Below are 57,671 nucleotides of genomic sequence, written 5' to 3' on the forward strand. Positions count from 1 at the left end.
TTGCTATTGATTGCATAAACTTCCTTATGTTCAAGGAGATAGTCAATATAAGCCTTCCAGTCCTTGTCTATACCGAGATGCTCGATAAGAGTCTTTATTACCTCAAAATCTTCTGGCTCATCTATAGTTATGCGATAGTCATCTGCATTGAAATCACCTGCGGGATTTGGATAATTGTACGTTTTGAAAATATTACCTCCATTTGCTGTTCCATTCTTCCAGACATAAGGAGTAACGTGCTCTCGTTCAGACTTCAAGTCAGCCTCTTTATATGCCTTCTCAATAGCAGAAAATTTCACAACTTCTGTATCGAGACCATCAGGGAAACTTTTTGCATCGGTATGCACATAATCATACTCTGGATGTTCGAGTGCGAATGTAACTACGGTATCAATAACATTTGGATCAATCAAAGGACAGTCTGAAGTTAGTCTGATCACATAATCAGGCTTTTCTGTTTCTGCTGTTTCATAGAAACGTGAAAGTACATCCTCAACAGAGCCTTTGAAGTACTCAACACCAACCTTATCGGCAACCTTTACAATGTATTTAGAACCTTCTTCGTCGGTAGTGGCAATCTTAAGTTTGCTTACCGTTTTTGACTGAAGGATGCGCCTGAGATGGATTTCGAGAAGCGTCTGTCCGTTCACCTCCTTAAGAATTTTTGCAGGCAGACGGGTTGAACCATAACGTGCCTGCGTAATAGCTAAAATCTTCATATTATTACCAATTAACTGGTTTTAACAATTCCAATTCTTCAACCTTTATATCAAGATTAATTTCTATATCCTTTACAGAAGTAAAATTCTGAAGAAGCTGTTCTTTGTTATCCACTCCTATCAATACACCATCAATATATGGATTATGGAGGTTGTAGTTAAGAGCAAGGTCTCCTACAGAGATACCTTTGCTTACTGCATATTCATCGAGCTGAATAAGATACTTCTTGAGCGGTTGAAGTTTCTCAGGAAGTGTTTCCCTATCCTTGAAGAAAAGCCCTTGGAGGAAGGTGCTGCGGACATGTATCTCCACACCCATCTCCTTAAGTTGCTTGAAATATGGCTCAAACTGACGGTCGAAGATATTGTAAGGCACCTGAATAAGCGAGAAAGGAATACCATCCTTGAGAATCTGATCGAGTTCCCAAGGCTCATAGAGAGAAAAACCAATACGATCTACCTTACCTTCTTTCTGAAGCTGAACGAAATCATTCCAGACGGGCTTATTCTCACGATAAGCCTCAAAATGATGAAGAAGGTATCCGTAAAGACAATCTATTCCAAGAACCTTCAGAGAATTGTTGAAAGTCTCAGCAACCGTATTATCACACTTTGGATACTTACTGACAATCTTGAAAGATTCGCCAGCCTTTACATCACCCAGGACTTCTTCTGCATTGCCATAGGCTGAGGAAGTATCCAAAATCAGGACACCTCCTACCTTGGCATTGTTTAGCATGTCTGATACCTGTTCTATTGAAGGGCGACCAGCGGAATTTATTCCGTATTGGAGTCCAAACTGAACGGTACCCAATATTAATTTTCTATTCATGCAAACTCATTCTTCTTTTTTTAATGTAATCAATTATAAGAGCTGGAATAATCGAAAGGAAGAAAACTAAAAATATTGACAACACAATATTCACCACAGCATTTTGTGATAAAATCAACCAATAAGGATTAATGTAACACAGAATGAACATCTGAGTTATAAAGATATACCACGAATTACGTCCAAGCCAACACAGAAATGTGAAAAGCTTCCCAGAGGAGTCTAAAACACTCACTCCCCTTTGCAGAAAGATAAACAACGCTAAGGTCCAAAAATAAGCAGGCCATTGTTGGGAAGCCCAGCCATAATCGAGAATGAAAGGTGAAAGATTCATATTTTGCAAGATTGTTAAATACAAAAGAGAGCCTATCACACAAAACAACACAATATACTTGTTGTATTGTTTTAATGACAAAAACATATACGCAGGAACGCTTAGGAATAAATACCTAATGCATGTCAATCTATATAAACCTTCAGAAACAGACGCTCGTACACAACAATAATTCAGTGTTAGGCATACTAACAACACAAGAAATAAACCCAAGCATTTATACCTTTTTAAAAATAAGTATACGAAAGGAATAATAAGCCATATTTGGAGATATACCCATAGATAATAAGACCCTGGTCCTTCCCCTACCAGCCTATGGCATATATCACTAATTTCCAGCGTATTATCACTTTGCAGCAATATTATAATCATTTGACATATTACAACTATAAAGTATGGAAAGACTACCTGTTTTAATAATCTGCCACTTCTTCGTTTATTGAAATAGTTCAAAAGAGAATCACCTCTATCCTTAATTCCTTTAAAAGATAAATAGAAAGAAATAAAAAGGAAGATAGGAACAGCTTGTCTATATGAAATGAAGAATAAGTATAATTCAATACAATCCCAGGCAATATATGTAACAGAATAACCGATATAATGGCAAGCCCCCTAATTGCATCAATAATTTGTATACGATCTTTAGTATCCATCATTTATTAACAAACTTTTTGACCTTACTGATTACATACTGCTGCTGTTCGTCGGTGAGGGTTGGGAACATAGGCAATGCAAGGCAATGCTTGTAGTATTCCTCAACGACTGGCAGGTCGCCCTCCTTGTTGCCAAACTGCTTGTAGTACGGCATGAGATTGAGCGGATAATAGAGTACTTGCGCGAATATCCTGTTCTCACGGAGAAAGTTATAGAGGCCAAGTCGGTCTTCCACCTGAATAACATAAAGGTGGTAAGCATGATAAACATCAGCGGCCTCGTATGGGGTTTTGATTTCTGGGATGCTTACGAATGCCTCATTGTACTTACGGACGAGTTCACGACGGATTTCTACATTCTTGCGTGCGCGTTTGAGTTGTGAGGTTCCAAGAGCTGCCTGAATATCAGTGATACGATAATTGTAACCAAGTTCCTGCATCTCGTAATACCAAAGACCATCCTCGTGCTGAAGCTTTTCTGCCTCGTGCGTGATACCATGGGTGCGATAGAGAGCCATCTTCTCATAGTACTCTTTATTTTGAGTGCATGCCATACCGCCCTCACCGGTAGTGATGTGCTTAACTGGATGGAAAGAAAAGACGGTTATGTCAGAATACTTACCACATCCACAATATACCCTCTCGCCAGTAGAGTCAATAAAGTATGCTCCAGGGGCATGACAAGCATCTTCGAGAATCCACATGCCGTATTCGTCGGCTACCTTGCGGTACTCCTCCATATTGTGAGGATAGCCGGCAAAGTCTACGAGTACCATACCCTTGTAAGTACCTTTAGGAGCAGTAGACAGAATCTCCTTAAGCTTATTGATATCAAGGAGATAAGTCTCAGGATCGATATCAACAAACTTAACATTACCCCCACAGAAACGGATACAGTTGGCAGAAGAAGCAAAGGTCATAGGAGTACAGATGACATTATCACCCTCCTTAACACCCAATGCTATGGCAGCAATGTGAAGAGCCGCAGTAGCATTGCAAACTGCTACAGAGTACTTTGCGTGTACATATTCACAGAAGGCCTCTTCAAACTCTGGTATTTTAGGTCCACAGGTCAAGTAATCAGACTTAAGTGTCTCTACTACTGCCTGTATATCTCCGTCAGAAATATACTGACGACCGTATGAGATTGGCAATTTCATTGTTTTCTCTCCTCTGATTACTTAACCTCAAAATTTGGATCTACGTACTTCTTGATGTTCTCTCGCATGGTCTCAGGAGTTTCCCACTCATCGTTAATGTCAGAACTGTAGTGAAATCCAAAAGGAACCATCTTGGCATGGTGATGCTTGAGGTAGTCCTCTCGATTCCAACAGTAAGATACTGAAGGAAGTATTGCATAGTAACGACCGAGGTCAATTGTATCAAGAGCATCGGTTACAGTAATCATCTCCTCATGGAGCTTCTCTCCTGGGCGGATACCTACTTCAACCTGCTTCATATTTGGAGCAATGGCAGTAGCAACATCGCAGATCTTATAAGAAGGAATCTTAGGTATGAAGATTTCACCACCAAGGTGGTTCTTGAGAGCAAACATAACAAGAGCTACACCATCTTCAAGAGAGATATTGAAACGAGTCATACGCTTATTGGTGATAGGTAAGAACTCAGCACCCTCATCACGCTTCTTGATGAAGAATGGAATAACAGAGCCGCGAGAACCCATTACGTTTCCATAACGAACTACAGAGAAACGAATATTCTTGCTGCCCTTAATATTATTGGCTGCTGTGAAGAGCTTATCAGAAGTAAGTTTAGTTGCGCCATAGAGGTTAATAGGAGCACAAGCCTTGTCAGTAGAGAGTGCTACAACATCCTTTACTCCCTGAATCATAGCCGCATCAATCACGTTTATTGCGCCATGGATATTGGTCTTGATACACTCCTCTGGGTTGTACTCTGCGGTATCTACCTGCTTGATAGCAGCTGCGTGGATGATAACGTCAACACCTTCGCAAGCACGAATGAGACGATCCTTATCACGTACATCACCTATGAAATATCTCATCTGAGGATACTGATTCTCCGAATACTTCTGCTTCAGTTCGAACTGCTTTAGCTCATCACGAGAGTAGATAATAATTTTCTTTACTTGCGGATAATCACGGAGAATGATTTCCACAAACTTCTTGCCGAAAGAACCTGTTCCTCCGGTAATCAAGACGGATTTGTTATTAAGCATAATAATAGTTAGCGTCCAATTCTGACGTATACCCTAAGAAAAGCCGCCACAAGGCGATTTTCTAATAAATAACGTCAAAAAGGATATTAATTAAAAAATTGTTACTAGTTCAATCCGATTGTCAAGGGCAATAAATGTTCATAATCCCTAGGTCCTTTAACAATCTCACTGAAGAATCTCTTGAAATAATCAAGCACAGACACACCCTGCATCTTACATGTTGAGATGATGGTATGATATACCGCTGAGACGCAGGCCATCTTATCGCTTCCGAAGAATAACGAGTTCTTTCACTCACCGGCTAAAGGGCGGATAAATCGTTCGGCAATGGAATTGTCGATTGAATAAGAGCCGTCATTTAAGTAAGCAAATAGCTGAGTCCAAAAAGTATTTATATAACTTATGGTCTTCTCCAGCTTGCTGATCTGTTCATAAGCATATTTATGGACATGTTTGATGATTATTGCGCCTGCGGGCAGTTGACGAATATCACTATTATGGCAAACCGTATTGTCGGCACCCATGGTGCGATAAGACAATCCTTGATGACAAAGACGAACCTCCTTGGGTTTTGCTTCCGCGTTTTCTTCACACATAGGATCATCGCCATGCTGCAGCAATGAGGATCCGATGGATTGGGGAGTGCTGCCAAAATTATCCATGTCACGTGTGTGGTCCTCTTCGGCTTCCCGCTTCCTTTTATTAATACCCTTTTGGCTCTTGCTACCATAAAGGTTTTTGTTACAGACTTTCAACCTCTCTTCCAATGCTGTTATTTTAGACAAAAGAATACCAACCATCTGTTTGTAATCGTCTAACTGTTTTTTGCTATCATAACAGTCTTCTGCATAGAAAGAAGTTCATTAACCTTGGACGTTACCTACATAAATTTGTACCCACGCTTGAAATATTTTTCAAATATGCTGCAAAACCGTTGATCATAACCGAACAAGCGGACCAGACGTAAATCTTTAGACATCACGATAAAGACATCACCGACATCAGGTTCACGATTTAACTGTTGATGAATGATGGATAAGACCTCGTCATATTTACAACGTATATCGTGAAAATTGCGAACAAAGAAAAAACGGTTTAAACCTGTTATATTCAACATAAACCCTCCAGTTTCTCTACCAGATTTCTCAAACCTGCGTAGCTTAAATTCTTCTGACTGATATAAACACCGTTACTCATACGGATATCCACCAATATACGAGACCCAGTATTTGGAAAAACAGGTTATAATTATATTAAAAATAAAGAGAGTCCTAAAAAAGGAAAAGAGAATATCCTCTCTCCCCTTATAATTTTATTTTCAATCAAATAAATTACCAATTAGCGATCTCATATTCCGGAGCAGTAGGGATTGTATCCACTTCTGCCGGAAACATCACTTGGATCTTATCCCAATCAAAGCCAACCTTATCAAAATCTTCTACCGATTTAATATGGCTTTTCACACCATTCGTACTCAAATACACCGGATCAGTCATTGGCTTTAATCAGACAAGCGTCTAAAGAAGGAGGAATACCCACAGGAATAGTATTCACTTCCTCAGGACTCTTTACCACGATCTTATCTCAAGCAGAGAATAAGGCAAAATAAACATCCGGATTCGGAATATGATGACGACTACCCAATTGAACCAGATAAACCTCATCCGCATCGTCAGCTTAAAGGAGTATACCTTCCGGACAATCGGAAGTCAGATTAGAATATCACCTATGGTGAAGCCACAGACCTCAGCCAAAACGTAACTTTACTATTCAACAAAATAAATACTTCACAAATGATATTATTCTATGTCCATATTCGGATAAGGATTTTCCTCCAAATTCTTTAAATGCTCCACCATCTCAAACTCTTCCCTCGTCAATTCCCGATCCTTCCAACCGTCTATTATTGCGTGTGCCTCCGCCGCCAGCTCTTCGTCAAAGACCTCGGCGTAACAGGCTACCAACAAACGGCATTTCAAAAGCGAGACGGGAAGTGTATCCAAGATATCCCAACTACGATTGAGAACCGACTGGATTTTATCTTCCTTATCACCGTGATTATAAATGGTAGCATTATAGCCGGTCAACAAAGCGATACAAAGAGAAGCTTCCTCTTCAAGAGTACGTCCGTGCGAACCGAAAAGATGCTCACAACGATGATACACATCCGTATTTAACTGACGGAAACGGTCGGAGTAGATGGGTTCGCCATCCAGACCTAAATGGAGAAGTTCGTGCGAAACAGCGCACAAAGAATCGATTTCTGATTGCAAAGACAACATGGTGATTTATTTACGTATTGGAATATGCACCACAGAGGGCACAGAGTTCACTGAGTTTTTAATTCTTTATTAGCTCGATTAAAGAGGGATGAATGAAAGCAGTGGCAACTGCCATAACCCCCTGGATGGAAACCACCACACGGCGGTCACCTTTAATACGGACAAACTCACCCTCGACACCCTCAAAGATGCCACCGGTGACACGGACACGGTCTCCCTTCTTCATGGAAACGGCGGAAGGGTCCAGATAAACAACCTGTTCATCGTAATTACCGGCAACAGCTATAAAGCTACGCATCTGGACTTCAGGAATGGTAATGGGCTGACGGGTCTCACGGTCCATGATATAACGAATGGGAAGAGAAGCGCCGACAGTGGATTTCATTTCGTCAACCTCACTGCGGGTGGCATAAACAAAAACCAGGTTGTGAACAACAGGAACCAGTTTGCGGATCTTACGCTCACCACGGAATACGTATTCGTAGCGCATGGGAAGGAAATTCTTCACTCCACGGGAGTCCAGGTATTCCTTAAAGGCAAGCTCACGGCTATAGGTGATACGAAGGGCGTACCAGGATTTATCAATGCTGTTGTTCACGAAAGGATATGATTGGGGGACACCGGGGTAGTGAAATACCTTCCGGTCAAGTTTACTAATTCTATTATTTGCCTTGCAGCGTATATCATTTCATCAAGTACTCCCCTATCGCAGGAGAGACGGTTTGAAAAGGGATTCAGAGCAAAAAAGACCATCTTCACAAAGAAGCAGGGAATTTTTGATCTTAGATTTTGTAAACAAGCGTATTATGAAGCAGAAATGTTTCAATAGACGTTCGTTTAAAAACACATGATTTTTGTATATAAATCAGAAGAGGGCAGAAAACAAAATCAGACAGATAATAAGCCGTTTTTTATTAATTCATAAACACCTATTGTTTAGCATATTAAGACAACAATCAAAAAAGCAAAATCATTTTTTTTATTAAACATTTTGTAGTTCTAAAAATACCCTCTATCTTTGCGTTCAATTAAACGAACGTTTATTGAAACACTTATCTTTTTAGCCAATACGACATTGTATATCAAATAATTAAATCATAGAAGAGTATTCATTTCCCCTTTAATTTCACATTTACTTGTTCACTGACAGATTCCTTTCTACCTTTGCAACATATTAACTTCATTTAAATATTAACTAAATAAATCATCCAATGAAGAAAGAAAAGGTATTATCTCAAGTCATGAACAAAAGTGTAAAAAAACGCCAACAAGAAAACACAATCAACTATAACAGAAACAGTTATAGAAACAAGAGGAAGAAAAAAGGGAGTACCGATACAAGGGATTATCTCCAACAATGAAGGGATCATAAAAGCGTTGATAAGATCCTATATCATAGATGCAAAGCTACAAAACATCAATACATGTCAGGCTTCACTAACACGCTACATTTATGAAAAAGAGCTCTTCGGAAAGCTCAGAGACGGAGTATTTAAACCACTGGATTATAGCACAATCAAGACTTATATAAATAGCCTGTGGAAAGAGGTAGAAAAGGAAAATACGAAACCGAAGATCAACCGCCGAAATACGTACAATGAATTTTATTGAACCGGAGTACGTCCGGACCGACTTATCTTTGAGGCAACAATCTATTTATTAACCTTTTAAATCATAGGAATATGAAAAAGAGAAAAAGACACGCCTCACAAAGCGAATCACTAAGACTGAAATGGAAAAGACGCATCATCTTCGAAAAAGGATACACAGAGTCCTGTGCAGAATGGATGGCGGAACGATTGGAAGCGTTATTAGATCATATGCTATACGGGCATGCGACGGTAGCTTACCGAAAACAGGACGGGAGTTTCCGGATGGTAAAGGCAACACTGATCCACTACGAGACGGAGTTCCGCAAAAAGTACGATCCGATGGCTGTGGAAGGTGCCGTAGTCTACTGGAATGTGGACGAACAGCGATGGACAACATTCCAGGTGGAGAACTTTATGGAATGGAGACCGACAGTATAGATCGGACACCACAGATTACACGGATTTTCACAGATGAATTATTTCTATTTTGAGGAATCAAATGAAAACATCTTTGAGAATCCGGGGTAATTCGGTATAAAAGTATTACGGATAAAACAACAACTAATCTAAAAAAACAATGGCAATAGCATACGACGGAATCAACTATTTCCCGGTAGGCGTAAACTTCATGGAAGAGAACGCAATGGAAGTGATAGAGGCAAAATACGGAATAAAGGGGGCGGCAATCGTACTGAAGCTACTTTGTAAAATATACAAGGAGGGATACTTCATCCGTTGGGATGAAGAACAGTGCCTGATCTTTGCCAACAAGGCGGGAAGGGAAGTGCAGGTAGCTGAGGTACAGGGGATCATCGAAATTCTCTTCATCAAAGGAATATTGGACAGAAACAGTTATCTGGAAAACGGAATACTGACTTCGGCAAACATACAGAAGGTATGGATGGAGGCGACAAAGCGAAGAAAAAGGGATCTGAAAGCATTACCCTATCTGCTGGTGAAAGACTTGACTCAGCAGGAAGATGAAGCGCCGGAAGGTGAAAATGTAACCGTTAATCCGGGAAATGTAGTACATGATGTAGCCGTTAACGCAAAAAATGCATGCAATTCCGGACAAAGTAAAGTAAAAGAAAATAAAGCAGAGGAAAATAAAGAATTTCCCCCCTCAGCTCCCCCCAAGGGGAAGGAGGAAGAAAGGAAGGAGGATTCCGCTTCTCTCCCGATACCGGGATACGCTTTCAATACGATGACGCACAATTATCCGGGACTGACGGACACACTAAAAAGATTGGGAATAAACGAAGTGAGCGAAGTAAACGCCATTCTCAGGCTGTCGGACTATGGAAGAAAGGGAACAACGGTGTGGCGGCTGATTGCCAACACTTGCTGGAGTGACATTGGGGCGAAAGGAAGGTATCTGATTGCGGCACTGAATAAGGCAAAAAGGAAATAAACAGATAGTGCAAGATCTCCGTTTATAGTTGACAAAAAAGCAAGTATATCGGTTATAGCCCGCAAAGACCTTCAGTAAGGCTAAGAAATAAAGATCGAACTTAACAAACTGAAATACAAGATATTCAAAGTACAAAATATCTGTCAGTAAAAGCTTTGTTTTAACACAGAGTTAAAGTTCGTTTTTCGTCTGCAAATAACAAATTCTTTAAATGCAAAAGACTTGTTATTTGCAGACAAGAACAAAACCATTGGAAAATGGCATTAACAATGTTAACGGGCAAAAGGCATAAGATATCCTCTATCACTGTACATAGTTATATTGTTATTTATCTTTTTCGACAGACACAATCCGCCAGATGGTCGTTGATAAATCCGGAGGCCTGCAAGTGGGCGTAACAAATCGTAGTTCCGAAGAATTTAAATCCCCGTTTTTTCATATCCTTGCTCATGGCATCAGATTCGGGAGATGATACCGGAATCTCACTTAATGACTGAAAACTGTTGACTATTGGTTTTCTGTCGGGAAAGAATGACAGTGTATAGTTATAAAAACTACCGAACTCCTTTTGTACGGCGAGAAATAACCTTGCATTTGTGATTGTCGATTTGATTTTCAAACGGTTTTTCACAATGCCATCAAAGTGCATCAACCGTTCAACATCTTCATCGGTCATTTGTGCCACCGCCTCAGCATCGAAATTGCAAAAGGCTTTGCGATACCCCTCACGTTTCTTAAGGATGGTTATCCAACTCAAGCCGGCCTGAGCACTCTCCAACACAAGAAACTCAAACAGCGTCTTGTCATCGGTCACCAATTTCCCCCACTCTTGATCATGGTACTTCACATACAGTTCGTCACTCCCGCACCAACCGCAACGTCCGTTTATTATATCTTGCATAATCATAACACTTAATAGTACGATACAAAGATAGTAGATTCACCATGTCGCACCAAATATCGATAAACAAAACACAAGCAATTATTTTTTTCAGTATATACCCCTCACTTCCGGTTTTTTTCGTACTTTTACAGCTTGTTGGAAAGTTATGCACTTCCGGCATCTGAGAACAGATAAAAAGAAAAAACAATATATAAAATGAATCACAAATGGAATTATCGACCCATTACACAAGAACAGGCAGAGACAAGCCGGGCACTGGCTCAGGAACTGGGTATTAGCCCGGTCCTGGGACAACTTTTGGTGCAAAGGGGAATTACAAAGGCACAGGATGCCAAGAAATTCTTCCGTCCACAATTGCCCGATTTGCATGATCCATTCCTGATGAAGGATATGGACATAGCAGTGGAACGCCTGAACATGGCAATGGGAAAGAAAGAGCGCATTCTGATTTATGGAGATTACGATGTGGACGGTACCACCGCTGTGGCACTGGTCTACAAGTTCATTCAACAGTTCTACTCGAACCTTGACTATTACATCCCCGACCGTTACAACGAAGGATACGGAATTTCCAAAAAAGGAGTTGACTATGCCGCAGAGACAGGAGTGGGACTTATCATTGTGCTGGACTGCGGAATTAAAGCAGTGGAGGAGATTACGTATGCCAAAGAGAAGGGAATTGACTTCATCATCTGCGACCATCATGTACCGGACGATGTATTGCCGCCGGCCGTTGCCATTCTGAATGCCAAACGACTGGATAATACATACCCATACACCCATCTTTCGGGATGTGGCGTGGGGTTCAAATTCATGCAGGCTTTTGCCATCAGTAACGGCATCGAGTTTCATCATCTGATTCCGTTGCTCGACCTGACCGCTGTAAGCATTGCATCGGATATTGTACCGATCATGGGCGAAAACCGTATCTTAGCCTATCATGGACTGAAACAGCTGAACAGCAATCCGAGCGTAGGGCTGAAAGCGATTATCGATGTATGCGGATTATCGGAGAAAGAAATTACGGTGAGCGACATTGTATTCAAAATAGGTCCGCGTATCAACGCTTCCGGACGTATACAGAACGGGAAAGAAGCGGTAGACCTGTTGATTGAGAAGGATTTCTCGGCAGCACTTGAGAAAGCCGGACAAATCAACCAATACAATGAAACCCGGAAGGATCTGGATAAAAGCATGACGGAAGAGGCCAATAAGATTGTAGCCGAGCTGGAAGGATTAGTGGATCGCCGTTCCATAGTGCTTTACAATGAAGACTGGCATAAAGGAGTGATCGGAATCGTAGCCTCACGGTTGACAGAAATTTACTATCGTCCGGCAGTGGTATTGACGCGGACAGATGACATGGCGACAGGTTCGGCACGTTCGGTATCCGGCTTCGATGTTTACAAAGCTATCGAGCATTGCCGCGACTTACTTGAAAACTTCGGAGGGCATACCTATGCTGCCGGACTCTCGATGAAAGTGGAAAACGTACAGGCATTCACCGAACGGTTCGAAAGTTTCGTGTCGGAACACATACTGCCGGAACAGACCAGCGCAGTGATCGATATCGATGCCGAAATAGATTTTAAAGACATCACTCCGAAGTTCTTCAATGAATTGAAACGATTCAACCCGTTCGGTCCCGATAATCAGAAACCGGTGTTCTGCACACACCACGTGTACGATTATGGAACAAGCAAAGTGGTCGGACGCGATCAGGAACATATCAAGCTGGAACTGGTAGATAACAAATCGAACAACGTGATGAACGGAATCGCTTTCGGACAAAGTTCGCACGTAAGATACATCAAAACCAAACGCTCATTTGATATCTGCTACACCATTGAGGAGAACACCCACAAACGAGGGGAAGTGCAGTTGCAGATTGAAGATATCATGCCGATAGAGTGACTTACCAAGAGATTTTAAAACAATACTGGGGTTATGATTCCTTCCGCGATTTGCAGGAGGACATCATAACCAGCATTGGCAATGGCAAAGACACACTGGGACTGATGCCCACCGGAGGCGGAAAGTCAATCACCTTTCAGGTTCCTGCCCTTGCCAAAGAGGGATTGTGCATTGTCATCACTCCACTGATCGCCTTAATGAAAGATCAGGTGCAGAACCTGAAAAAACGCGGAATCAAAGCGGTAGCCATCTATTCCGGAATGACACGGCAAGAGATTGTAGTGGCATTAGAGAACTGTATCTTTGGAGACTATAAGTTTCTCTATATCTCTCCCGAACGGCTGGATACGGAAATTTTCCGGGCCAAACTCCGGTCAATGAAAATCAGCATGATCACCGTGGACGAAAGCCATTGCATCTCGCAATGGGGATATGACTTTCGTCCGGCCTACCTGAAAATAGCAGATATCAGAGAACTGGTGCCGGATGCTCCGGTGCTGGCACTGACCGCTACCGCCACCCCCGAAGTGGTGAAAGACATACAGGAACGTCTCCACTTCCGCCGGGAAAATGTATTCCGTATGAGTTTCGAACGGAAAAACTTGGCATACATTGTCCGCTTCACCGATAATAAAAACGGAGAATTGCTTCACATCCTGAACCGGATACAGGGCAGTGCAATCGTATACGTACGCAGTCGGCGGAAAACCAAAGAGACTACCGAGCTACTGGTAAATGAAGGAATCACTGCCGACTTTTATCATGCAGGATTAGACAATGCAACCAAAGATCTCCGCCAGAAACGATGGCAAAACGGTGAGAGCCGGGTGATAGTAGCCACCAATGCGTTTGGTATGGGTATTGACAAACCGGATGTACGCATCGTGATCCATCTGGACCTCCCCGACTCCCCCGAAGCTTATTTCCAGGAAGCCGGACGGGCAGGGCGTGACGGTCAGAAAGCATACGCAGTCATACTCTACGCAAAATCGGATAAAACGACACTCAACAAACGTATTGCGGATACCTTTCCGGATAAGGATTATATAAAAGATGTGTACGAACATCTGCAATACCACTATCAAATGGCGATGGGCGACGGACTGGGATGTATGTATGACTTCAGTCTGGAAGAGTTTTGCCGCAAATTCAAATACTTCCCCGTACCTGCCGACAGTGCTCTGAAGATACTCACACAGGCCGGATACCTGGAATATACCGACGAACAGGACAATGCTTCACGAATCATCTTCACGATCCGCCGGGATGAGTTGTATAAACTCCGCGAGATGGGTGAGCCTGCGGAGAAACTGATACAAATGATTCTGCGATCTTACACGGGTGTCTTTACAGACTATGCCTACATCAGCGAACAAACGTTGTCGGTACGCACAGGACTGACCCGGCAGCAGATTTACGACTTGCTGGTGATGCTGAGCAAGCGCCGTATCGTCGACTACATTCCGCATAAAAAGACACCTTACATTATATATACGCGCGAACGGGTAGATTTGCATTATCTGCAGATTCCCCGGGCGGTATACGAAGAAAGGAAAGAGCGCTACGAGAAACGTATTCATGCCATGGTGGAGTATGTTACTTCAGAGAATGTCTGCCGCAGCCGGATGTTGCTCCGCTACTTCGGAGAGAAGAACGAACACAACTGCGGACAATGTGATGTCTGCCGCAGCCACCGCACACAACAGGACGTGCCACAAAGCAGCTTCGACGAACTAAAGGAACAAATAACGACCCTGCTGAAAGAACACCCGATGACTCCGGCAGAGATAGCTTCGCACATAAATACAGATAAAGAACAGTTGGGCGAAGTGGTACGGTTTATGCTGGACGAGGGCTTGTTAAGTTCAGAGAACGGGTTGCTCACCGAAAAAACTTCCTGAAAAGCAGTAAGGGTATGTGATGAAATTACTACATTTGCAACCAAACTAAAAAAACATCGATCATGCCAAACTTCTTTAAATCTTTTTTCTCAGGTAAAACAGAAAACCCTGAGGAGGAAAAACAGAAAAACGCCAAAAAGAACTTTGAGATATTTAAATATGACGGCCTGCGTGCTCAACGTATGGGACGCCCGGACTATGCCATTAAATGCTTCAACGAAGCCCTGGCCATCGAAGAGGATTTCGAAACACTGAACTATCTGAGCCAGATTTACATGCAGACCGGAGAGTTCGTGAAAGCACATGAACTGCTGGAACGTATGATTGCATTGGAACCGGAACTGACGAGCACGTACCTGACGCTGGCCAACCTGTGCTTCATGCAAGAAAATTATCAGGAAATGGCCGATGCTGCCCAGAAGGCCATCGCATTGGAAGAGGGTAACGCAATGGCACACTACCTGTTAGGTAAAGCCAATCATGGATTGGATAACGGAATAATGACCATTGCCCATCTGACAAAGGCCATTGTACTGAAAGATGATTTCACGGAAGCCCGGCTGCTTCGTGCCGAAGCACTGTACAAAATGCAGCAATTCGCAGAGGCTATGGAAGATATTGAAGCCATACTTGCGCAGAATCCGGACGAAGAAGCTGCCCTCCTGTTACGTGGCAAAATAAAAGAAGCCACCGGAAAGCAGGAAGAAGCCGAAAACGATTACCTCAGTGTGACGGAAATGAACCCTTTCAACGAACAGGCCTATCTATATCTGGGACAATTGTTCATTACACAGAAGAAACTGTCTGCGGCTATCGAACTGTTCGATGAAGCAATAGACCTGAATCCGAACTTTGCTGCGGCCTACCACGAAAGAGGACGTGCCAAACTGCTGAACGGTGACAAAGAAGGCTCAGTAGAAGATATGAAGAAATCGCTGGAACTGAACCCGAAAGAGGGGGAGAACCTGAACGGACAATTCAATAATCAGCAGGCAGAGACTACTCCAAACGTATTGGGATTGTAATCCGCCCGCTGCATAGGACGGTTTAATACCGCAAAAGCAAGAAAACATGAAAAAAAAGTGGCTTTTTGCTTGCATTTAAAAGAAAAGTATTACTTTTGTCCCCTGAAACAAAGAAATAAAGCAAAACGTTATGAACGTATTCACTTTTACATATTACTTCTTTTTTTACTTTTACTTTAGCCAGAAAGTAGAGCGGGAGTTTGTATGTATCAAGTGACAGGGTGCTTAAGAACTGAGATTAAGAGAAACTAATAATATGAATCCCGCTCCGACATGGACGCGGGATTTTTTTATACCATATACTCAATTAGGAATGAAAAGAATAGCAATTCAAGGAACACTGGGCTCGTATCACGATATAGCCGCACACAAGTACTTCGAAGGGGAAGAAATAGAGTTAATCTGTTGCGCCAACTTTGAAGATGTGTTTGCTGCCATCCGGAAAGATAGTCAGACAATCGGGATGCTGGCCATTGAAAACACGATTGCAGGAAGCCTGCTGCACAACAACGAACTGTTGCGCCAAAGCGGCACGCAGATTATCGGCGAATACAAATTACGCATTTCGCACAGCTTCGTTTGCCTGCCCGAAGAGGACTGGAATGACATCACCGAAGTGAACTCACACCCGATCGCCCTGATGCAATGCCGGGAATTCCTGAACCAACACCCGCGTATCAAAGTGGTAGAAGCTGAAGATACGGCCTTGAGTGCTGAAATCATCAAACGGGAAAACCTGAAAGGACATGCCGCCATCTGCTCACATGCCGCCGCCGAACGGTACGGAATGAAAGTACTGCAAGAAGGCATAGAAACGAACAAACATAATTTCACCCGTTTTCTGGTAGTGGCAGATCCATGGCAGGTGGACGAGATACGAAAACAAAACACCGTTCTCAACAAAGCAAACATCGTTTTCACTCTCCCCCACTCCGAAGGAAGCCTCTCACAGGTTCTGTCTATCTTATCTTTTTACAATATCAACTTAACAAAAATACAATCGCTCCCTATCATCGGACGGGAATGGGAATACCAGTTCTACGTAGATGTAGCTTTCAACGATTATCTGAGATACAAACAATCGATTACAGCAATCACTCCATTGACGAAAGAACTTAAAATATTAGGCGAATATGCAGAAGGAAAATCAAACGTATAAAGTAGCGCCGGCCGACAGACTGGGCGGTGTAAGCGAATACTACTTTTCGAAGAAACTGAAAGAAGTGGCACGGATGAACGCAGAAGGTAAAGACGTAATCAGCCTGGGAATCGGAAGCCCGGACATGCCCCCTTCGGAGCAGACCATCGAAACGCTGTGTAACAATGCTCACGACCCGAACGGACACGGTTATCAACCGTATGTGGGCATACCGGAACTTCGCAAGGGTTTTGCCGACTGGTATAAACGCTGGTATGGAGTGGAACTGAATCCGGCAACAGAAATTCAGCCGCTGATCGGATCGAAAGAGGGCATCTTGCACGTGACACTCGCTTTTGTCAATCCGGGAGAACAGGTACTGGTACCCAATCCGGGATATCCCACCTACACTTCGTTAAGCAAAATACTGGGTGCCGAGGTGGTGAACTATAACCTCAAAGAAGAGGACGGATGGATGCCGGACTTCGATGAACTGGAAAAGATGGATCTGAGCCGCGTGAAACTGATGTGGACCAACTATCCGAATATGCCGACCGGTGCCAATGCCACACCGGAACTTTACGAACGCCTGGTGGAGTTTGCCCTCCGCAAGAATATCGTGATTGTGAACGACAATCCATACAGCTTTATCCTGAATGATAAGCCGATCAGTATCCTGAGTGTGCCGGGCGCCAAAGAATGCTGTATCGAATTCAACTCCATGAGTAAAAGTCACAATATGCCGGGATGGCGTATCGGTATGTTAGCTTCGAACGCAGAGTTTGTACAATGGATTCTGAAGGTGAAAAGCAATATCGACAGCGGAATGTTCCGTGCCATGCAACTGGCAGCTGCCAAAGCACTCGAAGCGGATGCAGAATGGTACGAAGGCAACAATGTCAACTACCGGAACCGCCGCCACCTGGCCGGAGAGATTATGAAAACGTTAGGATGTACGTACGACGAAAAGCAGGTGGGCATGTTTCTCTGGGGAAAAATCCCCGCAAGTTGCGCCGATGTAGAAGAACTGACAGAGAAAGTGCTGCAAGAGGCACGCGTCTTCATCACTCCGGGATTTATTTTCGGAAGCAACGGAGCGAGATACATCCGCATCTCTCTCTGCTGCAAAGACGCCAAGTTAGCAGAAGCGCTGGAAAGAATCAAATCAATAATGAAATAACAACTAAACGAATTAGATCGATATGGAACTCGAATCAATCTTATTGCCGGGCGTGGAAGATAAACGCCCGATGGTGATAGCCGGCCCTTGCAGTGCCGAAACAGAAGAGCAAGTAATGTCAACCGCCACACAACTGGCAGCCAAAGGAGTAAAAATCTTCCGTGCGGGAATCTGGAAACCGCGCACCAAACCGGGAGGTTTCGAAGGTATCGGCGTAGAAGGCCTCGCCTGGCTGAAAGAGGTGAAGAAAGAGACCGGCATGTACGTATCTACCGAAGTGGCTACAGCCAAACATGTGTACGAATGCCTGAAAGCGGGTATCGACGTACTCTGGGTAGGAGCACGTACCACTGCCAATCCTTTTGCCGTACAGGAAATAGCCGATGCACTGAAAGGTGTAGACATCCCTGTGCTGGTGAAGAACCCGGTAAATCCGGATCTGGAATTATGGATCGGTGCTCTGGAACGTATCAACAATGCCGGACTGAAACGTCTGGGAGCCATTCATCGCGGCTTCAGCAGCTACGACAAGAAGCTGTACCGCAACCTGCCGCAATGGCACATTCCTATCGAGTTGCGCCGCCGCATCCCCGAACTGCCTATCTTCTGCGACCCGAGCCACATCGGCGGAAAGCGCGAACTGGTAGCTCCTCTCTGCCAGCAGGCTATGGACCTGAACTTCGACGGACTGATAGTGGAAAGTCACTGTAACCCGGACTGTGCATGGAGCGACGCTTCACAGCAGGTGACTCCGGACGTACTGGACTACATCCTCAACCTGCTCGTCATCCGTAAAGAGACACAGACAACGGAGAACCTGAACGTACTGCGTAAACAGATTGACGAATGCGATGATAACATCATTCAGGAACTGTCAAAACGTATGCGTGTAGCACGTGAAATCGGTACTTACAAAAAAGAACACGACATCACAGTGCTTCAGACCGGACGTTATAACGAGATTCTTGAGAAACGCGGTGCCCAGGGCGAACAGTGCGGCATGAGTGCAGAGTTTGTGAAAGTGATCTTCGAAGCCATCCACGAAGAATCGGTTCGTCAACAGATGGAGATTATCAATAAATAGCAAATCATTCATATTATGCGAATTCTAATTTTGGGAGCCGGCAAGATGGGCTCCTTCTTTACTGACATACTAAGTTTCCAGCACGAGACGGCCGTGTTCGACGTCAACCCGCATCAGCTTCGGTTCGTGTACAACACGTATCGCTTCACAACATTGGAGGAGATCAAGGAGTTCGAACCGGAACTGGTGATCAATGCTGCCACAGTGAAGTATACGCTGGACGCTTTCCGCAAAATTCTGCCTGTTTTGCCCAAAGACTGTATCCTGAGTGATATCGCTTCGGTGAAAACCGGACTGAAGAAGTTCTACGAAGAAAGCGGATTCCGTTATGTCTCCACTCACCCGATGTTTGGCCCTACTTTTGCCAGTCTGAGCAATCTGAGCAGCGAAAGTGCCATCATCATCAGTGAGAGCGATCATTTGGGGAAAGTATTCTTTAAAGACTTATACAATAGCCTGAACCTGAATATTTTTGAGTATACCTTCGACGAGCATGATGAAACAGTGGCTTACTCCTTGTCTATCCCGTTTGTTTCGACGTTTGTTTTCGCAGCTGTCATGAAACACCAAGAGGCACCGGGAACCACATTCAAGAAGCACATGGCTATTGCAAAAGGGCTTTTGAGCGAAGATGATTACTTATTGCAGGAAATCCTGTTCAATCCGCGCACGCCGTCACAGGTAGAGAACATCCGCACAGAGCTGAAACAGTTGCTTGAAATTATCACGAGTAAAGATGCGGAAGGAATGAAAAAGTATCTGACGAAGATACGGGAAAAGATTAAATAAGGAGCCGTGCCAAAACTCTTTTCACCACAGATTACACGGATTATCACAGAATAAGAATATGGATAGTCAATAACTTAAAAATCACTCTATGTTACTCTGTGTCCTCTGTGGTGAGTTCTATTCTTCTTCATCTTCCGGTTCTATTTTCCACGTTCCGCTTGCTTTGTCATAAACCTCTACCGTGTTTATATAACCTTTCTCTTTATCATAATAACTTCTATACCGTTTGGAAGGCATCCAGTCTTTTTTATCAAAATCCCATGTGTAGTGGGTCTCATTCGAATAACCGGGAGCCAAATCTATACGCTTAACCACTTTTACATAACCGGCAAAAACATCAAATTCATTTTGCGAATCATATCTTTCTTCTACCTTGATACTATCTCCTTTGTTATATTCTATATATGTCCGGTAATTTTCCCATTTACTTTTATCCCGGTTCCACTCAAGGATGCTTTCCGATGTAGAGTCTGCCGCAGCATAGGATTTATATAAACGGTTAGGGATGCACACCTCATTTTTCCAATAATAAGTGGTTTCCTGTTTCTCATTCGGGAAATATGCAAATTCCGATGTCCTTATCGGCATCCACTTACTCTTCCAGTAATGAAATGATTCCGACGTTTTTATAGGAGAAGGCTCATAAACTGTTTTATTTTGTATGCTGTCATTCTCATCGTAAGAGGTTGAATAATAGACATCCTTCATCCAATCTTTCTGATAATCATTGTCCCAGTCATATTTCTTTTCGGATGTTATCTTCCCACTGGGAGTATACGTCCAAACTGTTTTATTTTTGCCTATCCAATGGTCTTTACTCCAACTGTAACTTATTTCTGAAAGCATACGCCCTTTATCATCATAAGTCCACTCCGTATTGCCATTACCGGAGCCATGCCAGCTCTCTCCATCATCTTTTGCATCGTAACATTGCTTCAAGGTTCTATTGCCCCATTTATCATAATCATATATATACTTTCTCCATGGCTCCCAATCGTTTTTCTCTTCATTCCAACGATAATGAAGTGTCAGAACAAGCTGGTCTTTCTCATTATAGGTTTTCACATCCTTTTCTTTACCATCCAATTCGCCTCCATAATAGGAATCTGTTTGCGACATGGCTATTTTACCAGAAGGCGTATACTGCAACCATGCAGTTCGCTGATCAACAAACTTCTCTTCTCTCTCGCTCCAAAGATAATAAGCAATTTTCTGCGTTCCATCATCCGTATAAGTCATATCGTACATAAATTCTCCGCCTCCAAGCATGCTTTTTATGCTTCCCAATCCTGCCATGCCTTCCAAAGCTGCCAGGTTTATCACTTTGTGCACAGAAGTGCGTTGTAGGCCGTCATATTTATATTCGGCATGCAACACGGAAGCCGTATCGGCAACCGAGACATCTACCCCGCAGATTCTTCCTTTGGAATCCAGCTTGACGTTTTGCCGCATATAAGGGTGGTTATCTTTGTCTTCATGCATATATGTGTATTCACAACCGGAGCCGGAATATTTAACACACACATATTGCTTTTGCACAAACACCTCACCTTCATTCTCTTCATCTATCGGAAACACTTCCACCGTGCCATCGGAATATTCCCTCTGCTCGCCCAATTTCCAATAAGATTCGGTCATTATCAAAACAGGCTTATTTTTCTTATAAGTTATAGAGCTTCTGCCTACCAGATCCAAAGTTCCGTTAGTTGCTCTGTATGTCCGTGTGGAATCGAGCATATCGTTCCGGTTCAAGCAATTCACCACCGCAAACGTATCGCATCGGGTGCTACGGAGGTCCGGATACATAATCGTAAATATGCTGTCCTTTCTTGCTGCTTCATCAAAATAATGCAAGCTTTTTGCCATCAGCTTAGGATAGTCCTTGTCATCGGTCAGCTTCTTGTGCTGCCACACCTGCTCTTCTTTCAGCCTACCATTGGCATAAATGTATTTTTTCTCCTGAAACGTTTCCCAATCGTTGTCATATTTATCCCACATGCCTATAACCACTTTTTCGGGTTTACCGTCCTGATTATTGACATGGTGAAGACGCAACACATGCCCTAATGCATAATAATCGATAGTTCCGTCTGCCTTATAGTGAGGATCGAGCAGGTTGGACAAATAGTGATAGCCCTCTGTCATTTGAAATATATCGGGAGCAAATTGAGCGCGTATAGCAGATACCGGAAGTACTGATAAAAGAACAAACAGTTTCAGACTGCGAAACAGGAATAGGTTACGTAATTGGTTTGTTATTTTCTTCTGCATAAAGAATTATATTGTAGTTTGCACAAAGATATATCTTTTTTAGAAAGGGCAAGAACCTGTTCTAATTTTCTTCGATGATAATCTTATCGCGACGATTTTAACTATTTCCCCGAATGTCTCTTGATGTACCTAAGGTATACCAAGCAAGAACAAGCAAAATGTCAAAATGATAATAAGAAACGCTCAGTTTTCATTCTTTAGTCCCGAGGGAAAGGCAAAAAGGAAAAAACGGCTCTAATTCATTTTTCCTCCGATCCGATTGATCGCATTTATCGATATAAGAAGCATATTGAGCAGAAAAGAGCTCTCCCTGTATCATATTATCCACTCAGAAGCAACGAGAGTACCTTTCTGGTAGAAAAGGAAGTTCCGGGACGGGCAAGCAACCAGAGAGAAAAACAGGGAAAATCCGGATCTTAAACGGAACAATATATGTAATTATGAAAAACATATAGAGATATTTGAAAAAGAAGTAATCATTTTCGGAAAATGTAACCGTCTTTCGGTGGAAATGCAACCGTCTTTTTCGGAAAACAAAGGCTCTTTTTACCCCGGACAAAGGCTCTGCCCACTCAAAAGCCCGGCTCTCCAACCGAAAAAGCCCGCCGATTTCCTTTTTCTTCCTCCCGTTGGATCAAAAACAATCGGGCATCCGCCAGACAAAAGCCTTATTGGCTGACTTTTTAATGCAAAACAATCCGTATTTGCGACATAAAGCAAATATCCGATAAATCGGCACGGCCTGCCGAATCCACTGAAAAGCCATTTGATTATCCAAGAAATATCACGTACATTTGCATCCGCAAGGAGATAAAACAATGATAGACCAGGCAACCATAGACCGTATACTCGATGCCGCACAAATCGTAGAAGTGGTTTCGGATTTCGTCACGCTGCGCAAACGCGGTGTGAACTACGTGGGACTTTGCCCTTTCCATAACGAGAAAACACCCTCGTTCAGCGTGTCTCCCTCAAAGGGACTTTGCAAATGCTTCAGTTGCGGTAAGGGCGGTAACGCGGTGCACTTTATCATGGAGCACGAACAGATGTCCTACCCCGAAGCACTCCGCTATCTGGCCAAGAAATATAATATAGAAATCAAGGAACGGGAGCTGACCAATGAAGAGAAAGAGGTGCAGAGCAACCGAGAAAGTATGTTCATTGTCAACAACTTCGCCCGCGACTATTTCCAGAACATCCTGAAAAACCACGTAGACGGACGCAGCATCGGACTGGCTTACTTCCGCCAGCGAGGCTTCCGTGATGATATTATCGACAAATTCCAACTGGGGTTCAGCACCGAAGGGCGTGACGCTCTGGCACAGGAGGCGATGCGCAAAGGCTTCAAAAAAGAGTTTCTCGTAAAGACGGGGCTTTGCTATGAGACGGACGACCATAAACTGCGTGACCGCTTCTGGGGTCGTGTCATGTTCCCGGTCCACACGCTTTCGGGCAAAGTGGTTGCGTTCGGCGGGCGTGTGCTCAGTACGGAAAACAAGAAACTCGCCAAGTATGTCAACTCTCCGGAGTCGGAAATTTATCATAAAAGCAACGAACTTTACGGCATCTACTTTGCCAAACAGGCCATCGTAAAGCAGGACCGCTGCTTCCTTGTGGAAGGATATACGGACGTGATCTCGATGCACCAGTCGGGGGTGGAAAACGTAGTGGCCTCTTCCGGTACGTCCCTGACACCGGGACAGATCCGGCTGATTCACCGTTTCACCAACAATATCACCGTGCTCTATGACGGCGACATGGCGGGAATCAAAGCGTCAATCCGGGGTATAGACATGTTGCTCGAAGAGGGAATGAACATCAAAGTATGCCTCTTGCCCGACGGCGACGACCCGGACTCTTTTGCAAGGAAACACAACGCCACGGAGTTCCAGAACTTTATACAGGAACACGAAACGGACTTTATACGTTTCAAGGCACAACTCCTGATGGAGGATGCGGGCAAAGATCCGATGAAACGGGCGGAACTGATAAACGACATCGTACGCAGCATCGCGGTCATTCCGGAAGCCATCGTCAGGGATGTTTATATCAAAGAGTGCGGACAGTTATTGCGGATAGAAGACAAACTGTTGGTTTCGGAAGTGGCCAAGCGCCGTGAACTTCAGGCCGAAAAAGGGAATAAACCGGCCGTCACCAACCATGCTCCGGTACCGGAAGCAGGCGAGATACCTCCTCCATTTCCGCCGGAAGAGGCAGAAATCGATACCTACCAGTCGTTTATCCCTCAGGAGGGCAAAGAGGGACAGGAGTTCTACAAATACGAACGCCTTATCATCCAGATGATCATCCGCTACGGAGAAAGGGTGATGTGCAACATGACGGATGAAGAGGGGAACGAAGTACCGGTCACAGTGGTGGAGTATGTCATCAACGACCTGAAAGAAGACGAACTGGCGTTCCATAACCCGCTGCACCGCCGTATCCTCTCGGAAGCCGCCGAACATATCCGCGAACAGGAGTTCGCCTCCGAACGTTTCTTTGTGGCGCACCCCGATCCGGCTATCAGCACAATAGCCACCGAACTGGCAAGCGACCGGTATCAACTGAGTAAATATCACTCGAAAACACAAAAGCTGGTAACGGACGAAGAACGTTTGTACGAAATGGTTCCGATGCTGATGATCAACTTCAAGAATGCCATCGTGGCAGAAGAACTGAAGCACATCATGTATGCGCTGCAAGATCCTGCGATAGCCAATGACAACGCTCAATGTGACGCCGTCATGCAACGGTATAAGGAGATGAAGGAAATACAGAACCTGATGGCCAAACGCCTGGGCGACCGGGTGGTGTTGCGCTGACCACATCCGGTTATGCACCGTCATCTCTTTCTTAAAGAAGCGGATACACATACAGTTTGTAACAAAAAAGAGGGTGCGTCGAAAAAATGTGAGTCTCGACACACCCTCTTGATGTATCAGTAAACCTTCACTTGTCAGAAGTAGACAAAGGGCTTCAGTTCATTTCCTTGCTTATCTACCGGATAAAGAGCTCCTTCCTTTACCAACTGGTCAGACATTTTCCGGATCATCTCTTTACACTTATCGGGATACGCAGAAGAGAGTTCATTCCTTTCTTCAGGATCATCCTTCAGATTGTAAAGCAGAGCCTTCGGTTGTTGCGGGGTCTCGGGAAGATAATAATAAATCAGTTTCCAGTCCCCCATACGATATGTCGTAAAGTAATTGCCACGGTGAGCATGCGGAAAGTGCATCAAGAAAGACTCGTGACGCCTCCGGTTTACTTTACCGCTTAATTGCTTTTTGAGGTCGAATCCATCTATCGCATAGCCCTGAGGAGCTTTACATCCGGCCACGGCCAACACTGTCGGATAAATATCCATTATTGTCCCCAACTGTGTCTGCATACCTCCCGCTTCAATCGGTAAACGCTTCTGCACTTTACTCTCTTTCTCAGGCTTTGCCCAGCCCGCAATAAAAGGAACACGCATACCTCCTTCGAACTCCGTACCTTTTTTCCCTCTCAACGGAGCAGAAGAGCCATATCCGCGTTCATCTCCCAGAGGGGCGTCGCCACCATTATCTCCTAAAAAGAAGATCAAGGTATTTTCGGCAATTCCCAACTTCTCAAGTTGGTCCATAATATCCCCCAAGGATTTATCCATGCCTTCTATTAAAGTAGCAAACGCCCTTGCCTGTTCGCTCTTATCCGGATCGGTATACCGTGACAAAAAGCGTTTATCTGCCTGAAAAGGCGCATGGACCGCATAATGAGCCATATTCAGATAAAAAGGACGCTTTTCTTCTACCGCCTTGGTTATCTCCCGGTTCGCTTCTATCGTCAAAGCTTCACTTAGAAAGATGTCCGTCCCATGATACTTTTCCAGGTCGGGAACCGCCCTTGCCTTTTCCCCCTTGATATGCCCATATCCCCATTCGCCATAATAGCTGCCGGGATGTCCTATGCCGGAACCGGCGATATTTACATCAAAACCAAGATGCAGCGGATTCTCTCCTTCGCTACCCATACAACCAAAATGTGCCTTTCCGACATGGATGGTCTTATACCCGGCCTGCTGCAAAACTTTCGGCATAGTGGGCATATCTTCCCTGAGACCTTTCCAGTTCCATTCGGGCGGCCCGAAAGGAGTCCGGTTATTGCTTTCGGCATTAATCCAGTTGGTGACACCGTGCCTTGTCGCATTTTGTCCGGTCATAATTGAAGCTCTGGAGGGGGAACTTACACTTTGCGCATAAAAAGTAGAAAAACAAATACCTTGTTTAGCCAGTCTTTCCATATTCGGAGTATGATACCAGTCATTCAGGGGATGGCGCGTCGGCTGACCATTTTCATCTGTCAGAAAGGGAACGGAAGTATCCATCAGTCCCATATCATCAACCAGAAAAACAATAATATTCGGACGCTCCTGAGCCACTCCGCAAACGGAATATGCCAAGCCGCCTAACACACAAATTTCTTTAAAAGCTCGATTTGTTTTCATTACATACTTTTTTTATTTATGGAATATATCCTCGATATCAGTCATCCGGCCTCACCACCCGGGGTTCTGCTCTAATGCCGGATTCAACGATACCTCACGAAGCGGCAATGGGAAGAGATAATGTTTCGAAACATCAAATGTACGGCTTTCTGCTTTCTGTACCAACAAAAAGCCGTTCTTATCCAAAGTTACGTCTTTTCCCGGTATAGTTGTCGGATAGAGCGCCGAGTCAAACTTCGCACCCAAGATGGCTACCGGTAATTCCGATTCGGCTGTTTTCCAGCGGATAATGTCATCGTAACGGAACGATTCGGCAGCCAGTTCCACCCTGCGTTCCCGGCGGATTTCTTCGCGCATGCTCAAACCATGCTGTTCTACAAAAGCATTGGTCAAGGCAGGCAGTTGGTCGGGATGACCTTCGAAACGGGCACGGAGCCGGTTGACGGAAAGGTTCAGGTCGGCATCCGAGATCTTATCTTCCAGTTCAAAACAAGCCTCAGCATAGATAAGCAACACTTCGGCATAACGAATCAGTATTTCATCAATCCGCGACTTCATATTCGAGTAAGATTCTTCGTCACCATACTTCTTGAACATGTATCCGGTACGTGTCTGGCTCGAAAGGTTGGGTACAAACGGTTTTCCCAGGAACGGATCTCCCGGTTTCCAGAGAGTAAGTGCCATACGCGGGTCGCGGTTCTCAAACTCCTTACCGGCAGGCAGATATTCTACTTTATAAGCAGACTTCTCCACAGGAAGCCCGTCTTTACAGAGAAATGCATCGGCCAGCACTTTGGTAGGGGTGTGAGAGGGATCGGCTATCGTAGCGCGGATACGGGAATTGTATGTATCGGCCTCAGCAGAATAACGATATGAAAGAATGTGCTCGTCCGAGTCTTCTCCGGGCAGCAGGAACAGATCGCGGTAATCTTTATACAAAGAATATTCTTTCGTGTCAATCAGCCGCTTACTGGCTTCTTTGGCTATCTGAAGATATTTCTTATACTCTCCGTCACCGTGGAACTTATTTCTCGTGCCGCAATAGAGCGCCACACGGGCAAGCATTGCCTGGGCGGCTCCCTTGGTCAGTCGTCCCACGTCGGTAGACAATTTGCTTTTCAGCGGAATGTGGGTCTCCGCAAATTCAAGGTCTTCGATGATACCTGCAATCACTTGTTCTTTAGGAGTGCGGGGGCCCATCAATTCTTCCGAGTCCATATCGAGCGTGCTCAGTACATAGGGAACATCACCAAAACGCTTCACTAAATTAAAATAGAAATAGGCTCTGAAGAACCGGGCTTCACCGGCATAACGGTTCTTGACGGCATCCGAGACTTCGGCATTCTGATAATTCTCCAGAAAATTATTGGCATTCCGGATTTGCTTATACGCCGCAGTCCAGATAGCATCTGTATTGCCCGGACTCTGAGTTCCCGAACTGACTTGATTGCTCACGTTAGCAAAACCGTCCGCACTCTGGTTATCTAATGTATACGAACGATTCATATTCTGATAAAACACATTGGTGGCCAGTCTCAAATCGCTTTCCGACTTCCAGAAGCTGGCAGGTGAAAGATTGGTTTTAGGTTCCCGATCCAGGAAATCGCTACAGCCACACAATACGATTGCAGTCAGCAACCAAAGATATATAGTTTTCATCTTCATAATTCAAGAATTAAAATGTCACGTTTAGTCCAAATGAAAAGTTTCTCATGATAGGATATACATATCCGTCTACATTAGACAGCTCCGGATCGAAGTTATCGTTCAGTTTGCTATACTCACAAAGGTTATCGCCGCTAAAATAGACTCTCAAGCGCTGGATGCCCCATGATTTGGTCAGTTTCGGATCTATCGTATATCCCAGTTGCAGATTTTTCAGACGTACGTAAGCCGCATTCTGCAACCAGTGGTCGGAAATCTGATAGTTATGATTGGCCCCGGCATAATAGCGCGGAAAGGCTGCATTCGGATTCTCCGGAGTCCAATAGTCATTGTGCATCTTATAGGAGAAGTTATTCCAAGTAGCATAATAGGGATTCATCACCTCACTCGACAAATAAAAATTTCTTTTGCCTACACCCTGGAACAGTATTCCCAGATCGAACCCTTTCCATGCCGCAGTCAGATTCAATCCAAAGGTGTACCGCGGAGTGGTGGTGCCCAGATATTCCAGATCGTTAGGAGCTGAAATCTTTCCATCTCCGTCTTTATCAACATACTTAATATCACCTACACCGGTAATAGATTTATTATAAGCAGCCGAATTCTTAACTTCCTCTTCAGACGTGAAATATCCGTCGGTGCGGTATCCGAAGATTGCCCCCAGAGAATATCCCTGAACTTTCTGATTGACACCGGCCACAAATCCGTTATACTCCACTCCGTAATCGACGAGCTTATCTTTCTGATCGGATAAGTTGAAACGGGCACTATAGGAAAAGTCTTTAATCCGGTCTTGCCAGCCTACGGTCACTTCCCAGCCCTTCACTTCAAGTTCTCCATAATTGCCGGTAGGCACATCGACTCCAATCACACTCGGAACCTCGACATTGACCAGCATGTCCTTGTTCCGTTTGATGAAATATTCTCCGGTCACTGTCAGACGGTTTCTGAGAAACGCCATGTCTACCGCAAAATTATTCATTTCTACCGTTTCCCAGGTTCTTGTTTCCGATGGCAGTTTGGAAATGACGGCCCACTGTCCGAGTTCCGACTTAAACGGATAGTACCCCTTAATATTATAACTGGCAATATGGTCATACATTCCTAACCCGTTCTGGTTTCCCAACTGTCCCCAGGAAATACGGAGCTTCAGGTTATCGAAAATGCGCTGATTCTTCATGAACTTCTCTTCCGTAATTCGCCAGCCGACCGAAGCGGAAGGAAATACACCCCATCTGTGCTTTTTTGAAAAACGTGAAGAAGCGTCCGCACGGAAGTTGGCCTCAACCAGATATTTGGAAGCAAACGCATAATTCATACGCATGAATCCTGAAACCAATGCCCATTCATTTTCATCGGCACCATTCGACCATCCGTCCGTATCACCCAGATTAAGCGCAGGCAGTTCATTTCCTATGATATCGGTACGTTTTCCCTGAAGATCTTCATACAGATTCTCTTCTGCCGACCATCCTCCAAGAACATTAATATCGTGTTTTCCAAATACACCTTTGTATTCGGCAATCAGTTGCCCGGTCAGATATTGTCGATGGGAATTGTTCTGCGTTACAGAGTTCGGGCTTTTCTGTCCAAAAGCAGTCGAGATTAAACCTTCCACACCATATTTTCCATAAGCTCTACGCCATTCCTTTTTTTGTCCGTCAAGAATATTCGCACCTCCGACGGCCCGTAGAGAAAGACCTTTCACCGGTTTATACTCTAAAGTAAATACTCCTTCAATCCGTTGATTACGGGTACGCCCTTCACCGCCTTCTTTCAAGGCCTGAATCGGATTCAACTGCATTCGGTGGCGGGAATAATTTCCATTCGGATCATAAATAGGCATATTGGGACCGGCCTGTATAAAAGTGATATAAGGAATTGACCACGAACCTTCGGCAGCATGATAGAGGTTTACTCCCCGTGAATAGCTGATACGGCTATCAAACGACAGCTTGTTCTTTATCAATTCAACACTGATATTTGAGCGGAGATTAATACGGTCATAATTGTCAGGACCATATTCAGAAAACATTCCATTCTGATCAAGCCAGCCGATGGAAAAGAGATACTTCAAACGATCAGATGCTTTCGAAATAGTTAGGTTATGGGTCTGCTGAAAACTATGATCCATCATCAGACCGATCCAGTCCACATCCGAAGTATATATCCACTCTTTACCGTTAGGAATAGCAATGGTATTGGGATCTTTAATAGCATCAATTGCTTTCTGTGAAAAAGGAGCAGCCAATCCGGCATTGGCAAATGCAACGTTGGATAATAATGCATGGTCCAATCCCGTATTGCTTTCAGGTAAACGCGTAGGAGAATTAAAAGAAAAATTACCGGTATACTCTACCTTCACCTTCTCCGAAGCCCCCTTCTTAGTAGTCACCAATACCACTCCCTCGGCAGCACGTGCACCATAAATAGCAGCAGAAGCGGCATCTTTCAATATTGAAATGGTTTCAATATCCTGTGGATTTACCACATTAATATCTCCCGGCATACCGTCGATAATCACTAAAGCACCGGCGCTATTGATGGAAGTGTTTCCACGTATCTTGAAAGAGGCAAACTCTCCGGGCTTTCCGGTACCCGAACTGACTGTCAGCCCCGATACTGTTCCCTGAAGTGCATCCGTGGCACTACGGATGGGACGGTTTTCAATGACATCCGACTCGATGGTCTCAACAGCACCTGTCAGGTTTACTTTCTTCTGCGTACCGTAACCCACGACAACAACTTCGTCCAGCAACTCGGCATCTTCTTTCATCTTTATCTTCAGAGTCTTGCCGGGAATCACTTTGACTTCTTGTTTGGCATATCCGATATACGAGATGACAAGTATGGCTCCCGGAGATACATCCAACGAAAAGCCGCCGTTGAGATCTGTTATAATTCCGTTGGTAGTGCCCTTCTCAAGTATACTGGCACCTATGATGGGCTCACCCGCCATGTCGGTAATCTTCCCTTTCACCGGAATTTTGTCTTCCTGCTGTACGATTATCGTATTCCGGGGGCTGTGCTTGTCGGACAAAATGATGTGTGTTCCTTCCATCTCGTACAAGACTTGATTTCCAAGCAACTGATTCAGGACCTCCGATACGGGTTTCTCTGAAACATGGATTGATGCGTGTCTTTTCACATCGACAGCATTCGAGTACATAAACAGGTAATCTGTCTGACGTTCTATCTCATTCAGTATTTCCTCTAAAGGGACATTCGTTTTTTTAATGGACACTCTTGCATTCTGAGAATTGACAGTACCTGCCATGGCACCGAATACACAAAAGAAAAGTAAGAATGTAGTGACTCTCATAGTTTTAAATAATGGTTTGATTGACGAATTTTTAGGTATATAAAAATCCGTGCAACGAGTATTTTTCATATCTTTGCTTTATAAATTCATTTAATATTTTTCTTTTTCAAGTAAAAGAAGAATGTTTCTCCTTTAGGCTGGTAGGTATTGCAGTACTTACCGGCCTTTTGTTTCAATCAGATTTAAGCGGTATTCTTCATAGGCAGTATTCTTATTAAAGGTTCAACAATTTATTTAATGGTAAATGTATTCTTCTCATCATCCCGGACGTACTTAAAGTTCACGTCCCTCTGCAAAACACGTAATGCATATTCTATTCCGTCGGACAAGCGGAACTTGACAGTGAGTACCGGATTGTCTACTTTGGCGGCATCAAATCCTATCCCGACACCATAATACTTTTCAAACTCTCGCAGTATTTCAGTAAACCGTTTACTCTTAAAACAAATCAGTCCTTCACGCCAACGGTAAGTATCAAAATCGGTAATTTTTTCGACAGTCATTTTGCCCCCTTTAAGTACGGCTTTGTACGAAGGACGCAGCGTTAACTGGGAATTGCCTGCTTTCACACGGACACTTCCCTCTATCAAGGCTGCCTCAAACTCCTTGGTACCCGAATAGGCTTCTACATAAAACCGGGTGCCGAGTACTTCAATCTGTTCTTTTTCGGAAGTATGTACCACAAAGGGTTTCTTTGCATCATGCGTTACCTCAAAATAGGCTTCGCCGTCTATCTCTACGTCACGTCTTTTATCTGCAAAGTTTTGCGGATACTCAATTCGGGTATTGGAGTTAAGCCAGACACGGCTGCCGTCGGGAAGAGTGATGTTCGCCATCTGTCCCTTCAAAGTGCTGACCACACTTCTCGATTCTGTTTCGGAGGGTCGGTTAAGCCAAAAATACGTTGTCCCCAAGGCAATCAGCAGAACAGCCGCCACCTTCAGGCATTCAAAACCGATTCTACGGATCATCCGTCGTCGCCCGGCCTGCTTTTGGACAGAAACGGCCCGCTCCTTCAGAATAATCGTATCGAAGAATTTCCTCTCCCGAAGATATTCCTTCCAGTTTTCTTCGGAAGCTTCAATATACTGGCGGATCTTCTTTTCTTCTTCAGGACCGGCATCCCCGTTAAAGTAGCGATATAATATTTCTTTTTCTATTTTCATAGGTCTGTTTTTATCTGCATTCATCTTAATAACACGCAAACAGATTGCCTCCCTAGTAAAAAAGTTCTTTTTTTTATGGGCAGTACCTTCTTCTGATACCCGTAATACATTTTTCTGAATGGTTTTTAAGTGAGGAAGTCATATAAGAAAGGGAACAAGACCAGATAGTCCTTCAGAGCTACACGAAGCTCTTTAGTGGCTTTAGAGATATGAAATTCAACGCCTTTTACAGTCATTCCCATTATCTCGGCTATTTCTTTGTGGGATTTATTTTCGTAACGGCTCAGAACAAAAATCCGGGCGGTATTGGCGGACAGACGGGAAATCACATGATCGATAATGTTCTGCACCTCTCCGGCAAATAAAGCACTGGGTTCACAGGCATCCAAAGTGGCGATACGATTGGACAACTCCCATTCTGAATGAGAACTGACGCGATCGGACACTTCATTGACCAATTGTAAATGGCGGAGATGATTAAGGCACTTATTCTTTACGACCGTAAGGACATAGGCAGAAGGATTGATCTCAGAAGAGATCTTAAGACGGTTTTCCCAATAGGACATTAAAGCCTCCATAACGATATCTTCGGCTACGATCTCGTCACGCGTATAAGTCCATGCAAACCGGATAAACCGTTGCTGATTTTCGGAAAAGAACTTGTTGAACCGGATTAAGTCACTGGAATTGGAGGGCATACGCTAAAATAAAAGTTAATTCATTTAGCACAAAAATAAAAAACAAAAGCTATATAAACAAACTTAAATACTAATAAATTCAGCGCGATTGCCCCTATATACCAATAATATACTACACCAGACTTATCTCTGACGAATCAGATTCATAAACTCTTCGCGGGTTTTAGCCTGGTTGAAAGCACCTGTAAAATCGGAAGTAGTAGTTACAGAATTTTGTTTCTCAACACCACGCATCTGCATACACATGTGTTTGGCTTCAACGACAACCATCACTCCCAATGGATTGAGGGTTTCCTGGATGCACTCTTTAATCTGGAGCGTCATGCGCTCCTGCACTTGCAACCGGTGAGAGAAAATATCTACCACCCGAGCTATCTTGCTAAGTCCGGTGATATAACCGTTAGGAATATAAGCCACATGCGCTTTGCCGTAGAAAGGCAGCATGTGATGTTCGCAAAGAGAGAAGAAATCGATATCTTTCACAATCACCATCTGGCTGTATTCTTCCTGAAACTTAGCCGAACGAAGCACTTCATGCGGATCCATGTGATAACCTTTGGTCAGAGTCAACATAGCTTTAGCAACACGTTCGGGGGTCTTCAGTAAACCTTCCCGTTCGGCATCCTCACCTAAAAGAGTGATAATACTGCGATAATGCTTCTTTAAATCCTCCAAAGCCGGAGAATTGATTTCTTCTTTTTCTAACATAATTACAGGGGGATATTGATTTGATCTTTAACAATAGAGACTTCCTTAAACACACCGGTTGCTTTCAGCTTGCGCATCATGGCATCAGCTTCTTCGATACTACGAAAATCGCCTACCCTGCACAACCAGCGGGGAGGATTGAAAGAGGTATAAACGGAAAGTTCCGGAAAATACTCCTTAACCCGGGAGCCTACGTTATGCGCCTCGTTCTTGGCCTGGCGAGTATTGTTGCCGGCATAAGTCTGTATCCGGTATCCGGAAGACTTGAGTATCTTCTGTTCACCGGTACTGGGAGGAACACTACCCAATAAAGCTGCAATGCGTGGATCTTGATGAATGGTCACTTTCCCTTGCCCCGGCACGTTACGTTCCAGACTCTTCACAATATCGCTTTGAGCCTGTACACCTGCCGCAAGAACCAATAGTAAAAACAGTAAGCTCAATTTCTTCATAAGCTTGTCAATTGAGGAATGGAGAACTGAAAATTGAGAATGGATTGATTGGTATAACCAACATTCCCAACTTCCAGTTCTTAATCTTTTAATTAGTTGAATGCATCAATGATACCTTTGAAATCGGCAACCTTCAAAGCAGCACCACCGATCAAGCCACCGTCAACATCCGGGTTGGCAAACAGTTCTTTTGCATTAGAAGGTTTACAGCTACCACCGTAAAGGATAGAAGTGTTGTCGGCAATTTCTTTTCCATATTTTCCGGCTACAGCAGAACGGATAAATGCATGGATTTCCTGTGCCTGGTCAGGGGTAGCAGTTTTACCTGTACCGATAGCCCAAACCGGTTCGTAAGCCAAAACGATCTTAGCAAAGTCTTCTGCAGAAAGATCGAATACAGATTCTAACTGAGCAGCAACCACTTCGTTCTGTTTGTTAGCTTCGCGTTCTTCCAGAACTTCACCGATACAGAAAATAGGAGTCAAACCGTTAGCCAAAGCCAATTTCACTTTGTCTTTCAGGATTTCAACTGTTTCACCGTAGTAAGCACGACGTTCTGAGTGACCCAGGATGACATATTTAGCACCTGTAGAAGCAACCATAGCGGCTGAAACTTCACCTGTGTAAGCACCTGATTCTTTATCAGCGCAGTTTTCAGCACCAACACCAATCTTGGCAGCATCTACAAGAGGAGTTACAGAAGCAAGGTGGATAAACGGAGTACAGATGATAACATCACAGTTAGGCTTTTCGTTAGCCAATGCTTCATTCAGTTCTTTTGCAAGAGCAATACCCTCTTGGAGGGTTTTGTTCATTTTCCAGTTTCCTGCAACAATGTTTTTTCTCATTTTGTTTTTTATTAAAAGGGTTAATAAATTTACGATTCAATTATTCATTCTTCTGCGTTTCAGAAGAGACTTGTAAATTTCCGGCAGCTTTGTCAGCAGCTTTTTTACGTTTCTTTTCAAGACGCTTCACAACCAGAATATCAACTCCCAGAACCATCAATAAAGGGATAGCAAACCAAAGGAGTACATAACCGATCGTATGCACATCGCTCTTTTGTTTCTGTTTTCCCAGCTCAAGGTTTTCCAGTTTGTCAGTCAGGGCATATTCATCAGGCAATTCACTATCACTCCATTTATTTAAAATGGTACCTTCTTTAATCAGCATCAGTCCCGGATTGGAACGTATCATCGTTTTCAACGTAATATCATCCATCAGGCAGAACGGATATTCCGCTCCGGTTTTATCTTTCCATTGTTCTATCTGATAATCCAGCGAAGAGGTCAGGCAGTAAAAGCCATAACCATGCTCTACCGCATAATCATAAATCTCATTTATCAGATCGATGTTACTGTCATCTGCCTCTTCAATCCGATGGGCTACCAATAAGAATGTATAGTTTTTATCTGCCAGTACTTTATCTGTAATATCTTCACCTGTTTCAAGATTAGTCATTGAGAAATCATGGATAGAAGGCTCATAACCTTTCTCTTTCACAACGGTCCGCGCTTCAATGAATTTCCAGGTACTATCGGGATAATTTTCCAACGAGAACTCTTTCTTTTCACCATTCTTCTCCAACACGAAAACACTCTCGTAAACCGTCGGCTTTGCCCCTGCCGGGATACTCATGTTTTCCGGAATATTCTTCCCTATCTTATAAGGACGAAAATCCAGTATCGGCAAGTTGCCCAGACAATAGAACGAAAGCGCAAACACAAACAGGAAAGTATATAAAGATACGAGCCATTCCATCTTAGCACTGATAAAACGGATCATCTGATGCTTCCACCGGAAAACGGAAATTGCTGCAATCAGCAAAATAACATTCTTCCAAAATGTTTGCCAGTTTGTCAATACCCAAGCGTCACCGAAACAACCACAATCGGATACCGGATTAGCCAATGCCAAATACAGAGTAAGAGGGGTCATACAGATCATCAGCAACAAAGCCAACCAGGTAGCGGTTGTTTTCCGGATACCAAAAAACAGAAACACACCTACCGAAAACTCGACAGCTGACAAAACAATACCCGCCAACAAAGGGAAAAAGGCCGGAAACCACGTTCCCATCCCGAAAGCATCCAGATAATCTTGTATCTTATATTCCGATCCCAACGGATCGACTGCTTTCACGAATCCTGAAAAGATGAACACCCCTGCCAGCACGAAGCGGCACAGATTGGTCCATACTTTCTGAATAATATGTAGCTCCTTATCCTTCAAATTCTATCTTAATCAATCCGAAAACAGAATAGTTAATCATATCCATGTAATTAGCGTCAATGCCTTCTGATACCAATGTCTGACCGGCAAGGCTCTCTATCTGCTTGGTACGATAAATCTTCATCAGTATCAAATCAGTATACGAGCTAACGCGCATACTGCGCCATGCCTCATCATAATCATGATTCTTGGCAAGCATCAATTCCAATGCTTCCTTTGCATGCTTATCGTACAAAGCCAATGCTTCATCTACTGTTATATCAGCCGACTCTGCATATCCGAGTTCCAATTGTATCAACCCGATAATACCATAGTTGACAATAGCAATAAACTCGGAACGGATTCCTTCGTCGACAAGAGTCACCCCTTTTACTTCAATACTACGAATACGGTTGGCTTTGATAAATATCTGATCTGTTACGGAAGCAGGACGCAGAATACGCCATGCAGGACCGTAATCATGCAGTTTCTTAGAGAATAGGTCACGGCATAATGCTATGACATGTTCAAATTGTTGCCTGGTATCTTTCATTTCCTTACAAATAGTGTGCAAAGGTAACAATAATTAAAGAAAAATGAAAAGAGGGCACTCTAAATAATATTAAAGTGCCCTCTTCCGTCTATGTAGTATAACTATTATGAACAGCGCAATACTTGCCCCGGACGAAGTGTTGTCTTCGTGGTAATACGATTCAACTTGCAAAGTGTGCTAACTGAAACACCGCGCAGTTTAGCGATTCTGGACAAACTGTCGCCTTTCTTAACCTTGTAATATCTGATTTCGCCGTCCGATGCTATATTAGTATCATGTGAACCGGCTTTGTTACGTTCGTAACCTCTTGTTTTTCTGAATGTATATGTATCGGCAACGATATCCTGTTTCGGGAAGTCGAACATTAATGCAGGATTGATGGCAATACCCAGGAAACGGGTCTCAAAATGCAAGTGAGATCCCGTTGAACGTCCGGTATTTCCTCCCAAGGCAATGGGTTCACCGGCTTTTACCAATTGGTTCTCTTCTACAAGCTGTTTGGATAAGTGACCGTATACGGTTTCCAGTCCATTGTCGTGACGAATAACGACATATTTACCATAACCTCTACGTTCATACTTCACAATACGTACCTTTCCGTCGAAAGCAGCTACAATAGTATCTCCAATGTTCACTTTGATGTCAAGTCCATTATGCATTCTTCTCCAACGTGGTCCGAAGGGAGAAGTGATACGGGTACTGGGAGTAGGCATATGGAAACCCGTGAGATCGATTGTATAAGAATCGGGAATTATAGCATCCTTTCCGTAAGCATGTACGTACTGGTTGTTCCAATTAGGATAGAGACTCAGTGCAGGATATTCAGACTGTTCTGCGCGAATCTGTTTCTGCAATGCTAATGAATCTACACTTTTTAATTTTCTGTCAATCGGTGCCTGACGGGCAATCAAATCCTGAGAAAAAGAGTTCAGGCTGATCATAGCCGCAGCGGCAATCATTACTGTTTTAATGCAATTGAAATTCATTCGTCTTGTTTAATTCAATTCAATCAATATTCGTCATTTGCATACAGGTAGTCAAAAGTAGCCTGTTTGTAATCGAATATTTCTTCCGGTTTAAAGAATCTGTTTAATTCGACAACTGCGGTTTCCGGCGAATCAGAGGTATGAACAATGTTCTCTTGAAAGCTCATACTATAATCTCCGCGAATGGTCCCCGGGGCTGCCAGACGTCCGTTAGTTGGTCCTGCCAATGCACGAACGGCTTGAATAGCATCCACACCTTCAAAACAACAAACGATAACGGGAGCCGTCATCATAGAATCTTTCACTCGCTGAAAGAATGGTTTCGAACTAAGGTGTGAATAATGCTCACTTAACACTTCATCTGTCAACTGCATCATTTTCATTCCTGCCAAACGCAATCCTTTACGCTCAAAACGACGAGTAATCTCGCCAACCAGTCCTCGCTGAAGAGTACAAGGTTTCAGAATGACCAATGTTTTTTCCATCATAACGTACAGTTTCAAAAGGTTAAAGTGCTCATTTATTTTAAAATTCCCCCAAAGATAGCATTTCTAAGCGAAACGGCAGGTATCCTCTTAACTATTTTTTATAAGGATAAATAGCAGAATTAAAGAAATATTTCTCTAAACCTCCATAAACAGAGGAAATAAAGAGAAATATGTTATGCAACATGTTTATGTAAAAAAGCTACATGTTTAACCGTTTTTCAGCTAATGGCAGCCCAGTTAACATTCGTCTTGCGCAATGCTTTCAGCTGCCGCCATAGAATTTCATTCTCCGGCAACACGCCACCCGGATCGGCATCCGTTATTTCTTCTGCGATATTACGCACGTATTGCAAGAGTTGACCGTCACGGGCAATATCCGCAATCTTTAAGTCGAAAGCAATACCACTTTGCTGTGTACCTTCCAAGTCACCTGGTCCCCGGAGTTTAAGATCGGCTTCAGCTATTTCAAATCCGTCATTGGTGCGTACCATTATTTCCAGACGTTTCCGGGTCTCTTCAGTCAGCTTATAGGTAGTGACCAGAATGCAATATGATTGGTCGGCTCCACGCCCTACCCGGCCACGCAACTGATGTAACTGTGAAAGTCCGAAGCGTTCGGCATTTTCGATAATCATCACCGAAGCGTTAGGCACATTCACTCCTACTTCAATCACTGTAGTAGCTACCATAATCTGCGCTTCACCCGAAATAAAAAGTTGCATCTGCGCATCTTTCTCGGCAGGTTTCATTTTGCCATGCACTTTACAAACCTTACAGTCGGGAAACTCCTCACAAATATGCAAATACCCTTCTTCAAGATTTTTCAAATCAATCTTTTCACTCTCCTTAATCAAGGGATATACAATATAAATCTGGCGCCCTTCTTCAATTTGTTTACGTACCGAACGATATAAACTTTCTCTCCGGTTATCAAACTGGTGAATAGTAGAGATCGGCTTACGTCCGGGAGGCAATTCATCTATGACAGAGACATCCAAATCACCATAAAGTGTCATTGCCAGCGTACGTGGAATCGGAGTAGCAGTCATAACCAATACATGGGGCGGCTGAATACTCTTGCTCCACAGTCTGGCACGCTGTGCCACACCAAAGCGGTGTTGTTCGTCAATTACAGCCAATCCTAAAGAAGCAAAATTTACAGTATCTTCAATAACGGCGTGGGTACCGATCAATATATGTACATCTCCGGTCAGGAGTCCCGCAAGGATAGCTTCCCGTTTCTTTCCTTTCACCGAACCTGTCAGGAGTTCCACCCGCACATCCATTCCAAACAACAACTCTTTAATTGTATCGTAATGTTGGTTAGCCAGAATCTCAGTAGGCGCCATCATACAAGCCTGAAAACCATTATCAAGGGCAATCAGCATACTCATCAAGGCCACCAGTGTTTTCCCACTTCCCACATCCCCCTGCAACAGACGATTCATTTGCTTTCCGCAACCGACGTCCTGCCGGATTTCTCTCAAAACTCGCTTTTGAGCCCCGGTCAGTTCGAAAGGAAGATTCTTAGAATAAAATGTATTGAAGATTTCACCGACTGTTTCGAAAACATAACCGCGGTATTTACGTTGCCGGTCTTTGGCATATCTCAGAATATTGAGCTGTACATAAAAGAGCTCTTCAAACTTAAGACGATATTGCGCCTTCCTCAACAGTTCCGGATTAGAAGGAAAATGAATATTCCGTAAAGCTTCCGTCAAAGGCATCAGATGATGGTCGGCAATTAGTTTAGGTGAAAGTGTCTCGGGCAAAGGCTCCTGAATCTGTCCGATAATGGTTGCCATCATCTTTTCAATGGCATGGGAGTTGAGAAAGCTACGTTTCATCTTCTCCGTTGTATTATAATAAGGTTGGAGTCCCATTGATGACAATTTCAAATCAGCGGGATTATCTATATCGGGATGGGCTACGTTAATTCTTCCGTTAAACACGGTCGGCTTACCAAAGATAATATATTCTTCGTGAAGTTTATACTTACCTGTGACATACTTTATACCCTGAAACCACACGAGGTCAACGACTCCTGTGCCATCCGAGAAATGTGCTAATAATCTTCTCTGCCGCCCTTCACCAAAAGTTTCAAAGCCAAGTATCTTTCCCTTCAACTGTATATACGGCATATTACCATCTATTTCATGAATGTAATAGATGCGACTCCGGTCTACATATTTATAAGGAAAATAATAGAGCAGATCATGCAATGAATAAATCTCCAACTCTTTATTCAGAACCGCAGCTTTTTGCGGACCAACACCGGATAAGTACTTTATGTCTCGTGTAGCTAAATCGAACATTACAACAAGGCTGAAGCTACTTTCAAATCAAATGGAGTAGTTATTTTTATATTTTCACGGTTTCCCTCCACCAGATGGACAGGAACTCCCATAGCCTCTACCACGGAGGCATCATCAGTAAAAAAGGGAGTAAACTCTTGTTCATAAGCTCTTCTCAGTAAATCGGCATCGAATACCTGGGGAGTTTGAACCAGTTTATAATCATTACGGTTTACAGTCTCACTGCCTGATCCTGTGAGATGGCGCACGGTTTCTACAACATCGATGACAGGAATTACGGCTTTTCGCACAGCAGCTTCCCGGAAACAACGGGCAATCACTTCCTGCGATACGAAAGGACGAACACCGTCATGCACCCCCACCATACCACCGATACCGTTTATCAAAGCCAATCCGTTTTTAACCGAGTGGAAACGGGTTTCACCTCCATCGGCAATTTCATGCCTGATGTTAAATCCATGCGTTTCACACAGTTCCCGCCAAAACCCCTGCTGTTCCCGGGGCAATACGAGAATAAGCTGCATTCTCTTATCGAATCGATGAAAAGCTTCCAACGTATGCATCAATACAGGCTTTCCGCCAATGGGAAGAAACTGTTTGGGAAGTTCACTTCCCATGCGGAGTCCCTTCCCCCCGGCTACAATCAAAGCAGTCCGATACATAGGCTTAACGTCTTACGCACATGGCCTCTACCAGCTCGTTTACTTTTTCCTTGCCTAACAATGTATCTACAATAGTCAATGCAAATTCCATCGCAGCACCCGGTCCCATACCGGTAATGATGTTACCATCTCTGACAACCGGCTCGTTAGTACACTCCGCACCTTCCAGGTACTGTTCGAAACTGGGATAACAGGTTACTCTGCGACCTCTCAGAAGTCCCAGTTTTCCAAGTACCATCGGGGCGGCACAAATAGCGGCAATAGGCTTGTTTTTCTCCGCAAAGCTAAGAATTAACTTACGCAACCCTTCATGTTTGTCCAGAGTGGCAGCACCCGGCATTCCTCCCGGCAAAAACAGCAACTCAGCATCAAAGAAATCACAATTCTCAAAATTCTTATCGCAAAGCACAGATACATCATGCGCACCGACTACAATCTCGTCTGGCGTAACAGATACAATTTCTACATCTAAACCAGCGCGTCTCAATGTATCAATTGTAGTAAGCGCTTCAATTTCTTCAAATCCGTCTGCGAAAAATGCATAAACTGTTCCCATAATCTATATCATTTAGATGTTATAAACTCAAAGCCCACCTTTCTAAAAACACGGTACTTTAAGCATTAATTATTTCAAATTAAAATAATAAGTAATCGTTCCTGTCTGGTTGTTCACTCCGTTTACGGCATTAAAACGTGCTTTTTTAGCCGCATCTTCAGCAGCTTTACGCAAAGTCGAATTTACCGTGTTAGTCAATCGGTTGATACTGGTAGCAATCACATGACCAGCTGGATTCACGGTAATAGAAACAACTACTCGCCCCTCTTCCTGAACGTTGTATACGGGACGGGGCAAACCTCCCTCTCCTATAGAACGTCCGCCAAGATTAAATGTTCCATATCCCCCGACTCCGGACTTTGCTCCGGTCGACGAATTGCCATCTTTACTTCCTTCTACTCCTTCACCCGAAGTAGCACTACCTTTGCTTCCCCCCATCTGCGAGCCTTTACCAAAGGCACCGGCTACTCGTTTACTGGCAGCTTCTGCAGCGGCCTTGCGCTCACGCTCTGCCCTTTCTTCAGCAAGTTTTTTAGCTTCGGCAGCCTTTTCTTCGGCTGTTTTTTCAGGCTTCTTCTCTACTTTCGGCTTCTCCTTCTTAGGCTCGACCTTGGGTTTTATAGCAACCGTTTCTTCTTCGGTCTGCGTAATCATTTCCTGTTCGGCTTCCACTTCGGGTACGGGTTGCGGAGCCGGCACTTCTTCAGGCATTACTTCCACGTCCACCATAGTGGAGGGATCATAATTTCCATAAGCCGCATCCACATCTCCCATCATCACCGGTACACCGCCGGCTTCTTCGTCCGGACGTGGAACAGCAAAACTTACCAGAATCAAAAGAGCAATAATAGCCACATGCACCAACAATGCACCCAACGCCCCTATATATTCACTCTTTCTTTTTATGTTCATTTCTTCCTTGTTTCCGGCGGGCGGGTAGCCAGCACCATTTTAAAATGATTCTCATTCGCGATATTCAGCACCTTAACGATCTCACGGTAAGGTACAGTTTCATCCGCATAGAGAGCAACATACATCTCAGGTTCTTTATCCGCACAGCTTTGCAGGAATGGAGTCAATTCCTCCAAGCCTAAAGCATGCTCTTTTTCATTACCGAACGCTGCATAATAGTTCAGGTCCTTATCAATGATAACTCTTGTCAACGGTTTAGCCGAAGTTTGCTGTTTGCCTTGTGGCAATAACACTTTAATCGCATTGGGCGACACAACAGTTGAGGTTATCATAAAAAAGATAAGCAACAGGAATATGACGTCCGTCATAGATGCCATACTAAAGTTGGGTGATATTTTTGCTCGACGCTTTAATGCCATAAAATAATTCTTCAATATGCCAATATGTCAATGTGCCAATTGGCTACGCACTCTATTTTATCTCAGCACCTTATTTCTGTGCAGGTTCATTAAGCAGGTCCATAAACTCCATGGTTCTGGACTCCATCTTATTGACCACTCTGTCTACCAGCATCACCAGATAGTTGTAAGCAAACATAGCAATAATACCGACAATCAGACCACCTACGGTAGTAATCATAGCTTCATAAATACCTCCTGAAAGCAGTGTGATATCAATATTACCGCTTCCGGCATTTGCCATTTCATAAAAAGCCCGCACCATACCGGTTACTGTACCCAGGAAACCGAGCATCGGAGCACCACCTGAAATAGTAGCCATCACAGTCAGGCCTTTTTCCAACTTAGCCACCTCAATATTTCCCACATTCTCAATAGCAACCTGTACGTCATTTACCGGACGTCCCAGACGGCTAATCCCTTTTTCGATCATACGGGCGGAAGGGGTATTCATCGTTCGGCAATAATTAATTGCCGACTTAATCTCACCACTATGAATATAGTCTTTGATCTTCTCCATAAACATCGGATCTTCCTTACCGGCTTTTCGGATCACATAGTTACGTTCAAACAGGATGTAGAAACAAACTACAGACAGTACTCCCAAAACAATCATAATCCATCCACCCTTAATAGCCATATCAAGCATATTCATTTCAGCCGGAGCAGATACAGGAGTCAGTACAGGGTTGGCCGATGCAACGGAATCAGCCAGGTTGGTAGCCACTTGGGCTAATAGTAGCATTGCATTCATTAGCGAAGACAGTTTTTATATTCCTGAATGGTACGTTCCAATCCCAGATACAGCGCATCACTTATTAAAGCATGACCGATAGAGACCTCGTCCAGCCAGGGTATGTTTTTATAAAAGTAATTCAGATTCAATAAACTCAAGTCGTGACCGGCGTTCAGACCAATTCCCAACCGGCGGGCCACTTTAGCAGCTTCAACAAAAGGAGCAACAGCCACTGCCGGATCTTTCGGATAAGCAGTAGCATAAGGTTCGGTATATAGCTCTACACGGTCGGCACCTGCTTTTGCCGCATACTCAATCATTTCCGCATCGGCTGCCACAAATACAGATGTACGGATACCTGCCCCGTTAAACTCGTCCAAAACTTCCGTCAGAAAATCAAAATTAGCCTTTGTATCCCATCCTGAATTAGAAGTTATCTGAGAAGGATCGTCCGGCACTAAAGTCACCTGATGAGGTTTCACCTTCAACACCAAATCAATAAACTCCGGAGAAGGATATCCTTCAATATTAAATTCAGTCCGAAGCAACGGACGCAAATCATACACATCCGAACGACGGATATGACGTTCATCCGGACGTGGGTGAACCGTTATGCCGTCAGCACCGAAACTCTCACAATCCAACGCCACCTTAACCACGTTCGGAACATTTCCCCCACGGGCATTCCGAAGGGTAGCCACTTTGTTTATGTTCACACTTAATTTAGTCATAGTTCTATGTCTTAATATAATACGGACCTTTTACCCATATGTTTTGCGCAAAAGTACAAATATTAGCGATAAGATAACAGCAATACCGAAAAAAAATCCCAAATTTGCGACACACTAGAAACTTTTATCAACATGAAATTTGCCATTTTCGGAAATACATACCAAGCCAAGAAGTCTTCACATGCTGCTACTTTGTTCAATTTGCTCGAAAAACATGGAGCAGAAATCTGTGTATGCAGAGAATTTCATCGTTTCCTGAAATCCGACTTAAAACTGAACGTCAAGGCGGATAATTTGTTCGATGAAGACTATTTTGATGCAGACATGGTGATCAGTATCGGCGGAGATGGTACTTTTCTAAAAGCGGCACGACGGGTAGGTAACAAAGGAATCCCTATTTTGGGTATCAATACCGGACGATTAGGATTCTTAGCAGATGTATCCCCGGAAGAAATGGAAGAAACGATTGAAGAAATCTACCAGAACCATTATACAGTTGAAGAACGGAGTGTACTCCAATTGCTTTGTGACGACAAACATTTGCAAGATTCACCTTATGCGCTCAATGAAATAGCCGTATTAAAACGGGACAGTTCATCCATGATCAGTATCCGTACTGCTATTAACGGAGCACACCTCACGACTTACCAGGCTGACGGGCTCATTATCGCCACTCCAACAGGTTCCACTGCATATTCATTAAGCGTAGGTGGTCCTATCATTGTTCCCCATTCCAAAACCATCGCAATTACTCCGGTTGCTCCACACAGTTTAAACGTAAGGCCTATAGTGATCTGTGATGACTGGGAAATCACTTTAGATGTAGAAAGTCGTAGCCACAATTTCCTGGTTGCAATTGACGGCAGTAGCGAAACCTGTAAGGAAACAACCCGCCTCACAATCCGGAGAGCTGACTATAGCATTAAAGTAGTAAAACGCTTTAATCACATCTTTTTCGACACTCTTCGCACTAAAATGATGTGGGGAGCTGACAGCAGAGTATAATATTTCATTTATCACTAATAACAGGGAGGCTTTTCTCATAGCCTCCTTGACTTTCGCCATTAGGGTTCTGTCCCACACAGCTTCTTTTAACCAGAAACATTCCGAATAAAGCTGATAAAATGATTGACAGGGGATGTTGTTTATCCGGAAGAGTAAAGTTCTTTATTTATAAACGAGTGCATCAGTTCGGTTGTTATCCTCCCTCCTTCTTTTCCTACGTCTATAAACAAGTCATCCCCTCGTGTCTTCTGACCCAAGGGGATGAACTCTCTGAAAAAAACGGCGACTACCTACTCTCCCACTGTTACGCAGTACCATCGGCGTGATCAGGCTTAACTTCTCTGTTCGGAATGGGAAGAGGTGGAACCCTGATGCTATAGTCACCTGAATAAGGTAGACATAATGTACAAAAGTAAACTTAGCTGTCTATCAAACCGATAGTAAAGCTAAACGGATATATAAACCATAAAAGACAATAAAAGAAAGTCATCGGGCAATTAGTAACGCTCGGCTGTGATGTTACCACCTGTACACCTGCGTCCTATCAACGTTGTAGTCTACAACGACCCTAAAAGAAATCTAATCTTGTGGCTGGCTTCGTACTTAGATGCTTTCAGCACTTATCCAATCCCGACTTAGATACCCGGCAATGCACCTGGCGGCACAACCGGTAAACCAGAGGTCAGTCCAACACGGTCCTCTCGTACTAGTGTCAGAGCCACGCAAATTTCATGCGCCCACGATAGATAGAGACCGAACTGTCTCACGACGTTCTGAACCCAGCTCGCGTGCCACTTTAATGGGCGAACAGCCCAACCCTTGGGACCTTCTCCAGCCCCAGGATGTGACGAGCCGACATCGAGGTGCCAAACCCCTCCGTCGATATGAGCTCTTGGGAGGGATCAGCCTGTTATCCCCGGAGTACCTTTTATCCTTTGAGCGATGTCCCTTCCATACGGAAACACCGGATCACTATGCTCTAGTTTCCTACCTGATCGACTTGTGAGTCTCCCAGTCAAGCGCCCTTATGCCATTACACTCTGCCGCCGGTTACCAATCGGCGTGAGGGCACCTTTAGAAGCCTCCGTTACACTTTTGGAGGCGACCACCCCAGTCAAACTACCCACCAAACAGTGTCCTCGCAACTGCGAGTTAGAACTCAAATAATCAAAGGGCCGTATTTCAACAGCGACTCCACAAATACTGGCGTACCTGCTTCAAAGTCTCCGGCCTATCCTACACATCAATTACCCAAATTCAATGTTAAGCTATAGTAAAGGTTCACGGGGTCTTTTCGTCCCATCGCGGGTAATCGGCATCTTCACCGATACTACAATTTCACTGAGCTCACGGTTGAGACAGTGTCCAGATCATTACACCATTCGTGCAGGTCGGAACTTACCCGACAAGGAATTTCGCTACCTTAGGACCGTTATAGTTACGGCCGCCGTTTACTGGGGCTTCAATTCAATGCTTCTCTTGCGATGACATCTCCTCTTAACCTTCCAGCACCGGGCAGGTGTCAGGCTGTATACGTGATCTTTCAATTTTGCACAGCCCTGTGTTTTTGTTAAACAGTTGCCTGGACCTATTCTCTGCGCCCTCCCGTCACCGGGTAGGGACCCTTTATCCCGAAGTTACAGGGTCAATTTGCCTAGTTCCTTAACCGTGATTCACTCAAGCGCCTGAGTATATTCAACCCGACTACGTGTGTCCGTTTGCGGTACGGGTACCATTAAGATTAAGTTTAGCGGATTTTCTTGGGAGTATGTTTACACGCACTATTACCGTTTTCCGAGGAAATTGGTATACTATCAGGTTCGACTCTTATCCCGGATTTGCCTGGGACAATCAACATCTACACCCTTTAACGGACTATTCCGTCAGTCCGCGGCGTTGTCACTCCTCCGTCTCCACGTCACTCTTAATGCTAGTACAGGAATATTAACCTGTTCTGCCATCGGCATCACCGTTCGGCTGAGCCTTAGGACCCGACTAACCCTGATCCGATTAGCGTTGATCAGGAAACCTTAGTCTTGCGGCGAGGGGGTTTCTCACCCCCTTTATCGTTACTTATACCTACATTTGCTTTTCCACACGCTCCAGTAAAGCTCACGCTTCGCCTTCAACGCAGAGTGGAATGCTCCCCTACCGATACTTACGTATCCCATAGCTTCGGTAAAACACTTAATGCCCGATTATTATCCACGCCAAACTCCTCGACTAGTGAGCTGTTACGCACTCTTTAAATGAATGGCTGCTTCCAAGCCAACATCCTAGCTGTCTTAGCAATCTGACTTCGTTAGTTCAACTTAGTGTTTATTTGGGGACCTTAGCTGATGGTCTGGATTCTTCTCCTTTAGGACATGGACCTTAGCACCCATGCCCTCACTCCTGAGATCGAACTAATGCGCATTCGGAGTTTATCAAGACTTGATAGGCGGTGAAGCCCTCGCATCTTATCAGTCGCTCTACCTCACATTAGTAATTCTCAAGGCTGCACCTAAATGCATTTCGGGGAGTACGAGCTATCTCCAAGTTTGATTAGCCTTTCACCCCCACCCTCAGGTCATCCGGAAGCTTTTCAACGCTTATCGGTTCGGTCCTCCAGTTAGTGTTACCTAACCTTCAACCTGCCCAAGGGTAGATCACTTGGTTTCGCGTCTACTCCTTCCGACTATCCGCCCTGTTCAGACTCGCTTTCGCTTCGGATCCACATCTCAAGATGCTTAACCTTGCCGGAAAAAGTAACTCGTAGGTTCATTATGCAAAAGGCACGCCGTCACAGCATAAGCTGCTCCGACCGCTTGTAGGCGCATGGTTTCAGGGACTATTTCACTCTTCTATTCGAAGTGCTTTTCACCTTTCCTTCACAGTACTGGTTCGCTATCGGTCTCTCGGGAGTATTTAGCCTTACCGGATGGTCCCGGCTGGTTCACGCAGAATTCCTCGTGCTCCGCGCTACTCAGGATACCACTACGCTTCAGTTACCTTAGAATACCGGGCTATCACCGTCTATGGCGCGACTTTCCAGTCGCTTCTTCTCAATAACTTTCTTGCGAGAGCGTGGTCCTACAACCCCACACATGCCGTAACATGGGTGGTTTGGGCTATTCCCCGTTCGCTCGCCACTACTAGGGGAATCATTATTTATTTTCTTTTCCTGCAGGTACTAAGATGTTTCAGTTCCCTGCGTTAGCCTCCAACTTGGTTGGATGACATTCCTTCAGAATGCCGGGTTGTCCCATTCGGAAATCTTCGGATCAAAGGTTATTTGCACCTACCCGAAGCTTATCGCAGCTTATCACGTCCTTCATCGCCTCCGAGAGCCAAGGCATCCGCCATGCGCCCTTATTTACTTTCTTTTATCGCCAGGGTCATCTCCTTTTCTTAAAAAGGATCTGAACCAAATGGTTCGATATATACTTTTAGCTCTTACTAAATTTACTTTTTTTTGTACATCATGTCAAAGATCGTATGATAACATTCGGCAACTTGTGTTGCCAGAGTATCAATGGTGGAGAATAACGGATTCGAACCGTTGACCCTCTGCGTGCAAGGCAGATGCTCTAGCCAGCTGAGCTAATCCCCCAATCATACAAGATATCAATCTCGTCTTGGTAGTCCCAGGCAGAGTTGAACTGCCGACCTCTACATTATCAGTGTAGCGCTCTAACCAACTGAGCTATAGGACTAGTTCAACCGTGTCCTGTCTTTAGACTCGGCTTCTGTTTTCTCTTGTTTATCTCTATCTATATTGCTATAGACGGTCGATCTATATTCTATAAATAAACAAGTACCAGTAGTACAATTTTAGAACCGATGAACGTCGTTTTCAACATCGCTCCAGAAAGGAGGTGTTCCAGCCGCACCTTCCGGTACGGCTACCTTGTTACGACTTAGCCCCAGTCACCAGTTTTACCCTAGGACGCTCCTTGCGGTTACGTACTTCAGGTACCCCCGGCTCCCATGGCTTGACGGGCGGTGTGTACAAGGCCCGGGAACGTATTCACCGCGCCGTGGCTGATGCGCGATTACTAGCGAATCCAGCTTCACGAAGTCGGGTTGCAGACTTCGATCCGAACTGAGAGAGGCTTTTGGGATTAGCATCCTGTCACCAGGTAGCTGCCTTCTGTACCCCCCATTGTAACACGTGTGTAGCCCCGGACGTAAGGGCCGTGCTGATTTGACGTCATCCCCACCTTCCTCACATCTTACGACGGCAGTCTCTCCAGAGTCCTCAGCATGACCTGTTAGTAACTGAAGATAAGGGTTGCGCTCGTTATGGCACTTAAGCCGACACCTCACGGCACGAGCTGACGACAACCATGCAGCACCTTCACAGCGGTGATTGCTCACTGACATGTTTCCACATCATTCCACTGCAATTTAAGCCCGGGTAAGGTTCCTCGCGTATCATCGAATTAAACCACATGTTCCTCCGCTTGTGCGGGCCCCCGTCAATTCCTTTGAGTTTCACCGTTGCCGGCGTACTCCCCAGGTGGAATACTTAATGCTTTCGCTTGGCCGCTTACTGTATATCGCAAACAGCGAGTATTCATCGTTTACTGTGTGGACTACCAGGGTATCTAATCCTGTTTGATACCCACACTTTCGAGCATCAGTGTCAGTTGCAGTCCAGTGAGCTGCCTTCGCAATCGGAGTTCTTCGTGATATCTAAGCATTTCACCGCTACACCACGAATTCCGCCCACCTCTACTGTACTCAAGACTGACAGTATCAACTGCAATTTTACGGTTGAGCCGCAAACTTTCACAACTGACTTACCAGTCCACCTACGCTCCCTTTAAACCCAATAAATCCGGATAACGCTCGGATCCTCCGTATTACCGCGGCTGCTGGCACGGAGTTAGCCGATCCTTATTCATATTATACATACAAAACAGTATACATACTGCACTTTATTCTAATATAAAAGAAGTTTACAACCCATAGGGCAGTCATCCTTCACGCTACTTGGCTGGTTCAGGCTCGCGCCCATTGACCAATATTCCTCACTGCTGCCTCCCGTAGGAGTTTGGACCGTGTCTCAGTTCCAATGTGGGGGACCTTCCTCTCAGAACCCCTATCCATCGAAGGCTTGGTGAGCCGTTACCTCACCAACAACCTAATGGAACGCATCCCCATCCTTTACCGGAATCCTTTAATAATCAAACCATGCGGAATAATTATCCCATCGGGTATTAATCTTTCTTTCGAAAGGCTATCCCCGAGTAAAGGGCAGGTTGGATACGTGTTACTCACCCGTGCGCCGGTCGCCAGCAAAGAAAGCAAGCTTTCTTCCTGATGCCCCTCGACTTGCATGTGTTAAGCCTGTAGCTAGCGTTCATCCTGAGCCAGGATCAAACTCTTCATTGTAAAAGTATTGTTATATATCCCGTAAGGGATAATATTAGCTCTGTTCAGGATGTCGAAAATTTATTGACGGTCATTTTTTCATATACCTATATAATAAGTATTGACGGTTCTAAATTTTACTTGTACTACTTGTATTGTTTATCAATTTTTCAAAGAACTCTTCTTTTCGATTGCGCTTCGTTTCAAAAGCGGGTGCAAAGGTAAAAGGTTTATTTTAAAACACCAAATGTTTCTGGAAGTTTTTTTTAAAATGTTCTCCCGTTCTCTGGCTCTCTTAGCGAAAGGGAAAGGCACCGGAATAAACGCCTTTTATCGCGAATCGGACTGCAAAGATAACGAATTTTAATATTAAACTCCAAAGAAAAAGGAGATTATTTTTGTTGTTCGTTAAGGCAATCAATACGCACTTGCAACATGTCAATTTCAATCGGCTCTCCCTCTCTTGGAAAGCGGGTGCAAAAGTACGCGATTTACCAATACAAGGCAAATATATAAGGAAGTTTTTTTCATAAAAATATAAATTTAGATGTAAAGGGCTGAAGGAGAGACCAGTTTTAAAGCATACTTTTAAAAGAGGGGGGAAGGGGAAGGTGAAGGGAACACATTATTATAATATATAGAAGGGGAATACTTGGAAAACAAGGAGGGGGGGATTCATTGGGGAGGGAGGGGAATCTCTGTGTTGGGAACGAACCGCCAGGCGGTTTCAAATTTCTCCGGGGGGGGATATGGGAAAGGGATTCTCAGGGGGCACCCGGATAAATGTGTAGCTGGGTCAGCAGTTAAATATCATTGATAATCAGAAGAGTATATTTACCTGAATTTTATTCTTGATGTAAAGCCATTTACCCGGGCATGTAAAAGCATTTACCTCAGCATGTAAAGCCATTTACCTCGGCATGTAAAAGCGTTTACCCCGGTTGGTAAATGGAACCCGCATTCAAGGTTACGGGGGTACGCGCGTAAAGGCAGCGTCAAGGCAACGTATGCTTCGGACAGATCATGCTTGAGGGAAAGCGCCGGCGGAAGGAAAAGCGGGAGGACAAGGTAAAGGACAGACACCGTCTATTCAGGAAGGCGGGAGAAAGGGAATAGCGGACAGGGAATGGGTCGGACGGGGGCAAAGAATATCCCAAGCGGCAAATAACAAAGGACTTCCGGAAAAAAGCAAAGCATTTTCAAACAAACAAGCGGGGATATGAAAATGCTTTTTAAAGGGAAAGCAGACAAGAAACGAAGAATATACTTCTGAATACGAGGGAATTAGGAAAGATTTTCAAGCGATGGCAAAGGGTGGAAGATGGAAGATGAAGGTGGAAGATAAACGGGCTGAAAACGCGATCTTCCACCGTATCAACTAAATGATAATCAGATAAAAAGATTGAAAAAGGTGGAAGATGGAAGATAGAAATGCATTTTGCGAATGAGAGGACGGAAAAGGCACTGTCCACAGGGCGGACGCTCAATAAGTATAACATCTTATTAGGGTTGTATTATTTCCTAAATATGTAGTCCCTTCCCTGTATTTTTCAATATTTCCTGCTCCTTTTGTCTGTGTGTAATATAATTCATTACATTTGTTTTTTACTATATTAAATCCATATCGCAATATGACCATTCAAGCATTTTCAGCTATTATTCCTGATGTAAGAGATGATAAGAATAAAATATATCAGTCTAACGAAATAGTGTTCATCGCCCTAGTCGCTGTTATCTGCGGTGCTGATACGTGGAACGAAATAGAAACATTCGGAAAAACACATGAATCATATTTCAAGGCTCGTCTTCCGGGCTTGGTTTCTATTCCTTCTCATGATACCTTGAGCCGTTTCTTCTCCATATTGGATATCGATTGGTTTGAAGAATGTTTCAGGTTGTGGGTTGATGACATCTGCCGTAGAATCCCCGGAGTGGTAGCTATTGATGGAAAAGCCATTTGTGATAATCCCGATAAAAGTAGTAACTCAAAAAATGGAGTGAGAAGTAAACTCTACATGGTCAGTGCCTGGTCTGTATCTAACGGTATTTGCCTTGGGCAAAGAAAAGTAGAAGAAAAATCGAATGAAATAAAAGCTATCCCCGAGCTGATAAAGACACTGGATCTTGAGAATTGTATCATAACCATTGATGCTATCGGCTGTCAGAAATCAATCACTAAACTAATAATAGAGAACAAGGCTGACTATATTTTATGTGCCAAAGATAATCACGAAGCACTCAGGGATATAATAGAGTTTAATCTTAGTGAGGAATCGAGATACTATTTATGTCACGCAAAAAGGTACTTTGAGGAAAACAAAGGGCATGGAAGAAGTGAATACAGAGAATGTGTATGCATAAGCGCTAAAAATCTTCAGTATTTTCTCAAAGGCTGGACGGGAATCAAGACATTGGCAATGATAAATTCTATTAGAAAAATGGGGGATAAAGAGGCTGTCATGGAAACAAGGTATTATATATCATCATTGGAACCTGACCCGATTATCATACTCAAATCGATTAGATCACACTGGGAGGTTGAAAATAACCTACATTGGGTACTTGATATAGGATTCAGAGAAGATGATGACAGGAAAACAGGAAATGCAGCTATCAACTTTTCTGCCATATCAAAGTTAGCACTCATGCTATTGAAACAGAGTGACATCAAACTGGGAATGGCAGGAAAGAGGAAAGCATGTGGATGGGATGAGAAAATAAGAGATAAAGTCATTGGTATTGAAAAAATATAGAAAATGATAAGATGTTATATTTATTGAGCGTCCGCCCTGCACTGTCCACGATTTTACCCCTATTCAACCGTATTCCAATAAAAAAGAGCATTTTCCGAAAAAACATATTAAAGAAAGATGCTTCACAATAAGCAAAATAAAAATTAAAACTACTCTCCTACATTGCAAACTATTTAGTTATATTTGCAATCTAAACATATCTTATACTATAGATAAAAGAAATAAGTCCGCTAAAAAGAATGCAGCCTAATCATCTACTGGAAACACAGAAAAGCTTTTCAGACATATATTCTATATATTATGTAAGAATGCTCCGCTTCTCACAAACCTATGTCATTGCAGAAGAGGATGCAGAAAACATAGTGCAGGATACCTTTCTTTATCTGTGGGAACATCTGGACCTACTGAAAGACATAGAACATCTGGATGCCTTTCTTTTCACACTGATCAAAAACAGATGTTTAAACTTTCTGAAACACCAGTCGTATATTCAGGCTAAAACCTGTTCACTGAAAGCAGACGAAGAGTTGGAATATCAACTGAACCTATATGCTTTGGAACAGTTCGACGAAGCTGTCTCCTCCATTCCGGAAGTAGAAAATCTATTAAGCCAGACAATGCAAAAGTTACCTGAACGTTGCAGAGAAATTTTTCTCCTCAGCCGGATAGAAGGATTAAAATATAAAGAGATAGCCGAGCGTCTGAACATATCCGTCAATACTGTTGAAAATCAAATATCTATCGCATTGCGTAAACTCAGATCAGAACTTAAAGACTATCTTCCCTTACTTGTTTTTATTATTTAGAAGATTTTTTTATATTTCCTTTGGTGGTAAATGCATCCCCGATTGTCTTTACTGTAAAACCACTCAAGGAACCATGAATGATGAACTAAAAAAATACTTCACAGGTGCCATGTCAGCCACCGAAAAAGCGGAATTTTTGAATAGACTCCGGAATAATCCGGAAGCTAAAAAAGAATTTGCACGCATGAAAGCTGTATGGGCCATCTCCGGACTCACATCACAGGAAGGAGACCGGGAAAAGACCGCAACAGGTATAGCTGAATTCGACAAACGACTGAAACGACGTTCTATACGCCGCTTCCGTATCGGGCTTCTAAAGTATGCAGCCGCAATCTGTCTGCTGGTCACCACTACCTGGTTTATTAGCAACAGATATGCACAGATCGGACAAAAAGACTTATATACAGAAATCAATGTCCCTAAAGGGCAGCGAGTCAACATGACTCTTCCGGACGGTACTTCCGTATGGCTAAGCCCTCAGAGTAAAATCAAAATCCCCAATGCATTCAACCGGAAGAGCCGTACGGTAGAGCTAAATGGCGAAGGGTATTTTGAGGTGACCAAAAATGCCAAAAAACCTTTTATCGTAAAAACGCAACGGTTCAACATACAAGTATTGGGTACCCGATTCAACGTATTCGCTTATGCCGGAAAAGAGAATAAGTTTGAGACCTGCCTCGTAGAAGGCCGTGTGTTGGTCTATAACAAAAACAACAGGAACGAGAAGGTATACCTCAATCCTCACGAGAAAGTATCGTTGGTAAACAACCGCATGATAGTGTCGACCTCTAACTTCGATAATGAAGAATACCTGAAAAGCGGCATCTTTAGTTTCCGTTCAAAACCCTTCGGAGAGATTCTGAATTACCTGACCCTGTGGTACAACGTACAGTTCAAATTCACCGGAGATGTGAAGCTGGATGAACGAATCTCCGGCAAAATCCGGCAAAGCGAGGATGTGGACAATATCCTGATAGCCCTGCAAGGAGTATACCACTTCAAATTCAAAAAAACAGATGACGAGCATTATGAGATTTATTAAATACCAATGTCTAACCTTTAAAAACAAATCAGCACTATGACTTAAATATTTTTCACCCCAACAATGGATAGTGTGACAAAAAAGGGTGAGCGCTACCAACACTCACCCCCGAAAGAGTCAATACTATCTTTTATCCATCTCGAAATAGACCTATAGTATTAATCTTTAAACGTACGACAAAGTTATGAAAAAAAACTTGTTGCAGAAATGGTATGTCCATCAACAACTTGAATTAACACATATTATACGAATTATGAAACTGTCCGTGTTCTTTATATTCGTTTTTCTCTTTCAGCTCCAGGCTGGTAACGTAAAATCGCAGGAGGCTCGTGTAACTCTCTCCAAGAGTAGTCTGACTTTCGGTGAGTTAATGCGTGAAATCGAGAAACAGACTAATTATCTGTTCATGTATCGTGATGCCGAAATTGACCTTTCACAGGAAGTCGAGGTAAAAAACACCCATGCCACTGTAACGGAAATCCTGAAAACGGCACTCAGAAACAAAAAACTGACGTATAAGTTCTCCAATAACTACATTTCTCTGTATGTAGACAAAGAAAAAGCGTCCGAAACGACAATCACCCAGCAAGAGCGCAGAATCAAAATCAAAGGTGTGGTGATCGATCAGATCGGTGACCCGATTATCGGAGCCAACATTTCGCTGAAAGGGCAACCGGGAACAGGAGATATTACAAACATTGAAGGAAACTTCACGCTGGAAGTGCCAGAGAAATCAGTATTAGTGATTTCATACATCGGCTACCTGACTCAGGAAATACCGGTGAATGGCAAATCGTCTTTCAATATCCAAATGAAAGAAGACACTAAAACCCTGGACGAAGTAGTGGTAGTAGGCTATGGCTCACAGAAAAAACAGACTGTGACTGCTTCAGCCTCTACGCTAAAGGTATCTTCGCTCAAGAATGTACCTACTGCCAATCTGGCCTCCTCACTCGGAGGACGTGTCAGCGGGGTGTTGATCCAGCAAACCGGCGGTGAAGCCGGATACGATGACCCGACCATCATTATCCGTGGTTCCAGCTCACCTACCTCCTCTTCTCCCTTGATTGTAGTGGATGGTATCATCGGACGCAGTATGGCTCAACTCGACCCCAGTGAAATTGAGAGCATGACGGTATTAAAGGACGCCTCTGCCGTAGCCCCTTACGGTGCACGCGGAGCAAACGGTGTAATCCTTATCACTACAAAGCGTGGTAAAAGTGGCAAAGCACAAGTAGACTATAACTTCAAAGTAGGTTTTGGTACCCCCACCCGTATGCCTGAGATTGCCAGTTCTTATGATCATGCACGCTTCATGAATGAGGCTTGGCGCAACAAAGAAATGGATTTGGGCGAAGACCCGGGTATGTATGGCA

The 57,671-nt window shown here is 43.8% G+C and carries 48 protein-coding genes, 2 tRNA genes and 3 rRNA genes (2 of these 53 running past the window's edge); 18 read left to right on the plus strand and 35 right to left on the minus strand.

What is annotated here, in order from left to right; translation table 11 throughout:
* The 7 genes from G7Y45_RS00510 to G7Y45_RS00535 all read right to left on the minus strand — a co-directional run.
* Positions 1 to 719 carry the 5' portion of a cytidylyltransferase domain-containing protein gene (locus G7Y45_RS00510; protein ID WP_165167657.1) on the minus strand. 61 nt of this gene lie to the left of the window's left edge, so only the first 719 of its 780 coding nucleotides appear in the window; it begins with the start codon at positions 717 to 719; its stop codon lies off the left edge, out of view.
* Between the two features lie 4 nt (positions 720 to 723).
* Positions 724 to 1,551: an aldo/keto reductase gene (locus G7Y45_RS00515; RefSeq protein WP_165017541.1), complete on the minus strand. Its 828-nt coding sequence runs from the start codon at positions 1,549 to 1,551 to the stop codon at positions 724 to 726.
* A complete protein-coding gene (locus tag G7Y45_RS20070; RefSeq protein ID WP_371729417.1) occupies positions 1,544 to 2,482 on the minus strand; it encodes a hypothetical protein in 939 nt (312 codons plus the stop codon). Before G7Y45_RS20070 ends, G7Y45_RS00515 begins: the two co-directional genes overlap by 8 nt.
* 55 nt (positions 2,483 to 2,537) lie before the next feature.
* The gene (pseC, locus tag G7Y45_RS00520) at positions 2,538 to 3,698 is read right to left on the minus strand and encodes a UDP-4-amino-4,6-dideoxy-N-acetyl-beta-L-altrosamine transaminase (RefSeq protein WP_165017544.1); all 1,161 of its coding nucleotides are present in this window, start codon (positions 3,696 to 3,698) and stop codon (positions 2,538 to 2,540) included.
* A 17-nt stretch (positions 3,699 to 3,715) separates the two neighbouring features.
* The gene (gene pseB, locus G7Y45_RS00525; RefSeq protein ID WP_165017547.1) at positions 3,716 to 4,738 is read right to left on the minus strand and encodes a UDP-N-acetylglucosamine 4,6-dehydratase (inverting); all 1,023 of its coding nucleotides are present in this window, start codon (positions 4,736 to 4,738) and stop codon (positions 3,716 to 3,718) included.
* A 290-nt stretch (positions 4,739 to 5,028) separates the two neighbouring features.
* Positions 5,029 to 5,538: an IS66 family transposase gene (locus G7Y45_RS19855; RefSeq protein WP_241159077.1), complete on the minus strand. Its 510-nt coding sequence runs from the start codon at positions 5,536 to 5,538 to the stop codon at positions 5,029 to 5,031.
* Between the two features lie 531 nt (positions 5,539 to 6,069).
* Positions 6,070 to 6,234 (minus strand): hypothetical protein, encoded by a 165-nt coding sequence (locus G7Y45_RS00535; RefSeq protein ID WP_165017550.1) that lies wholly within the window; start codon positions 6,232 to 6,234, stop codon positions 6,070 to 6,072.
* A gap of 130 nt (positions 6,235 to 6,364) precedes the next feature.
* On the opposite strand from G7Y45_RS00535, the gene G7Y45_RS20020 reads away from it, so the two are divergent.
* On the plus strand, positions 6,365 to 6,499 hold the full coding sequence (locus tag G7Y45_RS20020; RefSeq protein WP_256379950.1) for a hypothetical protein: 135 nt from the start codon (positions 6,365 to 6,367) through the stop codon (positions 6,497 to 6,499).
* Positions 6,500 to 6,537: 38 nt separating this feature from the next.
* Here the strand turns inward: G7Y45_RS20020 and G7Y45_RS00540 are convergent, their stop codons facing one another.
* Both G7Y45_RS00540 and updY read right to left on the minus strand, forming a co-directional pair.
* Positions 6,538 to 7,020 carry a UpxZ family transcription anti-terminator antagonist gene (locus G7Y45_RS00540; protein ID WP_165017553.1) on the minus strand — a complete coding sequence of 161 codons (483 nt, stop codon included), beginning with the start codon at positions 7,018 to 7,020 and terminating at the stop codon, positions 6,538 to 6,540.
* 58 nt (positions 7,021 to 7,078) lie between these two features.
* The gene (gene updY / locus G7Y45_RS00545; protein ID WP_005808609.1) at positions 7,079 to 7,618 is read right to left on the minus strand and encodes a capsular polysaccharide transcription antiterminator UpdY; all 540 of its coding nucleotides are present in this window, start codon (positions 7,616 to 7,618) and stop codon (positions 7,079 to 7,081) included.
* A 613-nt stretch (positions 7,619 to 8,231) separates the two neighbouring features.
* Between updY and G7Y45_RS00550 the strand changes: the two genes are divergently transcribed.
* The 4 genes from G7Y45_RS00550 to G7Y45_RS00565 all read left to right on the plus strand — a co-directional run bounded on the left by G7Y45_RS00550 (position 8,232) and on the right by G7Y45_RS00565 (position 10,023).
* Positions 8,232 to 8,381 (plus strand): hypothetical protein, encoded by a 150-nt coding sequence (locus tag G7Y45_RS00550; protein ID WP_175413935.1) that lies wholly within the window; start codon positions 8,232 to 8,234, stop codon positions 8,379 to 8,381.
* 16 nt (positions 8,382 to 8,397) lie between these two features.
* The gene (locus G7Y45_RS00555; RefSeq protein ID WP_032538035.1) at positions 8,398 to 8,631 is read left to right on the plus strand and encodes a hypothetical protein; all 234 of its coding nucleotides are present in this window, start codon (positions 8,398 to 8,400) and stop codon (positions 8,629 to 8,631) included.
* 71 nt (positions 8,632 to 8,702) lie between these two features.
* Entirely contained in the window at positions 8,703 to 9,050 is a 348-nt protein-coding gene (locus tag G7Y45_RS00560) for an SH3 beta-barrel fold-containing protein (RefSeq protein WP_005781572.1), read from the plus strand.
* Positions 9,051 to 9,189: 139 nt separating this feature from the next.
* The gene (locus G7Y45_RS00565) at positions 9,190 to 10,023 is read left to right on the plus strand and encodes a DUF4373 domain-containing protein (protein ID WP_032536761.1); all 834 of its coding nucleotides are present in this window, start codon (positions 9,190 to 9,192) and stop codon (positions 10,021 to 10,023) included.
* Between the two features lie 328 nt (positions 10,024 to 10,351).
* On the opposite strand, the gene G7Y45_RS00570 is transcribed toward G7Y45_RS00565, so the two are convergent.
* Complete coding sequence (locus G7Y45_RS00570; protein WP_165017556.1) at positions 10,352 to 10,924, minus strand: DNA-3-methyladenine glycosylase I; 573 nt, start codon at positions 10,922 to 10,924, stop codon at positions 10,352 to 10,354.
* Between the two features lie 198 nt (positions 10,925 to 11,122).
* On the opposite strand from G7Y45_RS00570, the gene recJ reads away from it, so the two are divergent.
* The 7 genes from recJ to G7Y45_RS00605 all read left to right on the plus strand — a co-directional run bounded on the left by recJ (position 11,123) and on the right by G7Y45_RS00605 (position 19,958).
* Positions 11,123 to 12,841, plus strand: a complete 1,719-nt coding sequence (gene recJ, locus G7Y45_RS00575) for a single-stranded-DNA-specific exonuclease RecJ (RefSeq protein WP_005808615.1) — start codon at positions 11,123 to 11,125, stop codon at positions 12,839 to 12,841.
* Positions 12,838 to 14,742, plus strand: a complete 1,905-nt coding sequence (locus tag G7Y45_RS00580) for an ATP-dependent DNA helicase RecQ (protein ID WP_165017558.1) — start codon at positions 12,838 to 12,840, stop codon at positions 14,740 to 14,742. Before recJ ends, G7Y45_RS00580 begins: the two co-directional genes overlap by 4 nt.
* A gap of 62 nt (positions 14,743 to 14,804) precedes the next feature.
* Positions 14,805 to 15,767, plus strand: a complete 963-nt coding sequence (locus G7Y45_RS00585) for a lipopolysaccharide assembly protein LapB (RefSeq protein ID WP_005781582.1) — start codon at positions 14,805 to 14,807, stop codon at positions 15,765 to 15,767.
* 313 nt (positions 15,768 to 16,080) lie between these two features.
* Positions 16,081 to 16,926, plus strand: a complete 846-nt coding sequence (locus tag G7Y45_RS00590) for a prephenate dehydratase (RefSeq protein WP_005781586.1) — start codon at positions 16,081 to 16,083, stop codon at positions 16,924 to 16,926.
* Positions 16,901 to 18,085: a pyridoxal phosphate-dependent aminotransferase gene (locus tag G7Y45_RS00595; RefSeq protein WP_005808632.1), complete on the plus strand. Its 1,185-nt coding sequence runs from the start codon at positions 16,901 to 16,903 to the stop codon at positions 18,083 to 18,085. The genes G7Y45_RS00590 and G7Y45_RS00595 overlap by 26 nt, the downstream gene beginning before the upstream one ends.
* Before the next feature lie 22 nt (positions 18,086 to 18,107).
* Positions 18,108 to 19,169 (plus strand): bifunctional 3-deoxy-7-phosphoheptulonate synthase/chorismate mutase type II, encoded by a 1,062-nt coding sequence (locus G7Y45_RS00600; RefSeq protein WP_005808636.1) that lies wholly within the window; start codon positions 18,108 to 18,110, stop codon positions 19,167 to 19,169.
* Between the two features lie 15 nt (positions 19,170 to 19,184).
* The gene (locus G7Y45_RS00605) at positions 19,185 to 19,958 is read left to right on the plus strand and encodes a prephenate dehydrogenase/arogenate dehydrogenase family protein (protein WP_005781592.1); all 774 of its coding nucleotides are present in this window, start codon (positions 19,185 to 19,187) and stop codon (positions 19,956 to 19,958) included.
* 117 nt (positions 19,959 to 20,075) lie between these two features.
* Here G7Y45_RS00605 and G7Y45_RS00610 read toward each other — a convergent pair whose 3' ends face one another.
* Positions 20,076 to 22,229, minus strand: a complete 2,154-nt coding sequence (locus G7Y45_RS00610) for a hypothetical protein (protein ID WP_165017561.1) — start codon at positions 22,227 to 22,229, stop codon at positions 20,076 to 20,078.
* Between the two features lie 818 nt (positions 22,230 to 23,047).
* Between G7Y45_RS00610 and dnaG the strand changes: the two genes are divergently transcribed.
* Entirely contained in the window at positions 23,048 to 25,051 is a 2,004-nt protein-coding gene (dnaG, locus tag G7Y45_RS00615; RefSeq protein WP_032537584.1) for a DNA primase, read from the plus strand.
* Between the two features lie 134 nt (positions 25,052 to 25,185).
* On the opposite strand, the gene G7Y45_RS00620 is transcribed toward dnaG, so the two are convergent.
* From G7Y45_RS00620 to G7Y45_RS00710, 19 genes are all read right to left on the minus strand, one after another.
* Positions 25,186 to 26,712: a sulfatase gene (locus G7Y45_RS00620; protein WP_165017563.1), complete on the minus strand. Its 1,527-nt coding sequence runs from the start codon at positions 26,710 to 26,712 to the stop codon at positions 25,186 to 25,188.
* 51 nt (positions 26,713 to 26,763) lie between these two features.
* Complete coding sequence (locus G7Y45_RS00625) at positions 26,764 to 28,371, minus strand: RagB/SusD family nutrient uptake outer membrane protein (protein WP_032538101.1); 1,608 nt, start codon at positions 28,369 to 28,371, stop codon at positions 26,764 to 26,766.
* 16 nt (positions 28,372 to 28,387) lie between these two features.
* Positions 28,388 to 31,768: a TonB-dependent receptor gene (locus G7Y45_RS00630; protein WP_165017566.1), complete on the minus strand. Its 3,381-nt coding sequence runs from the start codon at positions 31,766 to 31,768 to the stop codon at positions 28,388 to 28,390.
* Between the two features lie 161 nt (positions 31,769 to 31,929).
* Positions 31,930 to 32,865 carry a FecR family protein gene (locus G7Y45_RS00635; RefSeq protein ID WP_005808649.1) on the minus strand — a complete coding sequence of 312 codons (936 nt, stop codon included), beginning with the start codon at positions 32,863 to 32,865 and terminating at the stop codon, positions 31,930 to 31,932.
* A 125-nt stretch (positions 32,866 to 32,990) separates the two neighbouring features.
* The gene (locus tag G7Y45_RS00640; protein ID WP_005781604.1) at positions 32,991 to 33,563 is read right to left on the minus strand and encodes an RNA polymerase sigma-70 factor; all 573 of its coding nucleotides are present in this window, start codon (positions 33,561 to 33,563) and stop codon (positions 32,991 to 32,993) included.
* Between the two features lie 123 nt (positions 33,564 to 33,686).
* Positions 33,687 to 34,271, minus strand: a complete 585-nt coding sequence (folE, locus tag G7Y45_RS00645) for a GTP cyclohydrolase I FolE (protein WP_005821937.1) — start codon at positions 34,269 to 34,271, stop codon at positions 33,687 to 33,689.
* A 2-nt stretch (positions 34,272 to 34,273) separates the two neighbouring features.
* A complete protein-coding gene (locus G7Y45_RS00650; RefSeq protein ID WP_005781608.1) occupies positions 34,274 to 34,723 on the minus strand; it encodes an SPOR domain-containing protein in 450 nt (149 codons plus the stop codon).
* 92 nt (positions 34,724 to 34,815) lie between these two features.
* A complete protein-coding gene (tpiA, locus tag G7Y45_RS00655) occupies positions 34,816 to 35,571 on the minus strand; it encodes a triose-phosphate isomerase (protein ID WP_005781610.1) in 756 nt (251 codons plus the stop codon).
* Positions 35,572 to 35,611: 40 nt separating this feature from the next.
* Positions 35,612 to 36,955 (minus strand): BT_3928 family protein, encoded by a 1,344-nt coding sequence (locus tag G7Y45_RS00660; protein WP_165017569.1) that lies wholly within the window; start codon positions 36,953 to 36,955, stop codon positions 35,612 to 35,614.
* Positions 36,945 to 37,487: a DUF1599 domain-containing protein gene (locus tag G7Y45_RS00665; protein ID WP_005781613.1), complete on the minus strand. Its 543-nt coding sequence runs from the start codon at positions 37,485 to 37,487 to the stop codon at positions 36,945 to 36,947. Before G7Y45_RS00665 ends, G7Y45_RS00660 begins: the two co-directional genes overlap by 11 nt.
* A gap of 104 nt (positions 37,488 to 37,591) precedes the next feature.
* Positions 37,592 to 38,473: a M23 family metallopeptidase gene (locus G7Y45_RS00670; protein WP_005781615.1), complete on the minus strand. Its 882-nt coding sequence runs from the start codon at positions 38,471 to 38,473 to the stop codon at positions 37,592 to 37,594.
* A 23-nt stretch (positions 38,474 to 38,496) separates the two neighbouring features.
* Complete coding sequence (ndk, locus tag G7Y45_RS00675) at positions 38,497 to 38,961, minus strand: nucleoside-diphosphate kinase (RefSeq protein WP_005781616.1); 465 nt, start codon at positions 38,959 to 38,961, stop codon at positions 38,497 to 38,499.
* A 218-nt stretch (positions 38,962 to 39,179) separates the two neighbouring features.
* A complete protein-coding gene (gene recG / locus G7Y45_RS00680) occupies positions 39,180 to 41,276 on the minus strand; it encodes an ATP-dependent DNA helicase RecG (protein WP_005781618.1) in 2,097 nt (698 codons plus the stop codon).
* A complete protein-coding gene (locus tag G7Y45_RS00685) occupies positions 41,276 to 41,938 on the minus strand; it encodes a 2-C-methyl-D-erythritol 4-phosphate cytidylyltransferase (RefSeq protein ID WP_005808662.1) in 663 nt (220 codons plus the stop codon). Before G7Y45_RS00685 ends, recG begins: the two co-directional genes overlap by 1 nt.
* Positions 41,939 to 41,942: 4 nt before the next feature.
* Positions 41,943 to 42,494 carry a DJ-1 family glyoxalase III gene (locus G7Y45_RS00690; RefSeq protein ID WP_005808664.1) on the minus strand — a complete coding sequence of 184 codons (552 nt, stop codon included), beginning with the start codon at positions 42,492 to 42,494 and terminating at the stop codon, positions 41,943 to 41,945.
* A gap of 69 nt (positions 42,495 to 42,563) precedes the next feature.
* Positions 42,564 to 43,406: a cell envelope integrity protein TolA gene (locus G7Y45_RS00695; RefSeq protein WP_005808666.1), complete on the minus strand. Its 843-nt coding sequence runs from the start codon at positions 43,404 to 43,406 to the stop codon at positions 42,564 to 42,566.
* The gene (locus G7Y45_RS00700; protein WP_005808668.1) at positions 43,403 to 43,825 is read right to left on the minus strand and encodes a biopolymer transporter ExbD; all 423 of its coding nucleotides are present in this window, start codon (positions 43,823 to 43,825) and stop codon (positions 43,403 to 43,405) included. Before G7Y45_RS00700 ends, G7Y45_RS00695 begins: the two co-directional genes overlap by 4 nt.
* A 70-nt stretch (positions 43,826 to 43,895) precedes the next feature.
* On the minus strand, positions 43,896 to 44,618 hold the full coding sequence (locus G7Y45_RS00705) for a MotA/TolQ/ExbB proton channel family protein (RefSeq protein ID WP_005781627.1): 723 nt from the start codon (positions 44,616 to 44,618) through the stop codon (positions 43,896 to 43,898).
* Positions 44,618 to 45,331, minus strand: coding sequence for a pyridoxine 5'-phosphate synthase (locus G7Y45_RS00710; RefSeq protein WP_005821940.1), 714 nt, complete (start codon positions 45,329 to 45,331; stop codon positions 44,618 to 44,620). The genes G7Y45_RS00705 and G7Y45_RS00710 overlap by 1 nt, the downstream gene beginning before the upstream one ends.
* Before the next feature lie 132 nt (positions 45,332 to 45,463).
* On the opposite strand from G7Y45_RS00710, the gene G7Y45_RS00715 reads away from it, so the two are divergent.
* Positions 45,464 to 46,336 (plus strand): NAD kinase, encoded by an 873-nt coding sequence (locus tag G7Y45_RS00715; RefSeq protein WP_005781629.1) that lies wholly within the window; start codon positions 45,464 to 45,466, stop codon positions 46,334 to 46,336.
* A 277-nt stretch (positions 46,337 to 46,613) separates the two neighbouring features.
* On the opposite strand, the gene rrf is transcribed toward G7Y45_RS00715, so the two are convergent.
* From rrf to G7Y45_RS00740, 5 genes are all read right to left on the minus strand, one after another.
* Positions 46,614 to 46,724 (minus strand): 5S ribosomal RNA (rrf, locus tag G7Y45_RS00720).
* 89 nt (positions 46,725 to 46,813) lie between these two features.
* Positions 46,814 to 49,701: ribosomal RNA gene (locus G7Y45_RS00725) — 23S ribosomal RNA — on the minus strand.
* Positions 49,702 to 49,851: 150 nt separating this feature from the next.
* A tRNA-Ala gene (locus G7Y45_RS00730) sits at positions 49,852 to 49,928 on the minus strand.
* A gap of 26 nt (positions 49,929 to 49,954) precedes the next feature.
* Positions 49,955 to 50,031: transfer RNA gene (locus G7Y45_RS00735), tRNA-Ile, on the minus strand.
* Between the two features lie 155 nt (positions 50,032 to 50,186).
* Positions 50,187 to 51,715: ribosomal RNA gene (locus tag G7Y45_RS00740) — 16S ribosomal RNA — on the minus strand.
* Together the 16S, 23S and 5S rRNA genes with 2 tRNA genes alongside form the textbook arrangement of a ribosomal RNA operon.
* Positions 51,716 to 53,325: 1,610 nt before the next feature.
* On the opposite strand from G7Y45_RS00740, the gene G7Y45_RS00745 reads away from it, so the two are divergent.
* The 4 genes from G7Y45_RS00745 to G7Y45_RS00760 all read left to right on the plus strand — a co-directional run.
* Positions 53,326 to 54,447, plus strand: coding sequence for an ISAs1-like element ISBf9 family transposase (locus tag G7Y45_RS00745; protein ID WP_209377340.1), 1,122 nt, complete (start codon positions 53,326 to 53,328; stop codon positions 54,445 to 54,447).
* Between the two features lie 239 nt (positions 54,448 to 54,686).
* Positions 54,687 to 55,253 carry an RNA polymerase sigma-70 factor gene (locus G7Y45_RS00750; protein ID WP_005782513.1) on the plus strand — a complete coding sequence of 189 codons (567 nt, stop codon included), beginning with the start codon at positions 54,687 to 54,689 and terminating at the stop codon, positions 55,251 to 55,253.
* A gap of 73 nt (positions 55,254 to 55,326) precedes the next feature.
* Complete coding sequence (locus tag G7Y45_RS00755; protein WP_165017119.1) at positions 55,327 to 56,295, plus strand: FecR family protein; 969 nt, start codon at positions 55,327 to 55,329, stop codon at positions 56,293 to 56,295.
* 184 nt (positions 56,296 to 56,479) lie between these two features.
* Positions 56,480 to 57,671, plus strand: partial view of a TonB-dependent receptor gene (locus G7Y45_RS00760; RefSeq protein ID WP_165017116.1) — the beginning only. The gene runs 2,249 nt beyond the window's last position; 1,192 of the gene's 3,441 nt are visible here — the first part of the coding sequence; it begins with the start codon at positions 56,480 to 56,482; the stop codon falls past the right edge of the window.

Origin of the sequence: Bacteroides sp. ZJ-18, assembly GCF_011038705.2 — a bacterium.
GTDB classification, from domain to species: domain Bacteria; phylum Bacteroidota; class Bacteroidia; order Bacteroidales; family Bacteroidaceae; genus Bacteroides; species Bacteroides hominis.

What these genes read in the sequence shown, in the direction of transcription:
- G7Y45_RS00560 (WP_005781572.1), top strand. Translation starts at nt 8,703, where the DNA reads ATGAAAAAGAGAAAAAGACACGCCTCACAAAGCGAATCACTAAGACTG.
- G7Y45_RS00605 (WP_005781592.1), top strand. Translation starts at nt 19,185, where the DNA reads ATGCGAATTCTAATTTTGGGAGCCGGCAAGATGGGCTCCTTCTTTACT.
- G7Y45_RS00670 (WP_005781615.1), bottom strand. Translation starts at nt 38,473, where the DNA reads ATGAATTTCAATTGCATTAAAACAGTAATGATTGCCGCTGCGGCTATG.
- G7Y45_RS00695 (WP_005808666.1), bottom strand. Translation starts at nt 43,406, where the DNA reads ATGAACATAAAAAGAAAGAGTGAATATATAGGGGCGTTGGGTGCATTG.
- G7Y45_RS00590 (WP_005781586.1), top strand. Translation starts at nt 16,081, where the DNA reads ATGAAAAGAATAGCAATTCAAGGAACACTGGGCTCGTATCACGATATA.
- pseB (WP_165017547.1), bottom strand. Translation starts at nt 4,738, where the DNA reads ATGCTTAATAACAAATCCGTCTTGATTACCGGAGGAACAGGTTCTTTC.
- G7Y45_RS00625 (WP_032538101.1), bottom strand. Translation starts at nt 28,371, where the DNA reads ATGAAAACTATATATCTTTGGTTGCTGACTGCAATCGTATTGTGTGGC.
- folE (WP_005821937.1), bottom strand. Translation starts at nt 34,271, where the DNA reads ATGTTAGAAAAAGAAGAAATCAATTCTCCGGCTTTGGAGGATTTAAAG.
- G7Y45_RS00515 (WP_165017541.1), bottom strand. Translation starts at nt 1,551, where the DNA reads ATGAATAGAAAATTAATATTGGGTACCGTTCAGTTTGGACTCCAATAC.
- G7Y45_RS00570 (WP_165017556.1), bottom strand. Translation starts at nt 10,924, where the DNA reads ATGCAAGATATAATAAACGGACGTTGCGGTTGGTGCGGGAGTGACGAA.
- G7Y45_RS00600 (WP_005808636.1), top strand. Translation starts at nt 18,108, where the DNA reads ATGGAACTCGAATCAATCTTATTGCCGGGCGTGGAAGATAAACGCCCG.
- G7Y45_RS00690 (WP_005808664.1), bottom strand. Translation starts at nt 42,494, where the DNA reads ATGGGAACAGTTTATGCATTTTTCGCAGACGGATTTGAAGAAATTGAA.
- G7Y45_RS00585 (WP_005781582.1), top strand. Translation starts at nt 14,805, where the DNA reads ATGCCAAACTTCTTTAAATCTTTTTTCTCAGGTAAAACAGAAAACCCT.
- G7Y45_RS00535 (WP_165017550.1), bottom strand. Translation starts at nt 6,234, where the DNA reads ATGACTGATCCGGTGTATTTGAGTACGAATGGTGTGAAAAGCCATATT.
- G7Y45_RS00550 (WP_175413935.1), top strand. Translation starts at nt 8,232, where the DNA reads ATGAAGAAAGAAAAGGTATTATCTCAAGTCATGAACAAAAGTGTAAAA.
- G7Y45_RS00745 (WP_209377340.1), top strand. Translation starts at nt 53,326, where the DNA reads ATGACCATTCAAGCATTTTCAGCTATTATTCCTGATGTAAGAGATGAT.
- G7Y45_RS00685 (WP_005808662.1), bottom strand. Translation starts at nt 41,938, where the DNA reads ATGTATCGGACTGCTTTGATTGTAGCCGGGGGGAAGGGACTCCGCATG.
- G7Y45_RS00565 (WP_032536761.1), top strand. Translation starts at nt 9,190, where the DNA reads ATGGCAATAGCATACGACGGAATCAACTATTTCCCGGTAGGCGTAAAC.
- recJ (WP_005808615.1), top strand. Translation starts at nt 11,123, where the DNA reads ATGAATCACAAATGGAATTATCGACCCATTACACAAGAACAGGCAGAG.
- G7Y45_RS00705 (WP_005781627.1), bottom strand. Translation starts at nt 44,618, where the DNA reads ATGAATGCAATGCTACTATTAGCCCAAGTGGCTACCAACCTGGCTGAT.
- dnaG (WP_032537584.1), top strand. Translation starts at nt 23,048, where the DNA reads ATGATAGACCAGGCAACCATAGACCGTATACTCGATGCCGCACAAATC.
- G7Y45_RS00650 (WP_005781608.1), bottom strand. Translation starts at nt 34,723, where the DNA reads ATGAAGAAATTGAGCTTACTGTTTTTACTATTGGTTCTTGCGGCAGGT.
- G7Y45_RS00750 (WP_005782513.1), top strand. Translation starts at nt 54,687, where the DNA reads ATGCAGCCTAATCATCTACTGGAAACACAGAAAAGCTTTTCAGACATA.
- G7Y45_RS00640 (WP_005781604.1), bottom strand. Translation starts at nt 33,563, where the DNA reads ATGCCCTCCAATTCCAGTGACTTAATCCGGTTCAACAAGTTCTTTTCC.
- G7Y45_RS00595 (WP_005808632.1), top strand. Translation starts at nt 16,901, where the DNA reads ATGCAGAAGGAAAATCAAACGTATAAAGTAGCGCCGGCCGACAGACTG.
- ndk (WP_005781616.1), bottom strand. Translation starts at nt 38,961, where the DNA reads ATGATGGAAAAAACATTGGTCATTCTGAAACCTTGTACTCTTCAGCGA.
- G7Y45_RS00755 (WP_165017119.1), top strand. Translation starts at nt 55,327, where the DNA reads ATGAATGATGAACTAAAAAAATACTTCACAGGTGCCATGTCAGCCACC.
- pseC (WP_165017544.1), bottom strand. Translation starts at nt 3,698, where the DNA reads ATGAAATTGCCAATCTCATACGGTCGTCAGTATATTTCTGACGGAGAT.
- G7Y45_RS20020 (WP_256379950.1), top strand. Translation starts at nt 6,365, where the DNA reads ATGATGACGACTACCCAATTGAACCAGATAAACCTCATCCGCATCGTC.
- G7Y45_RS19855 (WP_241159077.1), bottom strand. Translation starts at nt 5,538, where the DNA reads ATGGTTGGTATTCTTTTGTCTAAAATAACAGCATTGGAAGAGAGGTTG.
- G7Y45_RS00540 (WP_165017553.1), bottom strand. Translation starts at nt 7,020, where the DNA reads ATGTTGTCTTTGCAATCAGAAATCGATTCTTTGTGCGCTGTTTCGCAC.
- G7Y45_RS00715 (WP_005781629.1), top strand. Translation starts at nt 45,464, where the DNA reads ATGAAATTTGCCATTTTCGGAAATACATACCAAGCCAAGAAGTCTTCA.
- G7Y45_RS00665 (WP_005781613.1), bottom strand. Translation starts at nt 37,487, where the DNA reads ATGAAAGATACCAGGCAACAATTTGAACATGTCATAGCATTATGCCGT.
- recG (WP_005781618.1), bottom strand. Translation starts at nt 41,276, where the DNA reads ATGTTCGATTTAGCTACACGAGACATAAAGTACTTATCCGGTGTTGGT.
- G7Y45_RS00630 (WP_165017566.1), bottom strand. Translation starts at nt 31,768, where the DNA reads ATGAAAAATACTCGTTGCACGGATTTTTATATACCTAAAAATTCGTCA.
- tpiA (WP_005781610.1), bottom strand. Translation starts at nt 35,571, where the DNA reads ATGAGAAAAAACATTGTTGCAGGAAACTGGAAAATGAACAAAACCCTC.
- G7Y45_RS00710 (WP_005821940.1), bottom strand. Translation starts at nt 45,331, where the DNA reads ATGACTAAATTAAGTGTGAACATAAACAAAGTGGCTACCCTTCGGAAT.
- G7Y45_RS00620 (WP_165017563.1), bottom strand. Translation starts at nt 26,712, where the DNA reads ATGAAAACAAATCGAGCTTTTAAAGAAATTTGTGTGTTAGGCGGCTTG.
- G7Y45_RS00610 (WP_165017561.1), bottom strand. Translation starts at nt 22,229, where the DNA reads ATGCAGAAGAAAATAACAAACCAATTACGTAACCTATTCCTGTTTCGC.
- G7Y45_RS00635 (WP_005808649.1), bottom strand. Translation starts at nt 32,865, where the DNA reads ATGAAAATAGAAAAAGAAATATTATATCGCTACTTTAACGGGGATGCC.
- G7Y45_RS00700 (WP_005808668.1), bottom strand. Translation starts at nt 43,825, where the DNA reads ATGGCATTAAAGCGTCGAGCAAAAATATCACCCAACTTTAGTATGGCA.